This is a genomic window from Streptomyces sp. NPDC042002 (assembly GCF_055588305.1).
The window spans coordinates 462,972-513,789 of record NZ_JBVJCT010000004.1 but is presented as its reverse complement, the minus strand read 5'-3'; the positions used below and the strand labels follow the sequence as shown (position 1 = coordinate 513,789).

The window sequence follows — 50,818 nt, the reverse complement described above, 5'->3', positions numbered from 1 at the left end:
CTCGTGCACCATCACTCACGCCAGCCTCAGCACTCCCAGACAAGCCGAGATCCAAACCGCCGTATAACAACCTAAATAGGCGCTAAACACCCTCTCAACACCCCAGCCCCGTCAGGAGATCCGAGAAACAGCGCCTAGTGCTCTCCGCGCCACCTCAGTCCATTTCGTGGTGCTCTCCTCGCCGTCTCAGTCCAGTTCGTGGACGGCCGTGAGGACGATCGCGTCCCGGATCTCGCCGGGAGCGACCGGTACACCTGATCCGCCCTGGCCGAAGGCCGCCGCGGCGACCGGTACCGGGCGGGACGCGCCGCCGCCCTCCGTGAGGGAGACCAGCCCCGTACGCCGACTCGCGGGCCCGCGCGTACGGCGGGGCGCGGTCGGGCAGGGCGTCGGCCGCGGCGCGTTGCGCGGCGAGGGCCGGCTTCGAGGTCTTGTCGGTGGCCTCGGTCCCTACCCCGATGAGCGCGAGGTCCGGAGCGCCGGTGGCGCTGCCCTCGCCGGTGACGGTGACCGTCGAGGCCGACGGCCCGGCGCCTGATCCGGCGCGGGCCGGCACCTCACCGGTCGAGCCCGGCCCGCCCCGGACACCGGCGCGGGTCCCGGCCGCTCGACCCGGCCGGGACCCGCGCTGTCCGTGGTGCCATGACCGGGGCGGCCCTTTGGCCGTGCCGGCGAGCTGGTCCCGTAATGGAAGACGCGACCGGGTGGTCCCGTCTCAGGCCACCGACTCGATGCGCATCTTGATGTCGTCCGGTGACAGGGTCCCCTTGGCCGCGACGTGATCGCCCGAGGACTCCCCGCGCAACCGCCGGCCGATCCACGGGACCAGATACTCGCGGGCCCACTGGATGTTGTCGCGGCGCACCTCCAGGGTGCCCCGCGGTGGGAGGGGCGGCCAGGGCTGGTCCGGGTCGGCGGGCACATCGAGGCCGAGTACCTGTCCGGCACGGAGCGCCACCCGTGTGTGCCCCTCGGGCGAGAGGTGCAGTCGGTCGCCGTCCCAGGCACGGCGGTCCTGGATCGTCTTCAGGGACCAGAGGTCGAGGACGGGACAGCCGTAGCGGTCCGCGATGGCCCGCACATGTCCGTTGTAGGTGGCGATCTTGCCGCGCAGATGCTTGAGCACGGGAACGCCACGGGTGTCGAAGCCGGTGGTCACCATGACGGCGCCGACGGCGGAGGTGAGGTCGGCTATCGCGCGCTCGAAGCGCTCCGCGACCTCGTCGGGGTCGGTGCCGGGGCGGATGATGTCGTTGCCGCCCGCGCTGAACGAGACCAGGTCCGGGCCGAGCTCCTTGGCCTTCAGGAGCTGGGTCTCGACGATCTGGTCGAGCAGTTTGCCGCGCACGGCGAGATTGGTGTAGTTGAAATCGCCTTCGGGTCGCCGGTCGGCGAGAAGTACCGCGAACCGGTCGGCCCAGCCGACGAACGCCCCGTCGGGCCCAGGGTCGCCGACGCCTTCGGTGAAGCTGTCCCCCACCGCCACGTACGACCCGATCACTGATCTGTCGTCACTCTTCGAATCGTCTGCCACATCGACCCATGATTCACCTTTCGATGTGAGCTACGCGACCGTAGGGAAGGGTTGACGGGCGGTGAGATAAGCCACTCGCCAAGCGTTGGTCAACTCTGGAATAAGGCTCATATCAGGGACGTTGAAGCATCGATCACTCAGCGGCCGGAACGTCACGGGGGAATCGCTCGGCGCGGTCGCGCGCATTGCTCGACGACGGATACTTTCCTGGTACACGCGCCCCGTGACGGAAAACACCGGAGGCCGGACCCCGAGGATCATGGGGTCCGGCCTTCGGCGGCGCTCCTGCCGTCAGGTCAGGAGCGGGGCAAGCGCCTGGAACTCAGGGCGACGGGTCAGCCGACGGCGACACCGTGCGAGCGCAGGTACGCGACCGGGTCGACGTCGGAGCCGTAGTCCGGCGTGGTGCGGATCTCGAAGTGCATGTGCGGTCCGGTGACGTTGCCGGTCGCGCCGGAGAGGCCGATCTGCTGGCCCTCGGTCACGGTCTGCCCCGCCGAGACGGACAGGGACGACATGTGGGCGTACTGGGAGTACTTGCCGTCGGCGTGCTGGATGACGACCTGGTTGCCGTAGGCGCCGCCCCAGCCGGCGGAGACGACGGTGCCCGCGGCGATGGACTTGATCGTGGTGCCGGTCGGGACCACGAAGTCCACGCCCGTGTGGTAGCCGCTGGACCACATGCTGCCCGCCACCTTGTAGCCGGTGCCTATGGTGCCGCCCTGGACCGGCAGGGTGTAGCCGGAACCGTTGTCGGCGGAAGCGGTGTCGGGGGCGGCCGACTCGGTGGCCGGGGTCGCCTGGTCGGTCTTCGGCGCCGAGGTCGTCGTGCGGGTGGCCGAGTGGGCGCCGCCGGCGAAGGCGGCCTTCTTGCCGAGCGACAGCTTCAGACCGGGGTGGATCAGCGACGGGTCGCCGCCGATGGCGGAGCGGTTGTCGGAGTAGATCTTCTTCCAGCCACCGCTGACGTTCTGCTCGTCGGCGATCTTCGAGAGGTAGTCGCCGGACCTCACCGCGTACGTCTTCGTCGTGGCGGTCTTCTCGGCGGCGGGAGCGGCGGTCGCGGCCTTCTCGACATGCTGCGCCACGGCGGTGGCCGGGGTCGCGGCGTGGGCGCCCGTGGCTCCCATCAGAGGCAGCGCGAGTGCGGCGCCACCGGTTCCGGCCACGGCGATCGAGCGGGTGAAACGGAGGGACTTGGGACGGCGGTGCTTACCCTTCGCGGGCATGACGATTTCCTCTCCGGCGCCTGCGGGGTGAGCTGTCGGGTGCGGGCTGGAGATGCCCGGCCACGCTGCTGCGCGGCTGTACCCCTAGCCTGTTCCGGAGACCGGACCAGGCACGGAACCTGTGGGTCCCCCGCTCCTGCCGTGTACGGGTGAGTGTGCGGATTCCGGGCGGCGGCAGGATTGGGCGTCCGTCCGGATTGAGGCAGAACGTAAGCGAGATGAGAGCGCGTCGACAACTACGTGCGCTTTCCGTGCGCTCATCTTTCTTGATCCATGCGGGAATTGCCGTCACCCTCTGTGGAATGACGATCTTTCGGGCCCCTCAACGCGCCAGGAAACGCGGGCCGGTTGGGAAGTGAGGACAGCAACGCATCGTCACGAATATGACGCTCCTCACGCGACTCGACTCAGGGTGCCTTATTCCAGGGCCAGTTATAACGAAGGCGCCAATCCGGACAGAACAGCCAGATATGACGCGAACGGATATCCGTCACATCCGGACCTCCGCGCATTCCGGCACACGAAACGGTATGCGGCAATGCCCCATCTCGTTCCGATTCATCCCGTCGAGTCCGCACAGCAGGAAGAGGTGACCGACCCTTCGATGCATTCGAACGGACGTACCCATGGAGCAACATCATCAAAGGGGTCCTGTCCGGAAGGCGACGCCTGTGGACAACTCATTGCCTGAGGAACCCATGTCGTATCGTCGAGAGCGCGAGCCGGAACAACTGCCGACGAGCGACGCCGAGTCCAGCCCGGCGACGCCGGCGGCCGAATGGGAGGAGCCCCCGTGACGCAGCAGGTCCCGTCGACCGAGCCCGAGCTCGGCGGAGTGCGCAACTTCCGCGACGTGGGCGGTCTGCCCGCCGCGGACGGCCGACGAGTGCGCTACGGGCACCTGTTCCGCAGCGGCCACCTCGCTCACGCCACGGAGGACGACGCCGCGTTCCTCTCCTCTCTGGGACTCCACACGATCTTCGACTTCCGCAATGCCGCGGACCAGAAGCTGGAGGGCCCGGACGTCGAACTGCCGGGCGTACGGAACGTGAACCTTCCGCTGACCGACCCGGCGGACGGCGGCGAGTTCTGGAAGATGGTCCGCGACGGCGATCTCGACCAGCTGCGCGCGATCCTCGGCGACGGCAAGGCCGCGAACCGGATGATCAACTCGTATCGCACGATCATCAAGGAGCGCACGGCCGAACACTCCCAGGTGCTGCACGCGCTGGCCGAGGACAGTGTGCCCGCGCTGATGCACTGCGCGGCCGGCAAGGACCGCGCCGGACTGTCCATCGCGATCACCCTGCTCGCCCTCGGCGTCGAGCGCGAGGCGATCGTGGCCGACTACCTGGAGTCGAACGCCGCGCACCGCCGCTACAAGGTGCGCCGCAACAACACCTCGGCCGCCGCGTACTCCCCCGAGGTCATGGAACTGCTCAGCCCCCTGTTCGACGCGCGCGCCGAGTACCTGACGGCCGCGTTCGAGACGATCGAGGAGACGTGGGGCAGCGTCGACGTCTACCTGGAGCGGGGACTGGGGATGACGCCTGAGCTGCGGGAGCGCCTGCGCGAGCGGCTGCTGGACTGAGCCGCTCGCCCGGGCCGCGGTTTCCCCTGGTTCGACTGGCTCCACTGGTGCTACGGGTGCTACTGGTTCTGCGCACCCAGCGTGAAGAGCAGGTAGACGAAGGCCGCGAAGAGGTGGCCGACGGCGACGTAGATGATCAGCCGCACCCACAGGGCACGCGGAAACTTGTCCTCCATGGACCGTGTGCGGGGTTCTGTGGGTTCGGTCATGATGTCTCTCCCGAGGTGGGGTGGCCCGTCGCCTGGCCGAGGCACAGTGCGGCGACGGGGCTCTGCAGCAGGGTGTGTACGAAGAGGAGCTCGGCTCCGGGACGCTCGGCGGCGGCGATGCGGTGCGGGGTCAGCGAGTCGAAGTGGGCGCTGTCCCCCGGCGCGAGGATGTGCGCGGTGTCCCCGAGGCGCAGCCTGAGCCGCCCCTGGAGGACGTACAACCACTCCTCACCCGGATGGACGCGCACGATGTCGCCCTGTGAGCCGTACGGGACGTGCACGCGCAGCGCCTGCATACCTCGGCCCGCGGCGCCGGCCTGCCAGTAGGTCCAGCCGCCCGCCGGAGCCGGCTCCATGTCGGCGGCCCGTACGATCGCGTCACGGTCGGCGACCGTCTCGCCGAGCAGTTCGGAGACCGTCGTACCGTAGACACGGGCCAGCGTGAGCAGCATCGGCAGCGAGGGCTGGCGCTGCCCGGTCTCCAGACGGGAGAGATGGGCGGGCGAGAGTCCGGCGGCGCGGGCGGCGGCCTCCAGCGTGAGGGTGGCACCGCGGCGCAGCGCGCGGAGCTGGGGCGCCACGGCGTGCAGTTCGGCGGACGGTTCTTCGACCGCCCCTGGATCGGCAGGGCTCATATGACCATTGAGCCCGACGGTTGCCTCTGGGGCAATTTTCTTGCCCCAGAGGCAAAGAGTCCCGCGGTGCCGAGGCCGGGCACTCGGCCGCGTCGACGCCGGGTGCCCGGCAGTGTCGACGCCGCTTCTGCACCCCGGTCGGCGTCGCGCCCGCGTCCACGTCCGCGCCCCGCGACGACGGCGACCCGCCGGAACGGCCGGGTCTCAGCGGTTCGCGACCGCCTGTTTCACCAGTGTCTTCCCGAAGTCCCACATCAGCCCGCCGCCACTGTGGGCGTCCTCCATCACCGCGGTGAAGGCCTCCACGAACCGGTCGACGTCCTGCTCGTCGATGACCAGCGGCGGGATCAGCTTGATCACCTCCAGGTGGTCGCCGGAGACCTGGGTGAGGATGCGGTGCCGCTGGAGCAGCGGGACGACGACCATCTGCGCGAACAGGCCCTTGCGCGCGGCCTGCAGCATGGTCCAGCGGCCGCGCAGCTTGAGCGACGTGGGGCGGCCGAACTCGATGCCGATCATCAGGCCCCGGCCGCGTACGTCGCTGAGCAGTTCGTAGCGGTCGACCAGGGCCGCCAGCCGGGACTTGAGCTGTTCTCCGGTGATCCGCGCATTGGCGACGATCTGCTCGTTCTCCATCACGGAGAGCACCGCGAGCCCCGCCGCCATGGCCTGCGCGTTGGAACCGAAGCTGGCCGAGTGCACGAGGACCCGGTCCATGGAGGAGTAGACCTTCTTGAAGATCCAGTCCTTGCCGAGGGTCGCGCCGACCGGCACATAGCCCCCGGAGAGCGCCTTGGCCACGCACACCAGGTCCGGTTCGACCCCCTCCTCGTGCTGGTAGGCGTAGAAGTCGCCGGTCCGGCCGAGGCCGGTCTGCACCTCGTCCGCGATGAGCAGTGCCTTGTGCCGGTGCAGCAACTCCTGGGCGGCGCGCAGATATCCGGGCGGTGACTCGTGGACGCCCTTGCCCTGGATCGGCTCCACGATCAGCGCGGCCACGTCACCCTTCTTCAACTCCCTTGCCAGGGCGTCGAGATCACCGAGGGGGATGGCCGTGTCGGGCAGCAGCGGTGCGAAGCCGTCGCGGAAGCCGTCCTCGCCGTTCACGGACAGGGAGCCGGTGGTCAGGCCGTGGAAGGCGTGCGAGCAGTAGAGGATCCGGGGTCTGCCGGTGGCGTACCGGGCGAATTTCAGCGCGGTCTCGACCGCTTCCGTACCGCTGTTGCCGAAGAACACCCGGTCCAGGTGCGGGGAGTGCGCGAGCAGTCGTTCCGCGAGCAGGCCCGGCAACGGCTGGCAGTCGAAGCGGGTGAGGTCGGCGAGCGAGGCGTCGAGGACGTCGTGCAGCGCGCGCCGGACGACGGGGTGATGGCGGCCGAGGCCCATCACCCCGAACCCGGCGAGCATGTCCAGGTAGTCGTTGCCGTCGGCGTCCCAGAAGTGCGCGCCCTCGGCCCGCTCGTACACCTTGTCGAAGCCGATGGTGCGCAGCATGCGCGGGAGTTGGTGGTTCAGGTATTTCGTGTGCAGCTCGTAGCGCTCGGCTCCGCGCTCGGCGAGGAGCGCGCCGAGGTCGAACTCCCCCTTCTGGGCAGGGTCGGTCATTCCTGTTTCTCCTTGGACGGCTCGTGCTCGGCCGACTGGTCGGCGGCCTTCGACAGCTCGTACGCGGTCTTGGCCCGCTCGTCCCTGATCGCCAGGCCGGCGCTGATCCGCCCGGCGATCTCGACGGGCGTGAGCCCGATGTCGGCCAGCACCTCGGCCCGCTTGGCGTGCGCGAGGAACTGCTCCGGGATGCCGAACCGCCGTACGGGCACGTCGACTTCGGCGTCCCCGAGGGCGAGCGCGACCGCCGCGCCGACGCCCGAGGCCCGGCTGTTGTCCTCGACCACGGCGACGAGCCGGTGCTCGGCGGCGAGGTGGGGCAGCGCCGGGTCGACGGGCTTGACCCAGCGCGGGTCGACGACCGTGCAGCCGATACCGCGCGACTCCAGCAGGTCGGCGGTCTGGAGGCAGACCGGCGCCATCACACCCACCGCGACGAGCAGCACCTCGGGGCGCTCGCCCCGGTGCAGGACGTCGAGGCCGCCCACATGGTCCACCGCGGGGATCGCCGGACCCACCGACTCCTTCGGGAAGCGGATCAGGGTCGGCGCGTCGTCGACGGCGACCGCCTCCCGCAGTTGGGCTCGCAGTTGGTCGGCGTCGCGCGGCGCGGCGATCCTGAGGCCGGGTACGACCTGGAGGATCGACATGTCCCACATGCCGTTGTGCGAGGCGCCGTCGACGCCGGTGACGCCGGCCCGGTCGAGGACGAAGGTCACCCCGCAGCGGTGCAGGGCGACGTCCATGAGGAGCTGGTCGAAGGCCCGGTTGAGGAAAGTGGCGTAGACGGCGACGACGGGATGCAGTCCGCCGGTCGCGAGTCCGGCCGCGGACACCGTGGCGTGCTGCTCGGCGATGCCGACGTCCCATACCCGGTCGGGGAACCGCTCGGCGAACTTCCCGAGCCCCACCGGATGCAGCATGGCCGCCGTGATGGCCACGACGTCCGCGCGCTCCTCGCCGATCCTGACGATCTCCTCACCGAACACGGAGGTCCAGGAGGGGCCGTTGGGCGGCGCGAGGGGCTCGCAGGTGAGCGGGTCCATCACCCCGACCGTGTGGAAGTGGTCCTCCTCGTGCGCGAGCGCGGGTTCGTAGCCGCGGCCCTTCTCCGTCAGGCAGTGGATGAGCACGGGCCCGTGGAAGCGTTTCGCCCGGCGCAGCGCGGACTCCACGGCTCCCACGTCGTGACCGTCGATCGGGCCGACGTACTTGAGCCCGAGGTCCTCGAACATGCCCTGCGGCGCGAACGCGTCCTTGAAGCCCTTCTTCGCGCCGTGCAGCGACTCGTAGATCGTGTTGCCGACGAGGGGGGTGCGCAGCAGGACGCTCTTGCCCCAGGCGAGGACCTGCTCGTAGCTGTCGGTCGTCCGCAGGGTCGCGAGATGGTTGGCGAGGCCGCCGATGGTCGGCGCGTACGAGCGTTCGTTGTCGTTGACGACGATGATCAGCGGCCGGTCCTTGGCGGCGGCGATGTTGTTCAGCGCCTCCCACGCCATGCCGCCGGTCAGCGCGCCGTCGCCGATGACCGCGACGACATGGCCCTTCTCACCCTGCACCTGGCGGGCCTTGGCGAGCCCGTCCGCCCAGCCGAGCGCCGTGGAGGCGTGGCTGTTCTCGATGACGTCGTGCTCGGACTCCTCGCGCGAGGGATAGCCGGACAGGCCGCCCTTGCCCCGCAGCTTGGAGAAGTCCTGACGCCCAGTCAACAACTTGTGTACGTAGCTCTGATGGCCGGTGTCCCACAGGATGCGGTCGACCGGCGACTCGAAGACCCGGTGGAGGCCGATGGACAGTTCCACCACTCCCAGGTTGGGTCCGAGGTGACCGCCGGTCCTGGCGACCGCGTGCACCAGGAACTCCCTCACCTCTTCGGCCAGTTCACCGATTTCCGCCTCGGACAGCGCCTTCAGGTCGCGTGGTCCCCGGATGTTCTCCAGAATCGTCACGTCGGGCCCCCTCTCGGTCCGTGCTGATCAGCTCACGGTGACGGCCGGTTCTCCGGACGCGACGCCGTCGTTCTCCATCTGCTCCGCGATCTTCATCGCCTCGTCGATGAGGGTCTCCACGATCTTCGACTCGGGCACGGTCTTGATGACCTCGCCCCTGACGAAGATCTGGCCCTTGCCGTTGCCGGAGGCGACCCCCAGGTCCGCCTCCCGCGCCTCGCCGGGACCGTTGACGACACAGCCCATGACCGCGACACGCAACGGGACCTCCATCCCCTCCAGACCGGCCGTGACCTCGTCGGCCAGCTTGTACACGTCGACCTGGGCGCGCCCGCAGGACGGGCACGAGACGATCTCCAGGCGCCGCTGCCGCAGCCCGAGCGACTCCAGGATCTGGATGCCGACCTTGCACTCCTCGGCGGGCGGCGCGCTCAGCGAGACCCTGATGGTGTCGCCGATGCCCTCACTGAGCAGCGCGCCGAACGCCACGGCCGACTTGATGGTCCCCTGGAACGCCGGACCGGCCTCGGTCACGCCGAGGTGGAGCGGGTAGTCGCACTGCTCGGCCAGCTGCCGGTAGGCGTTGACCATGACGACCGGGTCGTTGTGCTTCACCGAGATCTTGATGTCCCGGAACCCGTGCTCCTCGAAGAGCGACGCCTCCCACAGCGCCGACTCGACGAGCGCCTCGGGCGTCGCCTTCCCGTACTTCTCCAGCAGCCGCCGGTCGAGCGAGCCGGCGTTCACGCCGATCCGGATCGGGATTCCGGCGTCCCGCGCGGCCCGCGCGATCTCCTTCACCTTGTCGTCGAACTGCTTGATGTTGCCGGGGTTCACCCGCACCGCCGCGCAGCCCGCCTCGATCGCCGCGAACACGTACTTCGGCTGGAAGTGGATGTCCGCGATCACCGGGATCTGCGACTTGCGGGCGATGGTCGCGAGCGCGTCCGCGTCGTCCTGCGTGGGACAGGCGACACGGACGATCTGGCAGCCGGACGCGGTCAGTTCCGCGATCTGCTGAAGGGTGGCACCGATGTCCGACGTACGGGTCGTGGTCATCGACTGCACCGACACGGGCGCCCCGCCCCCGACCGCCACCGGTCCGACCTGGATGCGCCGCGAGACACGGCGCTCCGCGATCGGCCGGACCGGTACCTCGGGCAGGCCCAGGGAGACGGCGGTCACGGGGTCACCCGCGGCTTTCCGTGAAGGTCTCGCGGGCCGCCCGGATCGACTCCTTGAGGGAGCCCATGGTGGCGAGGACGGCCGTCGGCTCGTAGCCGCAGTGCGCCATGCAGTTCGCGCACCGGTCGTCCTTGCCGCGGCCGTAGGAGTCCCAGTCGGTCTCCTCCAGGAGCTGCTTGTACGTCTGCACGTACCCGTCGCTCATCAGATAGCAGGGCTTCTGCCAGCCGAAGAGCGAGTAGCTGGGGATCGCCCACGCGGTGCACGGGAAGTCGACCTTGCCCTCCAGGAAGTCCAGGAAGAGCGGGCTCTGGTTGAGCCGCCAGCGGCGCCGGTTGCCGCCCGCGAAGGCCTTCTTGAACAGTTCCCGGGTCTGCTGGACGCCGAGGAAGTGCTCCTGGTCGGGGGCCTTCTCGTAGGCGTAGGCGGGCGAGAGCATCATCTCGTCGACCTTCAGGTCGTCGTTGAGGAAGTTGAGGACCTCGATGATGGTCTGCGGGGTGTCGGTGTTGAAGAAGGTCGAGTTCGTGGTGACGCGGAAGCCGCGGCGTTTGGCCTCCTTGATGGCCTCGACCGCCTCGTCGAAGACGCCTTCCTTGGCGACGGACTCGTCGTGCCGCTCGCGCAGCCCGTCGATGTGCACGGCCCAGGCGAAGTACGGCGAGGGCTTGAACTTGTCCATCTTCTTGCGCAGCAGCATCGCGTTGGTGCAGAGGAAGACGAACTTCTTCTTGGCCACCAACTGCCGCACGATCTCGTCGATCTGAGGGTGCATCAGCGGTTCGCCGCCGGCGATGGACACCATCGGCGCACCGGATTCGAGGACCGCGCCGACGGCCTGGGCGACCGGCATGCGCTGCTTGAGCACACCGGCGGGGTGCTGGATCTTGCCGCAGCCCTCGCACGCGAGGTTGCAGGCGAAGAGCGGCTCCAACTCGACGAGCAGGGCAAACTTGTCCCGCTTCCTGAGCTTCTGTTCAAACAGGTACGCAGCGACCTTCATGGACTGCCGAAGCGGCATGGCCATACGGCTCACCTCCGAGGGAGCGACAAAGAACGGTGCCATTCGAAAAAAGCGGGAAGCACAGCACGAAGAACGCGGAAAGCCGATATTCCACCGCGGAACGTGCCGATTCGGACGAGTTCATGTTCTGGAGCATCCACGACCACCCGTACGGCCGCAACGGGACGGATGCCCGAGCGGACCGCGCCGAGCAGGGTGGCCGCGGACTCCATGTCGACGGCGATGGCGCCGGTCGCGAGCAGATCGGAGCGCTCGTGACCGCGGACGACGTGATCGGAGCCGGTGAGCGGCCCCGTGTGGACGGTGCGGCCGGGCACGGCGCGCACGAGTTCCTTGACCAGGAGATCGGTCCCCACGCACGGCGTGGTGCCGCCCGGGTCCCGGGTCTCCTCGGCGACGACCAGGTCACCGGGGTGCATGCCCGGGGCGAGCCCCGCGCAGAAGCCGGTGGCCAGTACGGCCGCCGCGGACAGCGCCGGGTCGGCGAGCACCCGGGTGACCGACCGGCCGGCGGCCTTGGGCCCCATGCCGGTGCGCAGCACGGTGACCGGCCCGCCGGCGCCGCTCCGGTCGCCGCTGCGCAGGGCGAGGTGCTCGATGCCGAGCGCGCAGGCGATCAGCAGCGGGTCCGGTGCGGGCCGCCCGTCCATCAGCCCCCCTTCGCCGCGGAGAAGGGCTCTCCGTGGACGTAGCGGCCGAGTGCGGTGAGCGGGAAGACCTGGCGGTAGAGGTGGTAGTTGATCGAGAAGTCCCACGGGAAGCCGGTCCCCGTGAAGTACGGCTCGTCCCAGGAGCCGTCGGGCAGCTGGGTCTCCGCGAGCCAGACCACCCCGCGCTCCACGGCCTTGGAGTCGCCCTCCCCCGCGGCCAGCAGGGCGAGCAGCGCCCAGCCGGTCTGGGAGGCGGTCGAGGCGCCGCGTCCGCTCCAGCCGACGGTGTCCTCGTAGGAGCGCATGTCCTCGCCCCAGCCGCCGTCGTCGTTCTGCACGGTCTCCAGCCAGGCCACGGCCCGGCGGATCGCGGGGTGCGAACCGGGCAGTCCCGCCGCGACGAGCGCCGGGACCACCGACCCTGTCCCGTAGACGTAGTTGACGCCCCAGCGTCCGAACCAGGAACCGTTCGGCTCCTGATGGGCGAGCAGCCACTGGATGCCCCGGCGGGTGCGCGGGTCGTGCGCGAGTCCCTCGACCGCCAGCATCTCCACCACGTGCGCGGTGACGTCGGCGGAGGGCGGGTCGATCACCTCCCCGAAGTCGCAGAACGGCAGCCGGTTGGGGAAGGCGCTGGTGTTGTCGACGTCGAACGCGCCCCAGCCGCCGTCCTTGGACTGCATGCCGAGATTCCAGCGGACCCCGCGTCCGATGGCGTTCTCGACGCGGTCCGGGTCGTGATGCCGGACGCGGCGCAGTGCGAGGACGACCTCCGCGGTGTCGTCGATGTCGGGGTAGTTGTCATTGTGGAACTCGAACGCCCAGCCGCCCGGCGGTAGTTGGGGCCGCTTGACGGACCAGTCGCCGGGCCGGACGATCTCCTCCCCGAGCATCCAGTCCACGGCCTTGACGAGCTGTGGGTGGTCGGCGGGCACTCCCGCGTCGGCCAGCGCGATGGCCGCCAGACAGGTGTCCCACACCGGTGACTGGCAGGCCTCGATCATCCGGGCACCGTCGTCGCGCCATACGGCGAAACGGTTTAGCGAGGCCAGCCCCTCGCGCATGACCGGGTGTTCGAGGTCGTAGCCGAGCAGGTGCAGGGCGATGACCGAGTAGACGGCGGGCGGCTGGATGCCTCCCCAGCAACCGTCGTTCTCCTGGCGCTCGATGATCCAGCGGCCCGCCGTGTTCATCGCCGCTCTGCGCAGGGCGCGCGGCGCGACCTTGCGGTACTGGTGCAGGGCTTTGTCCAGACGCTGGAAGGCACCGTCCCAACTGGCCACGCGGGCAAGGGGCTTGACCGGATTGGGGTGACGGGCGTCGGTGTGCAGTTCGTCCAGCGGGAACGGCGCCGGCCGCACCGGCCGCTTCGCCGAGACGATGGTGAGCGGCACGATCGTCTGCCGCGCCCAGCAGCCGAAGTCGTAGATGTTGAGCGGCATCCACTTCGGGAAGTAGATGAGTTCCGGAGGGAGTTCGGGCAGGTCGTCCCAGTTCCACCAGCCGAAGAGGGCGAGCCAGATCCGGGTGAAGACACGGGCCGCGGCGAGGCCGCCGCGCTCGCGGATCCACGCGGACGCCTTCGCCATGTGCGCCTCGTCCGGGGCGTCTCCGGCCAGCCGCAGGGCGACGTACGCCTCGATGGTGGTGGAGATCTCGCCCGGACCGCCGTAGAACGAGGCCCAGGTGCCGTCCTCGCGCTGCTCACCGCGGATGAACAGCGCGGCGCCGCGGGTGGTCGGCTCGTCACGGATTCCCAGGAACTGACGGAGAAGCAGGTCCTCGGCGTCCATGGTGACGTTCGTCTCGAGGTCGCCCTTCCACCAGCCCTGGGCGTCCTGCCGCGCCAGCAGGAAGTCCGTGGCGCGCTCCATGGCGCGCGTGGCGGCGTCTCGGGTCTCGACCGTCCCGGCCGCCTCGGGAGTGGTCTGATGCTGGGTTTCGCTGGCCGAGGCAGCGCGGGGCGGCAGGGCCCCGGTGCTTCCGTCGGTCGTCGCTGTCATGGCTTCCCCTTCGTGCAGTGGTACGTCTCTGCTGTGGGTCCGCCGTCGGCCGGTGCGTTCGTTCGGATGGATATCCCCCCGCTCGAACGAGGTTCGAAGCTTGGGAAAGGCACCGGCCGGCGACTACGCGAGGTTTATTCGACCGATAACGATCATCTCTTCCGTACGACTACGAAGTCGGCGAGCGCCACGAGCTGGGCGCGTACGTGCCCGGGCATCGGGACGACGTCCAGTGCCTCGATGGCGATCGCGTGCTGGCGGCGCGCCTCCTGGGCGGTCCACTCACGGCCGCCCGCCTCCTCGATGAGCGCGGCGCGCGCGGCGAACTCCTCCTCGGAGAAGTTCTCGAAGTCGCTGGCCTTGGCGTCCTCGGCGAGCAGGTCACCGAGCCGCTCGGAGGCGGGACCGCCCGCGGCGAGCGCGGCCACCACCGGCAGGGACTTCTTGCGCTGGCGCAGATCGCTCCAGGTCTGCTTCCCGGTGGCCTCGGGGTCGCCCCAGATGCCGAGCAGGTCGTCCACGGCCTGGAAGGCGAGGCCGAGGTGGTAGCCGTAGCGCTCCAGCGTGTCGGCGGTGAGGTCGTCGGCGCCGCCGAGGACGGCTCCGATGGAGCAGGCGCAGGCGAGCAGGGCGCCCGTCTTGTTGCCCTCCATCTCCAGGCACTCCTCGACGCTGACCCGGTCGCGGTGCTCGTAGGAGATGTCCTGGGCCTGGCCGTCGATGAGGGCCCGGGTGGCGGTGGTCAGGCGCCGGGTGGCGCGGCCGGCCTCGACGGTGCCGAGCTCCAGCAGGACCTCGTTGGCCAGCGCGAACAGGGCGTCGCCGACCAGGATGGCCTGGGCGGGGCCGTGCACCTTCCAGACGGTGTCACGGTGGCGGCGCTGCTCGTCGCCGTCCATCAGGTCGTCGTGCAGGAGCGAGAAGTTGTGCACCAGCTCGACCGCGACCGCGCCGGGGACACCCACCTCGGGGGCGGCGCCGGCGGCCTGCGCGGAGAGGACGGCGAGCGCGGGGCGCACCGCCTTGCCGCCGTCGCCGTCCGCGGGGTTGCCCTCGGCGTCGATCCAGCCGAAGTGATAGGCGGCGACGGTGTCCATGGGCGCCGCCAGACGGTCGACGGCTGCCTTGAGCACCGGTGTGGCCAGGGTCCGGCCGCGCTCCAGGAGCGCGGTCACGTCCACCGCGTCGGCAGCCGTCTCGGCCGGGGGCACAGTGGGCACAATCTCTCCTCTTGTTGCGGTACCGGGGGTGCGGGGGCCTGCCAGGCTCCGGTCGAGCGTCATGCCGCCTCCTCGAAGAGTCCGAGGAGGTGATCGCGGGGCCGGCCCAGGGCGTCCAGCGCGGCGCCCGCCGCACCGACTCCACTGCGAACCGCACTCTCCATGGTCGCGGGCCACCCTGTGGCGGTCCACGCTCCGGCCAGGTACAGGCCGGGGGCCTTGGTACGGGCACCGGGCCGCAGCCGCCCGACGCCCGGGGCGGGGGCGAACGTCGCGGTGCGCTCCCGGGTCACGAAGAAGTCCTTCACTACGGCGCCGCGCGCACCGGGCAGCAGCCGCTCCAGCTCCGGCAGATAGCGCTCCCGCAGCACGGCGACGGGCTCGTCGATCTCGTCCCGCGCCGCCGACTGCGACAGCGCCAGGTACTGCCCCTCCCGGAGCCCGGACGCCTCGGTGCGGTCGAAGACCCACTGCACCGGGGAGCCGAGCGCGGCGAAGAACGGCGCGGCGAGGACCTTGCGGTCGTAGACGACGTGGATGTTGAGGATCGGCGCGGTGCCGATCTCCAGGAGCCGCTCGGGGGCGTCGAGCGCCCCCTCCGGCAGAAGGCCGTGGGCCTCGCTCTGGGGCACGGCGAGCACGACCGTGTCGGCCTCGATGCGCTCACCGGGAACCTGAACGCTCCAACGTCCGTTTTCGTAGGAGGAGATGGAGGTGACTCGTGTACGGATCTCGGTACGCACGCCCGCGGAGTCGAGCGCCTTGCGGGCGAGGGTGTCGTGCAGTTCGCCCAGCGGGACGCGCGCCCAGCCGATGTCGGCCGCGCCCGGGTCGGACAGCAGACCCGTCTTGAACACCATCGCGGCGAGCCCGAGCGAGGAATCCCTGGCCACCGCGTTGAGGGTGGCGACCCCCACGAGGTCCCACAGTGCTTCGACGGCACGTTCCGACTGACCGTGCCCGGCGAGCCAGTCGCCGAAGTTCTGCGCGTCGAGTGCCGGATCGGTGAGATCCAGGCCCTTGAGCGCGAGCGCGGCACGGCCGACCCTGGCACGCTCGGCGAGCGACAGATGCTGATACGTCGCGAGGCTGCGCGCCAGATGCAGCGGCACGGGCAGCGCGCTGCGGCCGATCCTGCCGAGCCGTCGTCCGGGAGGTGCCTCCAGGTCGAGAACCGGCACGTCGAGACGATCCTGCAAGGGCGCGAGCGAGGTCGCGTCGACGCGGTCGAGGAACCAGCGGTACGCGGTGCAGCAGCGCAGGAAGACATGCTGTCCGTTGTCCACGGTCAGCTCGCCGCGCTGGAAGGAGAACGCGAGACCGCCGAGGCGCGGCCGGCCTTCGAGCAGCGTCACCCGCAGCCCGGCGTCGGCCAGCGCGAGCGCGGCGGTGATCCCGGCGAGCCCGCCGCCGATCACCACGGCAGCGGCCCGGCCGGAGTCGTCCGTGGACTCGGCCTCGCTCATCGCGCACCCTCCCCTGCGGCCGCGCCGTGATGGTTGAACGGTGCACGGCAGGCCGTCTCAGTCAGGGACGCCGCCCGGCCCCGGAGGGTTGCGTGCCGCTTTTCGCCGGAGGAATCACGTTGGCCCATTTTGTCCATCAGGCACGCCTCCGGACCGTACGGCGGGAGACGTGCCGGGCGTCGAGACCGGAGAGGCCGCGCACGGCGACGTACGCCTTCTCGCGCCCCGGCAGCGACACCCTGCCGCGCAGCACGGCCTCCGGCTCGCGCTCGATGCGGTCGAGCAGGCGCCGGTAGATGCCCGCCATGGCCGCGACACAGGCGCCGCTGCGCCGGTCCAGCATGGGCAGCAGCCGGTAGCCCTCGGCGAAGAGGGCACGCGCCCGCCGTACCTCGAAGTGCACGAGGCCCGCGAAGTCGGAGCCGGGCGGTGGAGTCGGCCCGTTGAACCCGGCCGAGCAGCCGAACTTGGCCAGGTCGTCGGCCGGCAGATAGGTGCGCCCGCCCTCGGCGTCCTCCCGGACGTCCCGCAGGATGTTGGTGAGCTGGAGCGCGAGCCCGAGCGTGTCCGCGTACTCCGGCGCGCGCTCGGCGCCACGCGCCCCCGGTTCGGTGCCGAAGACCCCGAGCGAGAGCCGCCCGATCGCCCCGGCCACGCACCGGCAGTAGACCTTCAGGTCGTCCCAGGTCTCGTACGTCTCGCCGCGTACGTCCATCAGCACACCGTCGATGAGTTCGTCCAGGCCCCCGAGGGGTACCGGGAAGTACTCGGCGGTGTGGCTGAGGGCGACCGCGACCGGGTCGGTGTCGTCCTCCGCGACGGCGCCCGCGCGGACGCGGGCGAGCAGCGCCCGGGTCTCCTCCAGGCGTACCGCCTTCACGTCCGGCGCCAACGTGCCGTCGCCGATGTCGTCGACGCGCCGCGAGAACGCGTAGAGCGCCGACATGGCACGCCGCTTGGGCGTCGGCAGAAGCCTGATGCCGTACGCGAAATTGCGGGCCTGCTGGCCGGTCACCGCCTCGCAATAGCTGTACGCGGCGAGAACCGGTGCGGACACGTGCTGTTCCGACTCCACGGTCCGGATCACCCCTTTCCTCGCAGAGTCACTCCCACCTCGCGCAGCAACTGGAGCTTGCCGGGCTTGGGCGGGCCGGGAAGTACGTCGTATTCGGCGGCGGCAATCGCACGGATCGCCGCCCTTCCCCCCGCAACGAACCCCGCGAGCAGCAGCTTCAGCCTGCCGTGGACGCTACCCACGAGGGGGGTGCCTTCATTCAGGAGGTTCATGGCGCGTTCTGCTTCGTATGCAACCAGTGCTCGCACCGATGCGCCTGCTGTGGGGACGGCAAGATCCGCTTCGACGACATGAAAGCGCTTCATGTCCTCGGCGGGCAGGTAGACGCGGTCGCGGCCGAGGTCCTCGGCGACGTCCTGGAGGTGTTCGGCGATCTGCAGCGCCGTGCACACCGCGTCGGAGTGGCGGACCCGCTCGGGCGTGGACGTTCCGGTGACGGAGAGGACCAGGCGGCCGACGGGGTTCGCGGACAGTTCGCAGTAGGCGAGCAGGTCGTCGTAGGTCTCGTACCGCTTGACGAGCTGGTCCTGGCGGTTGGCCGCGATCAGGCCGAGGAAGGGTTCGGGGGCCAGGCGCGCGCGGCGCACCGTGGGCTGGAGCCGGCGCAGCAGGGGGTGGCGCGGGGTCGAGTCGAACACCCGGTGAAGATCGGCTTCGAAGGCGTCGAGGAGGACCATGCGGTCGTCGGCGTCCGCGGCCGACACGCCGAGGAGACGGGCGTCGGCGCCACCGGGGGCGAGATCGCCGTCACCGATGTCGTCGACCAGGCGGGCGAAGCCGTACACGGCCATCAGGTCGTCGCGCCAGGCCCTGGGCAGGAAGAACGGGGCCACGGGAAAGTTCTCGTCCGCGGCCTTGTCGAGGGTGCCGCGCTCCGGATCGCCGGTGCGGGCCGTCCCGGCTTCGGTCACCGCTCGCCGCCCGGCGCGAGGACGGCACACGCATCGCGGAGCTGGAGGGTCACCGTAGCCATTGCCGTCACATCTCCCGTTCTACACTGCCGACCCAACACTGCCCATTTCGGACACGCCGCCCGGGGATCCGCTCAGCGTGACGGTGCCGGGTGTCGCGTATTATCGCCCTACTTGGCGCGATTCAGCACCGGTACAGCTTACGTTGTACAACGCGGCACACTCCGCCGGGGTGTCCTGCACATCACAACAACACACCGATTGGCGTCAAGATTCCTCACGCCGACGGGAGTTGGCGTTTCCTTTGCAGACGCAGGGCCCCGCCGGAGAGTTCCAGCGGGGCCGTGGGTCCTGTGGTGGGCCGAACGGGCTATTTGCCCGTGAACTTCTCGTACTCCTTGAGAACGTCCTCGGTCGGGCCGTCCATGCGCAGCTCGCCGCGCTCCAGCCACAGCACGCGGTCGCAGGTGTCGCGGATCGACTTGTTGTTGTGACTGACCAGAAACACCGTGCCCGCGCTCTTGCGCAGCTCGCGGATCCGGGCCTCGGACCGCCGCTGGAAGGAGCGGTCACCGGTCGCGAGGGCCTCGTCGATCATCAGGACGTCGTGGTCCTTGGCCGCCGCGATGGAGAAGCGCAGCCGGGCCGCCATGCCGGACGAGTAGGTCCGCATCGGCAGGGTGATGAAGTCGCCCTTCTCGTTGATGCCCGAGAAGTCGACGATCTCCTGGTAGCGCTCCCTGACCTGCTCGCGGGACATGCCCATCGCCAGACCGCCCAGAATGACGTTCCGCTCGCCGGTCAGGTCGTTCATCAGGGCCGCGTTCACGCCGAGCAGCGAGGGCTGGCCGTCGGTGAAGACCTTGCCCTTCTCGGCGGGGAGCAGACCGGCGATGGCCCGCAGGAGCGTGGACTTGCCGGAGCCGTTCGAACCGATCAGGCCGATGGCCTCGCCCCGGTACGCCGTGAAGGAGACGCCCTTGACGGCGTGCACCTTGCGCACACCGCGCTCCTCGCCCCGCTTGAGGATGCGGCTGAGCGCGGCGGTGGCACTGCCCTTGCCGGTCCTGGCGCCGTTCACGCGGTAGACGATGTGCAGCTCGTCCGCGATGACGGTCGGGATGGGCGACCTCTTCTCTGGCTCAGCCACGGCCGTACCTCTCCTCGGCCTTCCAGAAGTACACAAAACCGCCGACGGCCGTGGTCACGGCCCAGAAGACGGCGAGGGCCCACACATGCTGGGGCAGGTGGGCGGGGCCGTAGCCGTCGATGAGCGCGTAACGCACCAGGTCCATGTAGACGGCGGCCGGGTTCGCCTGGAGCACGCGGACGATCCATGCGGGGCGGCCGACGAGCACGGCGCTGATGGAGAACATGACGCCGGAGGCGTACATCCAGGTGCGCAGGACGAACGGCATCAGCTGGGCGAGGTCGGGCGTCTTGCTGCCCATCCGCGCCACGATCAGCGCGAGGCCGGTGTTGAACATGAACTGGAGGAACAGCGCCGGGATGATCAGCAGCCAGGACAGGCCCGGGTAGCTGCCGAAGGCGATGACCACGACGAACAGCACGATCATCGAGAAGAGCAGCTGCTGGAGCTGCTGGAGGGCGAACGAGACGGGCAGCGAGGCGCGCGGGAAGTGCAGCGCGCGCACCAGCCCGAGGTTGCCCGAGATCGCCCGGACGCCCGCCATGACCGAGTTCTGCGTGAAGGTGAAGACGAACACGCCGGTCACCAGGAACGGGATGTACACGTCGTGGGGCATACCGCGGCCGACCTTCAGGATCAGGCCGAAGATCAGGTAGTAGACGAACGCGTTGAGCAGCGGCGTCGCCACCTGCCAGAGCTGGCCCAGGTTGGCCTGGCTGTACTGCGCGGTGAGCTTGGCCTGCGAGAAGGCGAGGATGAAATGCCGCCGTCCCCACAGCTGACGGACGTACTCGACCAGTCCGGGCCGGGCACCGCTGACCGCGAGCCCGTACTTCGCGGCCACTTCGGCCGCGGACAGCCCGTCGTCGGGTGACGGCAGGCCGCTCACCGTGATGCCGCCGTCTTGTGTGGTACTCACAAGGGCAAACTTTCGTCTTCAAGATGCGCACGGCCGGGTCGGGCACCGGCATGAACCGGCGACCGGGTCGGGCCCGGGTGCTCTCAAAGTCGAGCTTGTCAGATGACCGGGGGTCGGCCCAGTCGAGTCAGCCGCCACACCGTGCGCCACCGCATGGGACGGCGGGGTCCGCACGGACTCGTCCAGCCTTCCCGGAATCCGCCGAACCAGGCCCGCAGGGCGGCCCGCGAGGGGCGGCGCAGCAGCGTCAGGAGCATCCAGACGCCGAGGTAGACCGGGACGAGCGGAGCGGGCAGGTTGCGGCGCGCGAGCCAGACGCGGTTGCGGGCCACCATCCGGTGGTACACCGCGTGCCGCGAGGGGGCGGTCGTCGGGTGGTACAGGACCATGTCGGAGCGGTAGTCGATCATCCAGCCGGCGTCGAGGGCCCGCCAGGCCAGGTCGGTCTCCTCATGGGCGTAGAAGAAGGCGTCCGGGAGCCCGCCGACCTCGGCGAGGACCTTCGTACGGACCGCGTTGGCGCCGCCGAGGAACGTGGTGACGCGCGAGGAGCGCATCGGGTCGGCGGCCCGCAGCCTCGGGACGTGGCGGCGCTGGGTCTCACCGGTCTCGGGGTCGGCGATGCGGAAGCTGACGATGCCGAGTTCCGGGTCGTCCGTGAAGGCCCGGCGGCACAGCTCGGCCGTGTCGTGGCGGGCCAGCAGGCCGTCGTCGTCCAGGAAGAGGAGGACGTCGACGTCGGTGCCGCCGGGGCCGAAGGCCTCGATGCCGACGTTGCGGCCGCCGGGGATACCGAGATTCTCGGGCAGTTCGACCGTTCGGACGCCCGCGGGGACGTCCGGGACGGGTGAGCCGTTGCCGACCACGACCACCTCGACACGGTCGCCGTCCTGCTTGGCGACGGAGTCGAGGAGGGCTCGCAGTTCGTCGGGGCGGTTGCCCATGGTGATGATCACCGCGCCGACCTTCGTCGCCGCGCTCACTTGAGCCTGCTCGAAGCGAGGATGGACACCAGGTGCAGCACGGTCTGCAGGAGCGCGATGCCGGCGAGCACGGCGGTGCCGAGGCGGGTGAAGAACAGGTCGCCCCTGATCTGGTCCACGACCGCGAGGACCAGGATCAGCAGGGACGCCTCGATGCCGAGGATCAGCCGGTGGAACTTGAGTGCCGCGGCGGCCCTGCGGGCCAGCGCCACGCCCGAGGAACGGGGCTCGGACGCGGACTCCTTGACCGGCGCCAGCCCGCTCTGATGGCGGGCGACACCGACGAGATCGGTCTCGGCCTTGACCAGGATCGCGCCGAGGGCGGCCAGCGTGCCGAGGAAGGCCCACAGCCAGTCGACGCTTCCGGTGCCCCACGGGTCGGCGGCGCGCAGACCGAGGCCGACGAGGACGGCCGCGTCGGTCAGATAGGCGCCGACCCGGTCGAGATAGACCCCGCCGAGCGAGTACTGCTTCTTCCAGCGCGCGATCTCGCCGTCGACGCAGTCGAGCAGCAGATAGAGCTGGACCATCACCACGCCGAGCACGGCGCCCACGATCCCCGGCACCAGCAGTGCGGGGGCCGCGAGCACGCCGCAGAGGGTCATCAGGTACGTGAGCTGGTTGGGCGTGACCCTGGTGTTCACCAGGTAGCGGTCGCAGCGCAGCGAGATCTCTCGCATGTACAGGCGTCCCGCCCAGTGCTCACCGCTGCGCCGGTCCTTCACCCCTGGGGGGTGAACGACGGGGCGGAGTTCAGCTACCGATGGCCTTGGCATAGTCGGAGTAGATGTCCTTGATCTGGTGGGGTTTCAGGTCGAGATGTTCGAGGATCGTGTAACGGCCGGGCCGGGTCCGCGGAGCGAACTCCACGACCTGCACGAACTCGTCCACGGTGAAGCCGATCTCCTCGGGCAGTACCGGCAGTCCGTGCCGGTGCAGCACCTCGGCCATGTACGCCGCCTCCTCGTGGGCCCCGCGCAGATACATCGCGAAGGCCGCGCCCAGGCCGCACTGCTCGCCGTGGCTCGCCGCGCGCTGGGGGAAGAGAAGGTCGAAGGCGTGGTTGATCTCGTGGCAGGAGCCGGAGGCCGGGCGGGAGTCGCCCGAGATCGACATCGCGATGCCGGTGAGGACGAGTGCCTCCGAGAGGACCTGGAGGAAGTCGTTGTCGCCGATACCCCCGGGGTGCCGCAGGACGGCCTCGCCCGCCTGGCGCGCCATGGCGGCGGCCAGTCCGTCGATCTTCTCGCCGTTGACCCGGTTGGACAGCTCCCAGTCGGCGATCGCGTTGATGTTGGAGACCGCGTCCCCGATACCCGCCCGGACGAACCGGACCGGCGCCTCACGGATCACGTCGAGGTCGATCACCACGGCGATCGGGTTCGGCACGCCGTACGAGCCGCGGCCCGCGTCGTTGTCGAGGGTGGCGACCGGCGAGCACAGACCGTCGTGCGCGAGGTTCGTGGGCACCGCGACCAGCGGCAGCCCGACCCGCGCCGCGGCGAACTTCGCGCAGTCGATGATCTTGCCGCCGCCCAGGCCCACGACCGCGTCGTAGTGCCCGGACTTCATGGCGTCGGCCAGCCGGATCGCGTCGTCGAGCGTGCCGCCGCCGACCTCGTACCAGCTCGCTCCGGGCAGTGCCGGGGCGATCCGGTCGCGCAGCCGCGCGCCCGAGCCGTTGCTGACCGCGATGGCCAGCTTGCCCGAGTGGGAGATCCGCTGGTCCGAGAGCACGCTCGCCAGGTCGTCCAGGGCACCCGGACGGATGTCGACGACGACCGGCGAGGGGATGAGCCTCGTCAGTACTGGCACGCGATCTCACGTCCCTTGGCGAGGTCGTCGTGGTTGTCGATCTCGACCCACTTGACCTCGCCGATCGGCGCGACGTCGATCCGGAAGCCGCGGTTGACCAGCTCCTGGTAGCCGTGCTCGTAGAACTGCTGCGGGTCGGTCTCCCACACCGTCTTCAGGGCGTCGGCCAGCTCGGCGGCGGCGGCGCCCTCGATGAGGGTCACGCCGATGTACTCGCCGGTGGCCTCGGACGGCTCCATGAGCTTGGTGATCTTCTGGACGCCCTTGTCGGGGTCCACGACGACCTTCATCTCCTCGTCGGCGAGCTTCTTCACCGTGTCGAGGGCGAGGATGATCTTCTTGCCGTCACCGCGGGCGGCGAGCAGCGTCCGTTCGACGGAGACCGGGTGCACGGTGTCACCGTTGGCGAGGATCACGCCGTCCTTGAGGGCGTCACGTCCGCACCACAGGGAGTAGGCGTTGTTCCACTCCTCGGCCTTGTCGTTGTCGATGAGCGTGATCTTGAGGCCGTACTTCTCCTCAAGGGCCGCCTTGCGGTCGTAGACGGCTTCCTTGCGGTAGCCGACGATGATGCCGACCTCGGTCAGGCCGATCTCGGCGAAGTTGCCGAGGGTCAGGTCCAGGACCGTGATGGAATCCTCCATGCCCGCGGGGCCCACCGGCACAAGAGCCTTGGGGAGGCTGTCGGTGTAGGGACGCAGACGCCGTCCGGCGCCGGCCGCCAGCACAAGGCCGATCATGCGGGTTCTCCTTCATCGTGTACGGCGGGTGCCCCGGAGGACACCCAGAAGCGGATGCTCTCGACGAGCACCAGCAGCGCCACGGCCACGGCGAGCGCCGTGAGCGCGACCTTGAACTGTGCGGCGGTGAGCAGCGCGGCCAGGACGGTGACCAGCAGCGTCCTGCCTTCGTGCCCGCCGATCGCCCGCACCAGCCAGTGCGGGGGGGCTCCGGCGTTTCCGCGAATGCGGTACACCGTGTCGTAGTGATGGTAGGCGACCGCGGCCACCAGACCGAAAGCCGCCGGAAGTGCTCCGTTCACGTCGGCGTCGACCGCCAGTACGAGAACGGTGAGGTATTCGGCGGCGCGGAAGAGCGGGGGGACCAGCCAGTCGAGGGCGCCCTTGAGGGGCTGGGAGAGGGCCAGGCCCGAGGTGACGGCGTAGGCGACAGCACCGCCGACGATCAGCCAGGAGTCGCCCGAGGCGAGGGTGTTGCCGAGGACCAGGACACCGATCACCGCGTACAGCAGCGGCGAACCGGCGTAGAACCGCGTGTTGGGGCTGCGCCACCTGGCCGCGTATTCGGCGAGCGGACCGTTGTCCGCGAGGTCGGCCAGGGCCTGCGCCGCGCGGTCCGTGCGGCTCGCCTTGCGGGTGAGCGAGCGCAGCACCCGGCCCGCCGTGGTGTACGTGGCCGCGAAGGCGCAGCCGGCGAGCAGTGCGTAGAAGGTGATACGGGGAGTCGTCAGCGCTGTGAGAACGGCGATCATCGCCCATCGTTCGCCGATGGGCAGGACTATCATCCGGCGCACCCAGACCGTCCAGCCGACGCTGTCGAGCTTGTCCGACAGGGCCGCGGTGGGGCTGGTGTTGGCCGTGGCGTCGTGGTTCGCCTCGTTGAAGGAGAAGTCCACGACGTGCCGGCAGGTCTGCAGGATCATCGCGCCGAGCGCCAGCGCCCACACGTCGTCGCCGCCGCGGGCCGCGCCGAGCGCGAGGCCCGCGTAGTAGGCGTACTCCTTGGCGCGGTCGAAGGTCGCGTCCAGCCAGGCGCCGAGCGTCGAGTACTGGAGGGAGTAGCGGGCGAGCTGTCCGTCCGTGCAGTCCAGGACGAAGGAGAACATGAGCAGCAGACCGGCCGCGACGTAGCCGGCGCGGGTGCCGGTGGCGGCGCAGCCCGCGGCGATGAGCGCGGTGATCAGCGAGGCGGTGGTGACCTGGTTCGGGGTCAGACCGCGGCGGGCGCACCAGCGGGCGATGTAGCGCGAGTACGGGCTGATGCAGTACGTGGTGAAGAAGCCGTCGCGGGCCTTGACGGCGCTGCGCAGCCGTACGGCCTCGTCGTCGACGGCCAGGACGGCCTGCCGGACCTCGTTGCGCTCCTGCGGATCGGCGGGGACGGCGGCGACGAGGGTGCCGAGTTCCGGGCGGTACACGGCGAGGTCGTCGGCGTCGAGTGCCGCGCCGAGGCGATCGGCGAGGTCCTCGGTGGCGACGGCCGCGTTGCCCGCGGCCACGGTCTCCCGGGTCACGGCGCGGGTCAGCGCCCGCCGGGCCTCGGGCTGTACGGATACGGCGCCGGGAAGGGCGGAGGCCGCGAAGCGCGGGTCGGTGAGACCGAGGCGCAGGGCGTGTACATGCCCGACGAAGCGGGCGTCGACGACGGCGACCCGCTCGTTCGCCGGCACGGCGGCGAGCAGGGTCTCGGTCTCGCCCGCGTCGGAGGCGAGACCCACGTCGAAGCCGAGCGACCGCAGATCGCCTTCGAGCGACGATCCGGGGACCGGCTGGCCGGTGAGGATGGCGGTCGGCAGCGAACTCACTCCCTGAGTGCCGGCGCGGCCTGGCGCCCGGCGTGTGCGTGATGGGATGGCCCCCGGTCCACGGCGGCGGCCCCGGCGGCATGTCGGCAGAGGCTATCGGATGAATGGAAGCGGGCGTTCACCACCCGTTCACGGCCCGATCAGCCGATTTTGTCCAGCGGGCGCCGCGATCATCATCAGGGATTCCGGGCCCGGGTCACAAGCGCGGCTTCGCACACCGGCGCATTCCCGGCATCGCGCACGGCGCCCCGCGAGGCTCCCGCGAGCGGGACCCGGCGGACCCGGCGCCGGACCCGCATAGGGTGGTCGTCCATGACATGGCTGATCACAGGCGGAGCCGGATACATCGGGGCACACGTGGCGCGGGCGATGGCGGAGGCCGGGGAGCGCGTCGTCGCCCTCGACGACCTCTCGTCCGGCGTACAGAACCGGCTTCCGGAGAGCATTCCCCTCGTCCAGGGGTCGTCACTGGACGAGGATCTGCTCAAGCGGGTCCTGGCGGAGCACGCGGTGACGGGTGTGGTGCACCTCGCCGCGCGCAAGCAGGTCGGTGAGTCCGTGGCCGAGCCGACGCGCTACTACCAGGAGAACGTGGGCGGCCTCGCGACGCTCCTGGAGGCGGTCGCCGGGGCGGGCGTCAGGCGTTTCGTGTTCTCCTCGTCGGCGGCCGTCTACGGCAACCCCGATGTGGACCTCATCACGGAGGACACCCCCTGTGCCCCGATGAGCCCCTACGGCGAGACCAAGCTCGCCGGCGAGTGGCTGGTCCGGGCGACGGGCCGGGCGCACGGCATCGCCACCGTGTGCCTGCGCTACTTCAACGTGGCGGGCGCGGCCTCGCCGGAGCTCGCCGACACCGGAGTCTTCAACATCATCCCGATGGTGTTCGACCGTCTCACCCGCGGCGAGGCCCCCCGGATCTTCGGCGACGACTACCCGACGCCGGACGGCACCTGCGTACGCGACTACATCCATGTCGCCGACCTCGCCGAGGCGCATCTCGCGGCGGCCCGGCGGCTGGCCGGCGACGCGAGCGGCGATCTGACGGTGAACATCGGGCGCGGCGAGGGGGTCTCCGTGCGGGAGCTCCTGGCGCTCGTCTCCGAGGTCACCGGGAGCACCCTGGAGCCGGTCGTCGAGCCGCGCCGCCCCGGTGACGCCCCGCGCGCGGTCGCCTCGGCCGCCCTGGCCGCCGAGCGGCTGGACTGGAGCGCGCGGCGCGAGGTACGCGAGATGGTGGAGTCGGCGTGGCGGGGCTGGCTGCTGCACCACCCGGAGACCAGCGTCACATGATCTTACCGGCGCCACTCTCGGCGCCGCTCTGACCTGCGGATCGTTTCCGCAGGTCAGAGCATATGACAACGGTGTTCAGTGCCGCGTTGCCCGATACCCCCCGCCCGTAGTTGACTGGGGTGACCGAGCGGAAAACAGGAGGCGGGCTTTCATGGGGGCTGGGCACGACCACGGGCACGCGCACGGCGCTCCCCCGACCGGTACGGCGACAGCCGCGTACCGCGGGAGGCTGCGTGTCGCGCTGGCGATCACGCTCACCGTCATGGTCGTCGAGATCTTCGGCGGTGTGCTCGCCGACTCGCTCGCGCTCGTCGCGGACGCGGCGCACATGGCGACGGACGCGCTGGGTCTTGGCATGGCCCTGCTCGCGGTCCACTTCGCGGCGCGCCCGCCGAGCGAGAAGCGCACCTTCGGCCTGGCGCGGGCCGAGATCCTCGCCGCGCTCGCCAACTGTCTGCTGCTGCTCGTCGTCGGCGGCTATGTGCTCGTCGAGGCGATCCAGCGCTTCATCACGCCCGCGGACACCAACGGCGGACTGACCATCGTGTTCGGTGTGATCGGTCTGGTCGCCAACACGATCTCGCTGACGCTGCTGATGCGCGGGCAGAAGGACAGCCTGAACGTGCGCGGTGCCTTCCTGGAGGTGGCGGCGGACGCGCTGGGCTCGGCGGCGGTCATCGTCGCCGCGGTGGTGATCATGACCACCGGCTGGCAGACTGCGGACCCGATCGCCTCGATCGCCATCGCGCTGATGATCGTCCCGCGCACCTGGAAGCTGCTGCAGGAGACGCTCGACGTGCTCCTGGAGGCGGCGCCCAAGGGGGTCGACATGGCGGACGTACGCGCTCACATCCTGGCCCTCGACGGGGTCGAGGACATCCACGACCTGCACGCCTGGACCATCACGTCCGGCATGCCGGTCCTCTCCGCGCACGTGGTCGTCAGCTCGGACGTCCTGAACGCGATCGGCCACGAGAAGGTCCTGCACGAACTCCAGGGCTGCCTCGGCGTCCACTTCGACGTCGAGCACTGCACGTTCCAGCTGGAGCCGAGCGGACACGCGGAGCACGAGGCGAAACTCTGCCACTGACCGGCCGGTGACCGCGCGGGCGCCGGTGCCTGTTCCGGCACCCTCGACGGCATCGGCCGTTCCGGCGGCCACGCGAGTGCCGGTGGCCGTCCGGTGCCGTTTCGACCGGCTACCCGAACACTTGTCCGACCCCCCTCCCGGCGATTCCGTGCCGGTGACACCGGGCACGATCAGGTGTCCGGCCGCTTCCGGCGTCCGACACGGGTCGGCCGCACTTTCCGCTCGGGGCTCCCCGGGGCGGGACATGCGGAGCCGCGAAGTGCCGGGAGTGCCGGTTTCGTACGGCAGACTTGGGGCTTGAAGACCGATGCGAAGGATGGGTATGCCGATCACACCTGCCACCGCGACGCACAGTTCGTCGAACGGCACCGTTGAAGCGATCTTGCTGGAACTGGTCGACGAGGACGGCAACACGATCGGTACGGCGGAGAAGCTCGCGGCCCATCAGGCCCCGGGACAGCTCCACAGAGCGTTCTCGGTGTTCCTCTTCGACGAACAGGGCCGGCTGCTGTTGCAGCAGCGCGCCCTCGGCAAGTACCACTCCCCCGGTGTCTGGTCCAACACCTGCTGCGGCCACCCCTACCCGGGCGAGGGACCTTTCGCGGCGGCGGCCCGGCGGACGTACGAGGAGCTCGGGGTGTCGCCGACCCTGCTCGCCGAGGCGGGCACGGTCCGCTACAACCACCCGGACCCGGAGTCCGGCCTGGTGGAGCAGGAGTACAACCACCTCTTCGTCGGGATGGTGCAGTCGGTGCTGCGGCCCGACCCGGAGGAGGTCGGCTCGACGGCCTTCGTGACCGCCGCCGAGCTGGCGGAGCGGCACGCCGAGGACCCCTTCTCGGCGTGGTTCATGACCGTGCTGGACGCGGCCCGTCCGGCGATCCGGGAGCTGACGGGCCCGTCCGCGGGCTGGTAGCCGGTCCGCTACACGCTCGGAGCGAGCGGCAGGGCGGCCCAGATCACCTTGCCGCCGTCCGCGGTGTGCTCGACGTCGCACACTCCGCCGAACTCCCGGGTCACCTCACGCACCAGCAGCAGGCCCCGGCCCCCGGTCTGCCCGTGGTCGGCCTCCAGAGCGGTCGGGCGGTAGGGGTGGTTGTCCTCGACGGACACCCGGACCCACTCGGCGCCGACCGCGACCTCCACCGCGAGCATCGGCGACAGAAGTGCCGCGTGCTTGACGGCGTTCGTGACCAGTTCGGAGACGATCAACAGCAGTCCGTGAACGACATCGTCCGCGACCGGCACCCCCTGGCGGACCAGCAGATCACGGACGGCGTGCCGCGCCTGCGGCACCGAGGCGTCGACGGCGGCGGCGGTGAACCGCCACACCCCCTCGTACGGCAGCGGTCCCGGCAATCTGACGCCGGGAGTCGCGCCTCCGCCTTCGGGGCTCGGGTCGGACCCCCGCCCGAGGTTCTCCATCGTCCGGTCGCCACCCTTGCGCTCGATTGTCACCACACGTCGAGTGTTGGTAATGCACTGGTCCGTACCGGTTGACTGAACAGAAGTCAGCAATTATCGATGATTCCTGATCGCCGACGTACGACACCGCCGATTCTGCGACAACTCCTGGCCTTTTGGTGGCGACTTCCGAAACTATTCGGGTTGTACGGGTTTGCCCCTCGTCCGACCCGATTCGTTCCCCGCGGTTCCGTCGCCCGGGAAACGGCCCGAGACCATGATCGGAATCCGGCCGGCGGCTGCGGATAGCATCCGGTGCATGGAGCCGCAGCTGTTGCATCACGTCGACGACGGGGTCGCCACCGTCGTCATCCATCACCCCGCCAAGCGGAACGCCATGACGACGGGGATGTGGCGCGCTCTGCCGCCTCTGCTGGACGAGTTGAGCGCTCGCGCCGATGTGCACGCTCTCGTGCTCACCGGTGAGGGCGGCACGTTCTGCGCCGGGGCCGACATCTCGACGCTGCGGGATTCCCCGGACGAGGCTCAGGGTCTCGCCGTGCTCGCCGAGGAGGCCCTCGCCGCGTTCCCGAAGCCGACGCTGGCCGCGATTCGCGGCTACTGCGTGGGCGGCGGGTCCCAGCTCGCGGCCGCCTGCGATCTGCGGTTCGCGCAGGAGGGATCGCTGTTCGGGGTGACTCCGGCGAAGCTCGGCATCGTCTATCCGGCCTCCTCCACCCGGAGGCTGGCGGCACTGGTGGGTCCGTCCGCCGCCAAGTACCTGCTCTTCTCCGGCGAGTTGATCGACACCGAACGCGCGCTGCGCACCGGTCTGGTGGACGAGGTGCTGTCCGAGGGCGAACTCGACAAGCGGGTCGCGGAGTTCACCGGTGTCCTGGCAGCGCGCTCCCTGCTGACGCAGGCGGCGGCGAAGGAGTTCGCGAACGGGCGCACCGACCGTGACGCTCACTGGGCGGAACAGGCACGCGCCGGCGGCGACACCGCGGAGGGCGTCGCCGCCTTCCTGGACCGCCGGCAGCCGCACTTCACGTGGACCCCGTGAGGGCTCGCCGACCGCTCAACGGGTGTGAAACCGGCGGCATCGGCGGCCAGACGAGCAGGAAACGGCTCTTGCTCCGGAACTCCTCGACGAGGTGCGCGGGCGCCTTGTCCGGGGACCCGGCGCCGTAGGGCGGTTGTGGGTCGTACCCGGTCAACAGCTGGACGGCCTGGGCGTGTTCGTCTCCGGCGATCCGGCCGAGCAGGGCGAGTAGGCCCAGTGGGTCGTCGCGCGGCGGCCGGCGAGAAGGCCCGCCGCCGCGAGCAGTCCGGCGCCGGTGCACACCGAGACCAGGCGCTCGGCGCGCGGACCGTGGGCGCGCAGCCAGTGGATCAGGAGGGGATCCGGGCGCCGGGTGCCGCTGCCGCCGGGAACCAGCAGGGTGTGCGCGTCGGCGCGTCGGCGAGCGCCCGGTCCGGGACGAGGACGAGGCCGCTGAAGGAGCGCACCGGGGCGCCGTCCGGGGAGGCCGTGCCGATGCGGTACGAGCCGGCGCGGTAGGTGTCGGCGCCCGCGAACACCTTCAGGGGGCCGGTGACGTCGAGGCTCCGCGCGCCGTCGAAGAGGGCGATCAGGACGGTTCGCATGTCCCGATTCCCGACCGGCGCGCTTCTGGCCGCGATGACGAGAATCCCGCCTTTCCCGCCATCGCGGGTCTCGCTGTTCACGGCATACCAACCAGTCGGTAATGTGCGGGGTATGACTCCCTCACTGCCGGAGCGCGCCGGGCGGCGCTGCCACAACGTCCTCAATCCGCTCCACTCGACGCACTACTTCTCGCCCGATCTGGGACGTGAGCTGGCCGCGGTCGGCATCGAGAACGACCGGACCGCGTACTTCGCGGTGCGGGCCGCCGCGTTGGGCGCGGTCGGCGCGGGCACGGTGACGGCGACGTTCTTCAACTTCCGGCACGGACTCGTGGCCGAGCACGTGCCCGCGGTCTGGCGGACGGCCTCTCCGGAGACGGTGCTCGCGGCACGCCTGCGCGCCGTGGACGCGACACTCACACGGCTGCTCGGCGAGGACCTCATCGCCTCCAAGGAGGTGGCCGAGGCCGCCGAACTCGCCCTGCGGGCCGCCGAGGCCTGCGGCACGGCCGCCCGCCCGCTGTACGCCGCGCACGCGGACCTCCCCGTCCCCGAGGCACCGCACCTGGCGCTCTGGCACGCCGCCACCCTGCTGCGCGAGCACCGCGGCGACGGTCACCTCGCGGCGCTGCTCGACGCGGAGCTGGACCCGGTGGAGGCCCTGGTGAGCCACACCGCGACCGGCAAGGGCATGGCCCCCAGGTGGGTGCTGGGCACGCGCGGCTGGTCCCGGCAGGACTGGGATGCGGCGTCCGGGCGGCTGCGGGAGCGCGGGCTGCTCGACGCGGAGGGCGAGCTGACGCCGGCCGGTACGGCCCTGCGCCAGGACATCGAGGCCCGGACGGACCGCCTCGACCGCGCCCCCTACGAGCACCTGGGCGCCGCCGGGGTGGAGCGCCTCACCGAGATCGCCAAGGGCCTGCTGATGACCGCGTTCGCCGCCGGCGCGTTCCCCGACGGAATGATCGGCAAGGGCTGAGGAGGCCCAACCGCTCCCGGCTCCGCCCGCCGGGAGCGCGAAACGGTCCCGGCCCGCGGCACGCGACCCGGTCGAGTGCCGCCCTGAGCCCCCGTTGTCGGTGTCACCTGCCACAATTGCCGCGCAACCTCAGTGGAGAAGGCGGTACGGGATCGTGACGACACCCCTCGTAGGGTCCATCGAAGGCAGGATCGCCGAGGAACTCGGCGTACGGGAGCGGCAGGTCAAGGCCGCCGTCGACTTGCTCGACGGCGGTTCGACGGTGCCCTTCATCGCCCGCTACCGCAAGGAAGCGACCGAGATGCTCGACGATGCGCAGCTGCGCACCCTCGAGGAGCGGCTGCGCTATCTGCGGGAGCTGGAGGACCGGCGGGCCGCGATCCTCGACTCGGTGCGCGAGCAGGGCAAGCTCAGCGCGGAGCTCGAGGCGCAGATCAGGGCCGCCGAGACGAAGGCGCGCCTTGAGGACATCTATCTGCCGTTCAAGCCGAAGCGGCGCACGAAGGCGCAGATCGCGCGCGAGGCGGGTCTCGAGCCGCTGGCCGAGGGCCTGCTCGGCGACCCGTCGGTCGACCCGCTCGCCGCGGCGGCGGCCTTCGTCGACGCCGACAAGGGCGTCGCCGACCCGCAGGCCGCTCTGGACGGCGCCCGGTCGATCCTGACCGAGCGGTTCTCCGAGGACGCCGACCTGATCGGTGAGCTGCGCGAGCGCATGTGGGTGCGCGGGCGGCTCGCCGCGAAGGTGCGCGAGGGCAAGGAGGAGGCGGGCGCCAAGTTCGCCGACTACTTCGACTTCGCCGAGCCCTTCAAGCAGCTGCCCTCGCACCGGATCCTCGCCATGCTGCGCGGCGAGAAGGAGGACGTCCTCGATCTCGTCCTGGAGCCGGAGGAGGCCACCGAGGGGCCTTCGTCGTACGAGGGGATCGTCGCCCACCGGTTCGGGATCGCCGACCGCGGCCGGCCCGGCGACAAGTGGCTGACGGACACCGCCCGTTGGGCCTGGCGCACCCGCATTCTCGTGCACCTCGGCATCGACATGCGGCTGAGGCTGCGCACCGCCGCCGAGGACGAGGCGGTGAACGTCTTCGCGGCGAACCTGCGGGACCTGCTGCTCGCCGCTCCGGCGGGCACGCGCGCGACACTGGGCCTGGACCCCGGTTTCCGTACGGGCGTGAAGGTCGCCGTCGTCGACGCGACCGGCAAGGTCGTCGCCACGGACGTGATCTACCCGCACGTCCCGGCCAACAAGTGGGACGAGGCCGTCGCCAAGCTCGCCCGGCTCTCCAAGGAGCACGCGGTCGACCTGATCGCGATCGGCAACGGCACGGCCTCGCGGGAGACCGACAAGCTCGCCGGTGAGCTCATCGCCAAGCACCCGGAGCTGAACCTCACCAAGGTGATGGTGTCGGAGGCGGGGGCGTCGGTGTACTCGGCGTCCGCGTTCGCCTCCCAGGAGCTGCCCGACATGGACGTGTCGCTGCGCGGCGCCGTCTCCATCGCGCGCCGGCTCCAGGATCCGCTGGCCGAACTGGTGAAGATCGACCCGAAGTCGATCGGTGTCGGGCAGTACCAGCACGACCTGTCCGAGGTGAAGCTGTCCCGTTCGCTGGACGCGGTGGTCGAGGACTGTGTGAACGGCGTGGGCGTGGACGTGAACACCGCCTCCGCCCCGCTGCTGGCCCGGGTCTCCGGCATCACCTCCGGCCTCGCGGAGAACATCGTGGCGCACCGCGACGCCAACGGCCCCTTCATCTCCCGTACGGCGCTCAAGGGCGTGGCACGGCTGGGCCCCAAGGCGTACGAGCAGTGCGCGGGCTTCCTGCGGATCCGGGGCGGGAACGACCCGCTGGACGCGTCGAGCGTGCACCCCGAGGCGTACCCGGTGGTGCGGCGGATGGTGAAGACGGCCGGCAGCGAGGTCGCGTCGCTGATCGGCAACACGGGTGTGCTGCGCTCGCTGAAGCCGGCCGACTTCGTCGACGAGAGCTTCGGTCTGCCGACCGTCACGGACATCCTCCGGGAGCTGGAGAAGCCGGGGCGTGACCCGCGGCCCGCCTTCAAGACGGCCACCTTCAAGGACGGCGTGGAGAAGATCTCCGACGTGGTGTCCGGGATGGTCCTGGAGGGGGTCGTGACGAACGTGGCCGCGTTCGGCGCTTTTGTGGACATCGGCGTCCACCAGGACGGGCTCGTGCACGTCTCCGCGATGTCCAAGACGTTCGTCAAGGACCCGCGGGACGTCGTGAAGTCCGGCGACATCGTCAAGGTGAAGGTCCTGGAGATCGACATCCCGCGCAAGCGGATCTCGCTGACGCTGCGGCTGGACGACGAGGCGGCGGCCCCGGCGGCCGAGGACGGCGGCCGTCCCCAGCGGGGCGGGCGGCCGCCCCAGCAGCGTGGGCAGCAGCGGCAGGGCCGCGGCGGCGGTGCGGGGGGTGGCACCGGGGGCGGCTCCCGTCAGGCGCCGCCGCCGGCGAACAGCGCCATGGCGGACGCCCTGCGACGCGCGGGCCTGACCGACCCCAAGCGGGGCCGGGGCTGACACAGGAGGGGCTGGCGGCTCCCCTCGGCGAAAGCGGACGGGAGCGCTCTCCCTTGGCGAAAGCCTGCGGGCGACGGCTGCCCTCGGGGACGCCTGCGGAGGGGCGGCTGCCCTCGGTGACAGCCGATGGGCGGCGGCTCCCCGCGAAAGGCGACAGGGGCGGCTCTCCCTCGGCGAAAGCATGGGCTGCGGCTGCCCTCGGTGGCTGGTGCGGAGGGGCGGCTGCCTACAACGGCAGCTGCCCCTCCGTGACGGGTCTCAGTGCTCTGTGACCTTGCCGTCCGCCACTTCCAGGCGGCGGGTCGTGCGGACCGCGTCCAGCATGCGGCGGTCGTGGGTGACCAGCAGCAGCGTGCCCTCGTAGGACTCCAGGGCCGTTTCCAGCTGCTCGATGGCCTGGAGGTCGAGGTGGTTGGTCGGCTCGTCCAGGACCAGCAGGTTGACGCCACGGCCCTGGAGGAGGGCCAGCGCCGAGCGGGTGCGTTCTCCCGGGGAGAGGGTGGCCGCCGGACGCAGGACGTGGTCCGCCTTGAGGCCGAACTTGGCCAGCAGCGTGCGGACTTCGGCGGGTTCGGTGTCCGGGACGGCCGCGCCGAACGCGTCCAGCAGTGACTCGGAGCCGTGGAAGAGCTTGCGGGCCTGGTCGACCTCGCCGACGACCACACCGGAGCCGAGCGTGGCGTGACCGGCGGACAGCGGGACCCGGCCGAGCAGCGCGCCCAGCAGGGTCGACTTGCCGGCGCCGTTCGCGCCGGTGACGGCCACCCGGTCCGCCCAGTCGATCTGGAGGGTCGCCGGACCGAAGGCGAAGTCCCCGCGCCGTACCTCCGCGTCCCGCAGCGTGGCGACCACCGCGCCCGATCGCGGGGCCGCCGCGATCTCCATGCGCAGCTCCCACTCCTTGCGCGGCTCCTCGACGACATCGAGACGTTCGATCATCCGCTGCGTCTGCCGGGCCTTCGCGGCCTGCTTCTCGCTGGCCTCGCTGCGGAACTTGCGGCCGATCTTGTCGTTGTCGTTGTTCGCCTTGCGCCGCGCGTTCTTGACGCCCTTGTCCATCCAGCCCCGCTGCATCTGGGCCCGGCCTTCGAGGGCGGTGCGCTTGTCGGCGTACTCCTCGAAGTCGTCGCGGGCGTGCCGGCGGGCGGTGTCGCGCTCTTCGAGATACGCCTCGTAGCCGCCGCCGTACAGCGTGATCTGCTGCTGTACGAGGTCGAGTTCGAGGACCTTGGTGACCGTGCGGGTGAGGAACTCGCGGTCGTGGCTGACGACGACGGTCCCGGCGCGCAGTCCGGAGACGAAACGCTCAAGGCGCTCCAGACCGTCCAGGTCGAGGTCGTTGGTCGGCTCGTCGAGCAGGAAGACGTCGTAGCGGGAGAGGAGGAGGGAGGCGAGTCCGGCGCGGGCCGCCTGGCCTCCGGACAGGGACGTCATCAGCTGGTCGAGACCGACGCCGAGCCCCAGGGAGTCGGCGACCTCCTCGGCGCGTTCGTCGAGGTCGGCGCCGCCGAGGTCGAGCCAGCGCTCCAGGCTGGTCGCGTACGCGTCGTCCGCGCCCGGCGCCCCGTCGACGAGCGCCTGCGTCGCCTCGTCCATGATCCGCTGGGCCTCGTCGACGCCGGTGCGGCGCGCGAGGAAGTCCCGCACGGTCTCGCCCTCGCGGCGCTCCGGCTCCTGGGGCAGGTGCCCGACGGTCGCGGACGGCGGGGAGAGCCGCAGTTCGCCCTCCTCCGGGGTGAGGAGGCCGGCGAGCAGCCGCAGCAGCGTGGACTTGCCCGCGCCGTTGGCGCCGACGAGCCCGATCACGTCGCCGGGCGCGACGACGAGGTCGAGTCCGGCGAAGAGCGCGCGGTCGCCGTGTCCGGCGGTGAGGTTCTTGGCGACGAGAGTGGCAGTCATCAGGAAGCCGATTTTAACGGCCCCCGGGGTCCCCCCGCGCCGCCGATCTCCGGGGCCCGCCATCCAGGGTCACCGGGCCACCGGCACTCCGACGCACCAGGGCCGCCGCTCCACCTGGACCGCGGGGCCGTCGGTCAGTGCGGCATCGCGGCCACCAGTACGCTGCCGGACGTCCTGGCCACGATGAACGACTCCCCCTTCATCGCCCTGGCCTCCAGCGGGATCCGGTGGTGGCCGGGTTCCAGGATTCCGTCGAAGACGTCGTGCGCGCGGGTGCGCGAGAGGCGGTCCAGGCGGTACGCGGTCAGCCGGACCCGGCAGGTGGAGGTGACCTCGACTCCGGCCTCGTCGTGGGCGGCGACGAGGCGGGTGAGCCGGCGCAGCTCCCGGGGGCTGCGGTCCAGGGCGTGCTCGATCTGCGCGACCAGCAGCGGAACGATCGGGGCGAGGCCCTCGACGTGGGCGACATCGACGCCCGCGCCGCGGAAGGACTCGCGTACGGCGGCCCGTTCCGCCTCGGGGACGGCCCGGCCGAACACCACCGCGCCGTAGGTGCGCAGTTCGTCCGCCGCGACCCCTGCGACCCCCGTGGCGTCGCGGGCGATGTCGGCGCCGATGCCGACGGCGCGCAGGGCGGCGGCCGGCTTCGCGAAGACGGCGCCCCGCGCGCCGATCAGCAGGACGCGGCGGCGGGAACCCGCGTCACCGTCGAGCAGGGAGGTCAGCGCGCCGCGGTACTCGCGGCCGTGGAAGCGGAACGGCCCTATGCCGTGGTAGCCGTTGCGTTCCAGGTCGGCCCGTTCTCCGGTCTGCCAGGCGAAGTCCCGCCAGACGTAGTCGTCGCCGGCCCGCTCGATGAGTGCGGTGACGGCACCGCACTCGATGCTCTCGCACTCGGGACAGCCGTAGATGACGTACCTGCCCCCTTCGAGCGGGGCGTCGGCCTCCAGGAGCAGGCCGCGCACCTGCGCGGTGAAGATCGCGGGCGGTACGTCGGAGGCGAGCGGGGACACGGCGTCGAGATCGGAGAGCTGGAACAGCAGCGGGCGTCCGTCGACGATGAAGTCGACGAAGTCCCGGTGTACTTGGTAGTCACCGTTGGCGAGGACTCCACCGGCACGCATCGCCGGTGCCAGGCCGAACGTGGCGTACTCGGCAGACATGCTGTGAGTATCCCCAGACGGAGAGTGATACGACCACGGCAGGACGGATTCCGCTACCGTCCCGGCATGAACCAGCCCGGTAGCGGCGATGTGATCGTGGTCGGCAGCGGAGTCGTCGGCCTGACGACGGCCGTGGTCATCGCCGAGGCCGGCAGGCGGGTCCGGGTGTGGGCGCGGGAGCCCGCCGAGCGGACCACCTCGGCGGTTGCGGGGGCGCTGTGGTGGCCGTACCGCATCGAGCCGAAGACGCTGGCCCGCGCGTGGGCACTCGTATCCCTCTCCGTTTACGAGGAGTTGGCGGCGCGGCCCGAGGAGAGTGGCGTACGTCTGGTCGAGGGAGTCATGGGCGAGACGCGGCTGGACGAGCTGGGGTCCTGGGCGGACCGAGTACCCGGACTGCGCGCGGCGACGGCGAAGGAGTACCCGGGGACCGCGTTGCGGGCGCGGCTGCCGTTGATCGACATGCCCGCGCATCTGCGGTGGCTGCGTGAACGGCTGCTGCGGGCGGGCGGGACGGTCGAGGAGCGGACGGTGACGGACCTCACGGAGCCGAAGGCGGCGGTCGTCGTGAACTGCGCGGGCCTCGGGGCCCGCGATCTCGTCCCGGATCCGGCCGTACGGCCCGTACGCGGGCAGCTCGTGCTCGTCGAGAACCCCGGGATCCGTGAGTGGCTCGTCTCGACGGACCCGGCGGCCGGGACGACCACGTACGTCTTCCCGCAGCCGGACCGGCTGGTCCTCGGCGGCACCACGGACGACGACGACTGGTCGCGGGTCCCCGACCCGGAGGTGGCGGCGGAGATCGTCGAGCGGTGCGCGGCACTGCGCCCCGAGATCGCCGGGGCGCGCGTGCTCGGCCACCGGGTGGGGCTGCGGCCGGTGCGCGACGCGGTCCGGCTTGAGCGCGAAGTCCGGCCGGACGGGCGGGTGTTGGTGCACAACTACGGTCACGGAGGTGCCGGGGTCACCGTGGCGTGGGGGTGCGCGCGGGAGGCGGCCGAACTCGTCGGTCCGACCGCCTCCGTCTGAACTCCGTCCGCGGCGGGTCCGCCGCAGCAATCCCCGCGGCCCGGGTCCGTTCCCCTCACCGGGGAAGTGGAACAGCGGATCAGTTGGTCAGTGGTCCTCCCCCGGGACGCGGAGCGCGGTGCGGGGGTCGCGTACGCCGTCGAGGACGGATACGGCCGGGGCCGCCGTGGACCCGGCCGTCGCCCGCGAGAACGCGTCCGCGCCGCCCACCAGGGGGACGCGGGCCGAGGTGCGGGACAGGTCGAGGGCCAGGGCCGGGGTGCTGGAGGGCGGGTCGATCAGATCCTTGTCGGTGCCCGCGACGATCAGCGCGAGCCGGTGGCCCTTCGGGACGACGTGGTCGGTGGCCGCCAGGTCCAGCGTGATGGTGTACGCCGTACCCGGCGTGAGCGGGACGCCTTGGTCCGAGGCGTAGTTGCCGAGGTCGGCCCAGCCGCGGCTGATCACGGTGTAGTCGACGTCGGTCTTGGCGGCCTCGGTCACCTGGTAGCAGGAGCTGTCGCCGGCCGTGCTCGCGCCCCAGCAGGTGCGGTCGGTGACGGTGGCGATGCCCTCGCCTGAGCCCGCGTAGTCGCGGATGGTGTCCGGGCCGAGGTCGACAAGCACGGCCGAGAGATGGGCCGTCGAGGTGGTCGGCGTGGCGGTGACGGTCACCTTGGAGGAGCCGGATATCCGCAGGTCATGGGTGAGCGGCTTGGTCGTGAAGCCGGCCTTGTCCGGAGTCGGCCGGTCGATGTGCGCGGCCCAGTCGGTCTCGCTCAGCCGCGGGTCGTCGGTGAAGGTCTCCGTTCCGGACCCGCCACGCAGTCCGAGGGTGCCGACGCCCGGCTGCGCGCCCGTGCCCGGACGCAGGGTCGTGGCGCTGGTGGTGCGGGGCGGCCAGACGGTGGAGGTGGCCCACTGGTCGGGGTGGCGTTCGATGTCGGCCATGGGCTCGTGGTCGATGCCGTTGTCGTAGCCGAGGAGTTCGTGGTCGAACCAGCGGTGCAGGGTGTCGACCCAGGCGGCGCGGCGGAAGTCGAAGGGGTCGACGTGGCCGGTCTGGGAGAGCCAGATCTTGCGCTCGACACCGTTCCTGGCGAGGGCGTCCCACCACTGGCCGAAGTTCTTGGTGCGGACGTTGAGGTCCTGCATGCCGTGGACGAGGAAGACGCTGGCCTTCACCTTCGCGGCGTTCTTGACGTAGTCGCGCTCGGTCCACAGTGACGTCCAGTCGCCGGTGCGCGGCGCCCCGTCGACCAGTTTCCGCTGCACGGCCGCGCACTTGGCCTGGGCGTCGGGGCTGTCGACGTAGCCGGAGAGCCAGTCGGGGCCGGAGTCGTAGAGCGGGGCGCCCTTGGCGAAGTAGTAGTCGTACCAGGAGGAGATGGCGCTGATCGGCACGATGGTCTTCAGGCCCTTGACGCCGGTGGCGGCGACGCCGTTGGCGATGGTGCCGTCCCAGCTCTTGCCGATCATGCCGGTCCTGCCGTTGGTCCAGGTGGCCCTGGCCGTGGCGGCGCCGGTGCGGGTGGTGTAGCCCTTGGCGCGGCCGTTCAGCCAGTCGACGACCGCCTTGGCGGACTGGATGTCGGAGCGGCCGCCCACGTCGACGCAGCCGTCGGAGCGGTTGGTACCGGCGAGGTCGACGCCGACGAAGGCGTAACCGCGCGGCACGAAGTAGTTGTCGTAGAACAGCGGCATCTGGACGACGTGGCCGTTCGCGTCGTACGTCTTGACCTGGCTCTCGTTGCCGCGCCCGCAGCAGGAGTAGTACGGGCTGGCATCCATGATCACGGGTATCTTGCGGCCCTGCCCGGCGAGTTCGCGGGGGCGGACGATGTCGACGGCGACCCGGTCGCTCTTTCCGTCCCTGTCACCGTCGAGACCGGTGTCGACCCAGACGGACTCACGGATCGCGTTCTCGTACGAATAGACCGGGGCGCTCTCCCGCGGGGCGCCGTGTGCGGCGACCGGGACGAGGAAGGCGGCCATCAGGGCGGCAACGGCCGCCGTCGCGAGCGATCTCCAGGTCATGAAGCGCATGCGGCGCACTGGTATCGGCATGCGCGGAACGTACCCCGGTCAACTCCCGTGCGACAGAGGGCAGATGAAAGACCCATGGGGCTGGATGACTCATGTCGGCCGAATGGCGATCGTGTGACAGGGGTGGCCGTGGACATGACTGGGGCCACCGGGACTGAATAGGCTCCGGACCGACTTCACGCCCCGACGACTTGGAGCTTGACGTGCACCGCAGACTCATCGCCCCGGGCGCCCTCGCCGCCTCCCTGCTGCTGGCGATCCCGGCATCGGCGGCAAGTTACACACCGGGAGCACCGGGCATCGGCGACCCCTACTACCCGGCCTACGGCAACGGCGGATACGACGTCTCGCACTACGACCTGCGGCTCACGTACCAGCCGCGGACGGACGAACTGGAGGGCACGGCCACCCTCCTGGCGACCACCACGCAGGACCTGTCCCGGTTCGATCTGGACTTTCTGCTCGACGTGAGCGAGGTCCGGGTCAATGGCGCGAAGGCGTCGTTCGCCACCTCGGGTCAGCACGAGCTGGAGATCACGCCGGCCGCGCCACTGGCCAAGGACACGGCGATCACCGTCGTCGTCCGCTACAGCGGAGTGCCGTCCACGAAGAGCGCGTACGGCTTCTCGACCTGGCACCGCACCCCGGACGGGGCGGTCGCGGCGGACGAGCCCGAGTCGGCGTGGTGGTGGTACCCGAGCAACGACCACCCGCTCGACAAGGCGACGTACGACGTATCCGTGGCCGTCCCGGACGGCACGCAGGCGATCTCCAACGGCACGCTGCAGTCCACGAGTTCACGCCTCGGCTGGACCCGCTACAACTGGCGGTCCAACAAGCCGCAGGCCACCTATCTGACCACGTTCGCGGTCGGGAAGTTCGACATCACGACCAGCACGTCCGAGGGCGGCGTCCCGGTCGTCAACGCCTACAGCAAGGACCTCGGCGACAACGACGGGGCGGCGCGCGCCAGTGTCGAGCGCACGGGAGAGCTGGTCGACTGGCTGAGCGGCTACTTCGGGCCGTATCCCTTCAGCTCCGCCGGCGGATACGTCCCCAACACCACCACCGGGTACGCGCTGGAGACCCAGACCCGGGTGTACTACAGCCCTCGGCAGTTCGCGAACGGCTCCAACACCTCCGTGGTCGTCCACGAGTTGGCGCACCAGTGGTACGGCGACGACGTGTCGCTCAAGGGCTGGAAGGACATCTGGATCAACGAGGGCTTCGCGCGCTACGCGCAGTGGCTGTGGTCGGAGCACGAGGGCGAGGGCACGACGCAGGAGCTCGCGGACTACGTGTACGCCTCGCATCCGGCGGACGACGCCTTCTGGACCGTGGCGCCCGGGGACCCGGGTCCTGACAACCAGTTCGACCTCGCGGTCTACGACCGGGGCGCGCTGGCGGTGCAGGCGCTGCGCAACCAGGTCGGGGACGACGCCTTCTTCGCCATCCTGAAGGGGTGGCCGAAGGAGCACGCGTACGGGAACGCGTCGGTCGGCGACTTCCAGAAGTACGCCGAGCGGGTGTCCGGCACGTCGCTCGCGGCGCTCTTCGACACCTGGCTGTTCCAGCCTTCGAAGCCGGCGTCGCCCGCGGCGCGGAGCGTGGGAGTCGCCCCCGCCTCGGCGGCGAAGGGTGCCGTGGCCCGGCCGAAGTCCTGGAAGAAGATCGCCGCAACTGATGCGGTCCACTCCGGCTGAGGCGCCGGCCGACCGGCCGACGGGGTCTCCGTCGCTCACCCCCTGCCCGCCCTCCCCCGTCGGGGACGGGCGGGCGCCTCCGGTGGGGCGGGCGACGGCTCGGACTCCGGCCGCGCGCCGATGGCGGGTGGGCGTCAGCCGCGAGCAACCGGCGGGCGCGCGTCGGCGGGCGGCCGGTTCAGCGACGGGTGACGTTTTCCTCCAACTCGGCCACCTGGGACAGGAGTTCGTCGCGGCCGATGGCGTCTGCCCGGGTCGCGGGCACGGTGCAGGCGTAGGCGCCGGCCACCGCGCCGTACAGGGCGCAGATCCGGAGCGGTTCGCCGGTCAGGCGGCCGTAGAGGAAGCCCGCGGCGAAGGAGTCCCCGGCGCCGTTCGAGTCGACCACGGGCGTACGCGGCGGGACCGCCGGGACGTGGGTCAGCTCGTCACCGGCCAGCAGGTAGGCGCCCTCGGCGCCGGCTGTGGCGACGACCACCTCGGCCCGGCCCCGTTCCACGATCCGCCGCATGGTGCGTTCGGGGTCGGCGAGAGCGGTGGTGGAGACGAACACGACGTCGGCAGTGTACGCGAACGGCTCGTGGTACGGATTCTCGCCGTCCCAGTTGTGCAGGTCGGTCGAGAGGGTCACCCCGGCCTCCCTGAGGGCCGGCAGGGCGAAGGCGCACGGGTGGGTGATGGACACATGGGCGTGCCGGCTCGCCGCGGCCAGGTCCCGTACCGTCTTCTCGGGCAGCCGGTCCCCTTCGCGCGAGCGGCTGTCGTCGTACAGGGACAGCCTGCGCCCGTCGGGGCCGACGAGGTTGACCGCGCGCTTGGTTCCCTCGGGCTGGGGGACCTCGGTGAGCGCGATGCCCCGGTCGCGGTGCAGGGCTCGTACGAGGTCGCCCTCGGGGTCGTCGCCGAGCATGTCGAGGTGGTGCGTGCGCAGGCCGAGGGCGTGCAGGCCCAGCGCGACGAAGTCACCGGTCTGCCCGGCCCGGCTCTCGATGCCGGGACGGATCATGTAGCTGTCGGCGTAGGGAAGCGGCAGTTCGGGGACGTGGACGATGGTGTCCACACCCGCACCGCCCAGGACGAGGACGTCGATGTCGCGGCTCATGACTCTCCCTCTCGGACGCGAGCAGCGAGTCAAGCAGGCCCCGACGGACCACGGCAAGGAGTTGCAGAAACTTCCGCAACCCCGCCATCCGCACGCCACCCGAAACAGGCCGAGCCGAGACGCACAGGTCTCGTCGCGCTGTTCTCGTTGCCCCCGTCTCGTCACGCCGATCACACCGCGGTCGCACGCGCGCCTGACCGACACGACCCCGACCGGGCGCCACTGCGTGGTCGCCTCGGTCAGTCGTAGAGGCCACCACCGACAACGGACCCCGGACCGTTCCCCCGGAGTCCGAGCGGCGCGTTGGGCGCGCCGCTCGGCTCGGGGCTGCTACTTGAGGTAGACGAGTCCGTCGGTGGTGACGGTCGGGCGACCCGAGGTGCCCACGACGACGATCTTGACCGTGTGGGTGCCGCTCGTGGACCACGTCTTCGTCCACTGCGCCTGGCGGAACGAGGTGGTGGCCGACTTCATGTCCACGGTGGTGGCCTTGACGCCGTCGACGTAGATGACAGCCTGGCCGGAGCCGGTGGCGCGGGAGACCACCCAGGCCGCCGAGCGGCCGGTGAACTTCCAGGTGAGGGAGGCGTTCTTCGCTGTGCTGCTGTAGGACTTGCCGCCCAGGTAGCTGCTGGAGGACTTGGTCGTCCAGGTGCCGGTGCGGGTGGCGGACGTCTCCTGGAGGATCGTCGGGGTGGCGGTGAGGGAGGCGGCGGCGGTGTTGCCTGCGTAGTCGTAGGCGGTCATCGACCAGGTGCCGGCCGTACCGGAGTTCGCCGTCAGCGCGGCGCTGATGACGGTGGGTCCGTAGGTGTGCGCGGCCGGCTTGGTGAGGCGGACCTCCTTCAGCGCGCTGTTGTCGGCGGCCTTCCAGCTCAACGTCACGGGGACGGCGGTGGTGTCGACGGTCCCGGTACGCAGCGAGAGGGACGGCTTGGTGGTGAAGGAGGGCGCGGTGGTCTCGGCGACGACGGTGGAGTTGGGCGTCACGGTGGTCTTCCCCGAGATGTGTGTGGCGCGCACCGCGAGGGTGTGGCTGCCCGGGGTGAGGGTCAGCGGGGCCGAGGTGGCAGTCGGCCCGCCGGTCGCGGCGGCCTTCCCGTCCACGAGCACATCGAAGCGCCGGATGAAGGCCGACGGCGTCGTCGCCGTCCAGTTCACCGTGAGGGAGGTCTTGGTGTAGGCGGTGGTGCCGGACACACCTGCGCCGGTGAAGGGCTTGAGGGCGAGCCCGGTGACGGGGCCGCCGGCCAGGGCGCGGATCTCGGGGAGGGAGGCGTACAGCTTGTCGCCGGGGCACTCGGTGGAGTAGCCGTCGCGGTGGCCCGAGACGCGGTAGAACGACGCGGTCTGGCCGAGCGCGAACTTGCCGTTGGCTATACCGGCCGTCAGGTCGACCTTGCCGGTCGGGTCGTAGCCGTACTGGCCGAGTTTCCATGCGGCGATCTGCGCGACCGAGGCCTTGGCGGCGGCGGAAGCGTCGATCGAGGTGTACTCACCGAGGACGGCGATGCCGGTGGTGTTGGTGTTGAAGCCCGGATTGTGGGCCCCGACCACCGGCAGGTCCACACCGCCCTTGCGGCCCTCGAAGATGGTGCCGCACTTGTCCACCAGGAAGTTGTAGCCGATGTCCTTCCACCCGTTGCTCACAACGTGATAGGCGCGGATGGCGCGGACCATGGCGGCGGAGTCGGCGCAGTTGTAGTCGTTGGCGTCCACGGTGTGGTGGACGAAGACGGCCTTGATCTCCGTGCCGTAGCCGGGCGCTTCGTCGTTCATCGATTCGTCGGCGCCCCACTGGGCCCGGGTCACGATGACGGGCTTCGGGGCCGTCGACGCCGGTGCCGGCGGCACCGTCTCGGTGGGTGAGGCGCTGACGGAGGCGCTGGGGGTGTCCGTCGCCGTCGGGGCGCCGCTCGATGCGCTGTCCGAGGGCGAAGGCGACGGGGAGTCCTCCACCGGCGGGGCGGAGGTGGTCTGACCCTCCTCCGGCGCGGTGGTCGTCGCGTCGGGCGCGGGCGTGGTCACCTCGGCGCTGGGATCGTCAGTGGCGTACGCGACGGGGGCCGGGCCCCTGGCCGCGGTGCCTTCACCCGGATCGACCATCTCCAGTCGCAGCCCGGCCGGAAGCGCGGAACCCTTGCCGTCGACACGCACCTGCACGCCGTCCGACGGGCCCACCCAGGCCGGTTCGGTGGCGCCGCGCCGGCTCTCCTCCGCCGCCGCGCCACGGCCTCCGACGTCCAGCGACGTCCAGGATCCCCATGTGCCGCCACTGGTGCTGCGGGCACGTACTTCGATCCTGCCGGGCAGATCGGCGGTCGGCTTCGTCCAGGACAGGCCCACCAGACTGAACGGGGCGGTGTCGCGCCGGGGAATCCCGGCGTGGTCGCCGTCGACCCGCAGGGCGGCGGAGCGCACGTGCGCCCGCACCGGTCCGGTGACCGGCTTGTCCTGGCCGGCGTCGTTTCCCGCGGATCCCCCTGAGAAGCCCTGTAAGACGGCGACACCGGTCAGCCCCGCCGTCACGGCAGCGGCGGTGACCCACACTCTGCGCTTGTTCATATTCCTCGGACGCCCCTCCACGCCTGACCGGCATCGCACCCCGGGAGTTCTCCTCGACCGGCGTGTGCCGCGGTTATCGGCCGTCAGAATAACGGAAAATCGAGAGGATCATTACATGCCGAAATGGACACCGGACGTCACGGCGGAAGTGATCACGGTCACAGGGATTGCATTGCACCGACACGGGACCGGCGGGGACGCCGCCGCAGGCAATCCTTTCGCCTGTTCCCGCTTCCGTTCGGGTGACCCACCGATCGGGAAAGCATGGGGAGCGCGAAGCTCTCATCCCGCGCGTAACCTGTCGGCCCTGTCGGCCCGCACACGTGAAACCGGTCTCCGCAAGGAACCCGAACACACACTGCCCTAATGCGTCCCGGCTCGTCCGTGTCATCGTGTTCTGTCCGCGGCTACGGTGCACTGCCGAAAAGGACGCCTTGCACATGGAAGCTCGCCGAACATATGGTTCCAGCGTATCTTCTCAGCAACTTTTGACGCCTCGACACGAAGCGCATTATTGCATTAGTAAATTTCTTCGGGTGGCGCCCGCCGTAGCGGTTCCCGAATTTTCCCCAATTTTGTCCTGGAGTAAGAAAACACGTGAAGACGAAGAAGGCATCGGACACCGCTACCCAGAAGCGCGTGTCACGGTATCGGCTGATCGGTTTAACCGCCGCGGGCGCGCTGACCGCGGGAGCCTTGACCGCCCTGGTTCCGACGGCCGCACAGGCCGGGACCCCCGTACCGTCCGGACCGAACACACGGCAGCACGCCTTCGTGGCCGCCGCCGCCAAGTACCACGTCCCCGTCGAGGTGCTGCTCGCCGTGGCGTACCAGGAGTCGGCGTGGGACGCCCACTCCGGCCGGATGAGCACCAGCGGCGGCTACGGCCCGATGCACCTCACCGACGTCACTCCCGCGATGCTGGCCGCCGGTCCGGCCGGGGCGGTGGGGCGGGCGGATCTCGGCGAGATGGCGAAGGACCCCGCCCTGCACACGCTGAAGGCCGCGGCGAGGCTCACCGGCCTGACCCCTGCCGAACTGCGCGACGACCCCGCCGCCAACATCGCGGGCGGTGCCGCGCTTCTGGCCTCCTACCAGCAGGCCGTGTCCGGTGGCCGGCCCTCGGACGCCGGCCAGTGGTACGGCGCGGTGGCCCGCTACAGCGGATCGACGCAGAAGCGCGGCGCCACGGCGTTCGCCGGCCGCGTCTTCGCCACCATCAGGACCGGGGCCACGCGCACCACCCAGGACGGCCAGCGGGTGTCGATGGGCGCCGACAGCAAGGTCCGCGTCGCCACGGGGCAGTTGAGCAGGCTCTCCCTGACCGGCGCCGCCGCGTCCGCGGCGACCGAGTGCCCGCCCGAGGTCTCGTGCACGTTCGTGCCGGCGGCGGCGTCCAACGGCCAGGTCTCCAACCGGCCCGACAACGGCATCCGGATCGACACCATCGTCATCCATGACACCGAGTCGTCGTACCAGTCGGCCATCGACACGTTCCAGAGTGCGGGCGGCAGTGACGCGCACTACGTGATGCGGTCCTCGGACGGCGCGGTGACGCAGATGGTGCCGACCAAGGACATCGCCTTCCACGCCGGCAACTACTCGACGAACCTGCACTCCATCGGCATCGAGCACGAGGGATACGCCGCGCACGGAGGCACCTGGTACACCGAGGCGCAGTACGAGGCGACGGCGTCCCTGGTGCGGTACCTCTCGGACCGCTTCGGCATACCGCTGGACCGTGAGCACATCATCGGCCACGACAATGTCGCCGGCCCCAAGTCCAGCCTCGTCGCGGGCATGCACTGGGACCCGGGTACTTCCTGGGACTGGGAGCACCTGATGAGCCTGCTCGGCGCCCCGGTGACGGGAGAGCACGGCGTCGGGCCGGTCGGCTCGGCGGTGACGATCACCCCCGGCTTCACCGAGAACCAGCAGACCCTGCAGATCTGCCCCGGTGACGACCCCACCGGCGCCACTCCCGCCTGCACCAGTCAGCAGCAGTCCTCCAACTTCGTCTTCCTGCGCACCGCGCCCAGCGACACCGCCCCGCTCTTCGGCGATCAGGCCATTCACCAGGGCGGAGCGGGCACCGACCGGATCAGCGACTGGGGGTCCACCGCCCAGGCCGGACAGCAGTTCGTGGTGGCGGGCGTCGACGGAGACTGGACCGCCATCTGGTACAGCGGCACTGAGGTCTGGTTCTACAACCCGGACGGCGTCAACACCACGCCCGCGCACGACGTGACGCTGGTCTCCGCCGTGGGCACCACGCCGGTGGCGGTCTACGGCTCCAGTTACCCCGACCAGGCGGAATACCCCGCGGGGCTGTCTCCTTCCACGCAGGCACCGATCAGCTACTACACGGTTCCCGCTGGCCAGCTGTACGTCGCCACCCGGCCGCCGGCCAACACCGACGACTACTTCACGTCCGGGGCGGTCGTCATCGGCGCCAAGCAGATGTACACCATCCAGTACAACCATCGCGTCGCGCTGGTCTACTCGGCGGATGTGACAGCGACGGGCGTGTAAAGCCAACCCGACGCACCCGTGCCCGGCACATCTCCTGATGTGCCGGGCACGGCACTGTTCGCCAGCGGTCCGAGCCCGCGCCGCTCCTGGACGGAAGCTTTCACAACACTGGTGGGACAGCAATACTGTTGCACCGCGCCGTCACCGTGCACCATGGGCGCGCCGCACGACGCGAGAGGCGAGGACCTGCCATGACGACGGACACCGAGGAGCCGACGCTCACGGTCGACGAGCTGGCCGCGCGGGCGGGCGTCACGGTCCGTACGGTCCGTTTCTACAGCGCCAGGGGCCTGCTGCCGCCACCCGTGATCGGCCCCCGGCGCGTGGGCCACTACAGCCAGGAGCATCTGGCCCGGCTCGCGCTCATCGAGGAGTTGCGGCACCAGGGCATGACGCTGGCCGCGATCGAGCGCCATCTGACACGCCTGCCGCCCGGTCTGAGCGCGCGCGACCTCGCCATCCACCGTGCCGTGGTGGCCTCCTGGGCACCCGACGCGATGGAGGACATGACCCGCGAGGAGCTGGAGCGGCGGGCCGGCCGGCCGCTCGGCGACGCGGACCTGGAGCGGCTCGCCGCGATGAGCGTCATCGAGCGGACAGGGGACTCGGTCCGGCTGGACCCCGGGCTGCTGAAGCTCGGCGTGGAGCTCCTGGACGTACCGATCGCGGACGAGACGATCCTCGCAGCGCGGACCGTCCTGCTGGAGCACTCGCGCGCGGCGGCCCACGAACTGTCCGTCCTGCTGCGCGACGCCGTGGGCGAACGGGAGTCCGTGGCCGCGGTGAAGTCGCTGTCGGCGCACATGCAGCCGCTGGTCGTACAGGCGCTGCTGACCTCGTTCCAGCGCTCGTTGAAGGACGAGCTGCGGGAGTGGCTCAAGGAATCCGGGTCCTGATCCCGCCCCGCCCCGGTGGCGTCGGTGCTCACAAGCAGGCCGATGCGCCTGCCACGTTGAGGGTCTGGCCGGTCAGGAACCCGCTGCCCTCGTCGACCACGTGCAGGAGGGTGGAGACGAGGTCGCACGGCCGCTGGTGGCACGGCGCCGGTGATCTTCTCCAGGAAGAGGGTGTCGGGCCCGTCGGGAACGGCGAGGTGGACGTTTTCGTGGGTCTCCTCGCGCAGATCGCCGAGGTAGGGCAGGGCGACGTCCCGCAACTCCCGGGCGGACGGCGCCGATCGGCCGAGGACGAAGAGGGCGAGCCCGATGCGGTAGCGGCCCTCGGAGGCGCGCTCGAGGAGTCCCAGCCGGACCGGTTCGCCGATCAGCCGGTGTGCGCTCGGCTTGGGCAGCCCGGTGCGCAGGCCAGTTCGGCGAGGCTCAGCGCGTCCTCCGACTCCCCGCGGGCACCCGGTCGCGCAGGAGGTCCGCCAGCCGGTCGAGGGAGGGAGCGAGGGCGCCGACGAGGCCGAGGTCGGCGGCGAAGTTGCGGCCCGTCTCGTCCGGGTCGGAGTCGAGCTGGACGACGGTGACGCCCGGCGGCAGCGCGGGGCCGGCGCTGTAGTGGTGCGGGGTGAACGCGTGCGCCCCGGCGATCAGGACGGTGTCGTACGGCGCGAGCGCCTCGCGGACGGCTTCGTGGCGCGGGGACAGCATGCCCGCGTACAACGGGTGCGTGGTCGGGAAGCCGGGGCTGGACGTCGACGGCCGCTTTGACGGCGGGGCGGGCCAGCCCGACGAGGTCGCCCGACAGCATCGGGTCCTGCTGGAGGTGGCGGCGGTCCTGCCGGCCCGCCATCACCACCAACGGGGTGCGGGAGCGCCGGGCGTTGAGCGGACCGAGGAGTCCGTTGGCGAGCCCGGCGGCGAGGTGCAGGCTGACGAAGGCGGGCCGCCGGGTCACGCGGGCGTAGCCGTCGGCCATGGAGACGACGGCGCCCTCGTGGATGCCGAGGACGTACTCCGGCGCGTCCTCCGCCTCCGCGAGGGCGGCCAGGAAGGGCAGTTCGGTGGTGCCGGGGTTGCCGAAGACGCGGTCCACGCCCTCGCCGCGCAGGATGTCCGGCAGAGCGAGGGCGGGACGGCGACCCATGGGGGCTCCTCGGCGTGGGCGGGTACCGGTTCGCCGGTCAGCGTCCGGTGCCCGCCCCCGTGGAGCAAGTCCCTCATACCGCTCAGCGGCACGTCACCCCGGTGCTGCCGTTCGGA

At 70.7% G+C, this 50,818-nt stretch carries 40 protein-coding genes, 2 pseudogenes and 1 riboswitch; of the genes and pseudogenes, 11 read left to right on the top strand and 31 right to left on the bottom strand.

Going from position 1 to position 50,818, the window contains the following annotated elements; translation table 11 throughout:
• Positions 1 to 715: 715 nt before the first annotated feature.
• Together ACZ6KY_RS09930 and ACZ6KY_RS09925 are read right to left on the bottom strand one after the other, a co-directional pair.
• On the bottom strand, positions 716 to 1,501 hold the full coding sequence (locus ACZ6KY_RS09930) for an SGNH/GDSL hydrolase family protein (protein ID WP_469309831.1): 786 nt from the start codon (positions 1,499 to 1,501) through the stop codon (positions 716 to 718).
• Between the two features lie 368 nt (positions 1,502 to 1,869).
• Positions 1,870 to 2,763, bottom strand: coding sequence for a M23 family metallopeptidase (locus ACZ6KY_RS09925; protein ID WP_469309794.1), 894 nt, complete (start codon positions 2,761 to 2,763; stop codon positions 1,870 to 1,872).
• Between the two features lie 2 nt (positions 2,764 to 2,765).
• Positions 2,766 to 2,925: riboswitch (cyclic di-AMP (ydaO/yuaA leader) on the bottom strand.
• 631 nt (positions 2,926 to 3,556) lie between these two features.
• Between ACZ6KY_RS09925 and ACZ6KY_RS09920 the strand changes: the two genes are divergently transcribed.
• Positions 3,557 to 4,354, top strand: a complete 798-nt coding sequence (locus ACZ6KY_RS09920; protein WP_469309793.1) for a tyrosine-protein phosphatase — start codon at positions 3,557 to 3,559, stop codon at positions 4,352 to 4,354.
• A gap of 59 nt (positions 4,355 to 4,413) precedes the next feature.
• Here ACZ6KY_RS09920 and ACZ6KY_RS09915 read toward each other — a convergent pair whose 3' ends face one another.
• The 20 genes from ACZ6KY_RS09915 to ACZ6KY_RS09820 form a co-directional block, all read right to left on the bottom strand.
• Entirely contained in the window at positions 4,414 to 4,530 is a 117-nt protein-coding gene (locus ACZ6KY_RS09915) for a DUF6126 family protein (protein ID WP_469309830.1), read from the bottom strand.
• A gap of 29 nt (positions 4,531 to 4,559) precedes the next feature.
• The gene (locus ACZ6KY_RS09910; protein WP_469309792.1) at positions 4,560 to 5,198 is read right to left on the bottom strand and encodes a helix-turn-helix domain-containing protein; all 639 of its coding nucleotides are present in this window, start codon (positions 5,196 to 5,198) and stop codon (positions 4,560 to 4,562) included.
• Positions 5,199 to 5,402: 204 nt separating this feature from the next.
• The gene (locus ACZ6KY_RS09905) at positions 5,403 to 6,803 is read right to left on the bottom strand and encodes an aspartate aminotransferase family protein (RefSeq protein WP_469309791.1); all 1,401 of its coding nucleotides are present in this window, start codon (positions 6,801 to 6,803) and stop codon (positions 5,403 to 5,405) included.
• A complete protein-coding gene (gene dxs, locus ACZ6KY_RS09900; RefSeq protein WP_469309790.1) occupies positions 6,800 to 8,752 on the bottom strand; it encodes a 1-deoxy-D-xylulose-5-phosphate synthase in 1,953 nt (650 codons plus the stop codon). The genes ACZ6KY_RS09905 and dxs overlap by 4 nt, the downstream gene beginning before the upstream one ends.
• A gap of 27 nt (positions 8,753 to 8,779) precedes the next feature.
• Entirely contained in the window at positions 8,780 to 9,937 is a 1,158-nt protein-coding gene (gene ispG / locus ACZ6KY_RS09895) for a flavodoxin-dependent (E)-4-hydroxy-3-methylbut-2-enyl-diphosphate synthase (RefSeq protein WP_469309789.1), read from the bottom strand.
• A gap of 4 nt (positions 9,938 to 9,941) precedes the next feature.
• Positions 9,942 to 10,964 carry an adenosyl-hopene transferase HpnH gene (gene hpnH / locus ACZ6KY_RS09890; protein WP_469309788.1) on the bottom strand — a complete coding sequence of 341 codons (1,023 nt, stop codon included), beginning with the start codon at positions 10,962 to 10,964 and terminating at the stop codon, positions 9,942 to 9,944.
• Positions 10,965 to 10,969: 5 nt separating this feature from the next.
• The gene (locus ACZ6KY_RS09885) at positions 10,970 to 11,611 is read right to left on the bottom strand and encodes a phosphorylase family protein (protein ID WP_469309787.1); all 642 of its coding nucleotides are present in this window, start codon (positions 11,609 to 11,611) and stop codon (positions 10,970 to 10,972) included.
• Positions 11,611 to 13,614, bottom strand: coding sequence for a squalene--hopene cyclase (gene shc / locus ACZ6KY_RS09880; RefSeq protein WP_469309786.1), 2,004 nt, complete (start codon positions 13,612 to 13,614; stop codon positions 11,611 to 11,613). Before shc ends, ACZ6KY_RS09885 begins: the two co-directional genes overlap by 1 nt.
• Positions 13,615 to 13,766: 152 nt before the next feature.
• Complete coding sequence (locus ACZ6KY_RS09875; RefSeq protein ID WP_469309785.1) at positions 13,767 to 14,897, bottom strand: polyprenyl synthetase family protein; 1,131 nt, start codon at positions 14,895 to 14,897, stop codon at positions 13,767 to 13,769.
• Positions 14,894 to 16,300, bottom strand: a complete 1,407-nt coding sequence (gene hpnE, locus ACZ6KY_RS09870; RefSeq protein ID WP_469309784.1) for a hydroxysqualene dehydroxylase HpnE — start codon at positions 16,298 to 16,300, stop codon at positions 14,894 to 14,896. The genes ACZ6KY_RS09875 and hpnE overlap by 4 nt, the downstream gene beginning before the upstream one ends.
• The gene (locus ACZ6KY_RS09865) at positions 16,297 to 16,428 is read right to left on the bottom strand and encodes a DUF6380 family protein (RefSeq protein ID WP_469309829.1); all 132 of its coding nucleotides are present in this window, start codon (positions 16,426 to 16,428) and stop codon (positions 16,297 to 16,299) included. Before ACZ6KY_RS09865 ends, hpnE begins: the two co-directional genes overlap by 4 nt.
• Positions 16,429 to 16,436: 8 nt before the next feature.
• Entirely contained in the window at positions 16,437 to 17,387 is a 951-nt protein-coding gene (hpnD, locus tag ACZ6KY_RS09860; protein WP_401336754.1) for a presqualene diphosphate synthase HpnD, read from the bottom strand.
• A complete protein-coding gene (hpnC, locus tag ACZ6KY_RS09855; RefSeq protein ID WP_469309783.1) occupies positions 17,384 to 18,286 on the bottom strand; it encodes a squalene synthase HpnC in 903 nt (300 codons plus the stop codon). Before hpnC ends, hpnD begins: the two co-directional genes overlap by 4 nt.
• A 370-nt stretch (positions 18,287 to 18,656) precedes the next feature.
• On the bottom strand, positions 18,657 to 19,436 hold the full coding sequence (locus ACZ6KY_RS09850) for an ABC transporter ATP-binding protein (RefSeq protein ID WP_469309782.1): 780 nt from the start codon (positions 19,434 to 19,436) through the stop codon (positions 18,657 to 18,659).
• Entirely contained in the window at positions 19,429 to 20,355 is a 927-nt protein-coding gene (locus tag ACZ6KY_RS09845; protein ID WP_469309781.1) for an ABC transporter permease, read from the bottom strand. The genes ACZ6KY_RS09850 and ACZ6KY_RS09845 overlap by 8 nt, the downstream gene beginning before the upstream one ends.
• A 98-nt stretch (positions 20,356 to 20,453) precedes the next feature.
• Complete coding sequence (locus ACZ6KY_RS09840) at positions 20,454 to 21,338, bottom strand: glycosyltransferase family 2 protein (RefSeq protein ID WP_469309780.1); 885 nt, start codon at positions 21,336 to 21,338, stop codon at positions 20,454 to 20,456.
• Positions 21,335 to 22,114, bottom strand: a complete 780-nt coding sequence (locus tag ACZ6KY_RS09835) for a CDP-alcohol phosphatidyltransferase family protein (protein ID WP_469309779.1) — start codon at positions 22,112 to 22,114, stop codon at positions 21,335 to 21,337. Before ACZ6KY_RS09835 ends, ACZ6KY_RS09840 begins: the two co-directional genes overlap by 4 nt.
• Entirely contained in the window at positions 22,092 to 23,153 is a 1,062-nt protein-coding gene (locus tag ACZ6KY_RS09830; RefSeq protein WP_469309778.1) for an iron-containing alcohol dehydrogenase family protein, read from the bottom strand. The genes ACZ6KY_RS09835 and ACZ6KY_RS09830 overlap by 23 nt, the downstream gene beginning before the upstream one ends.
• A complete protein-coding gene (locus ACZ6KY_RS09825) occupies positions 23,141 to 23,893 on the bottom strand; it encodes a phosphocholine cytidylyltransferase family protein (protein WP_469309777.1) in 753 nt (250 codons plus the stop codon). Before ACZ6KY_RS09825 ends, ACZ6KY_RS09830 begins: the two co-directional genes overlap by 13 nt.
• A complete protein-coding gene (locus tag ACZ6KY_RS09820; protein ID WP_469309828.1) occupies positions 23,890 to 25,689 on the bottom strand; it encodes a DUF5941 domain-containing protein in 1,800 nt (599 codons plus the stop codon). Before ACZ6KY_RS09820 ends, ACZ6KY_RS09825 begins: the two co-directional genes overlap by 4 nt.
• Positions 25,690 to 26,010: 321 nt before the next feature.
• On the opposite strand from ACZ6KY_RS09820, the gene galE reads away from it, so the two are divergent.
• From galE to idi, 3 genes are all read left to right on the top strand, one after another.
• Positions 26,011 to 26,991, top strand: coding sequence for a UDP-glucose 4-epimerase GalE (galE, locus tag ACZ6KY_RS09815; protein WP_469309776.1), 981 nt, complete (start codon positions 26,011 to 26,013; stop codon positions 26,989 to 26,991).
• A gap of 151 nt (positions 26,992 to 27,142) precedes the next feature.
• On the top strand, positions 27,143 to 28,081 hold the full coding sequence (locus ACZ6KY_RS09810) for a cation diffusion facilitator family transporter (protein WP_469309775.1): 939 nt from the start codon (positions 27,143 to 27,145) through the stop codon (positions 28,079 to 28,081).
• Between the two features lie 322 nt (positions 28,082 to 28,403).
• Positions 28,404 to 28,997: an isopentenyl-diphosphate Delta-isomerase gene (gene idi, locus ACZ6KY_RS09805; protein WP_469309774.1), complete on the top strand. Its 594-nt coding sequence runs from the start codon at positions 28,404 to 28,406 to the stop codon at positions 28,995 to 28,997.
• A gap of 8 nt (positions 28,998 to 29,005) precedes the next feature.
• On the opposite strand, the gene ACZ6KY_RS09800 is transcribed toward idi, so the two are convergent.
• On the bottom strand, positions 29,006 to 29,506 hold the full coding sequence (locus tag ACZ6KY_RS09800) for an ATP-binding protein (RefSeq protein ID WP_469309827.1): 501 nt from the start codon (positions 29,504 to 29,506) through the stop codon (positions 29,006 to 29,008).
• A gap of 298 nt (positions 29,507 to 29,804) precedes the next feature.
• Here ACZ6KY_RS09800 and ACZ6KY_RS09795 point away from each other — a divergent pair, with 298 nt between their 5' ends.
• Complete coding sequence (locus ACZ6KY_RS09795; protein WP_469309773.1) at positions 29,805 to 30,548, top strand: enoyl-CoA hydratase/isomerase family protein; 744 nt, start codon at positions 29,805 to 29,807, stop codon at positions 30,546 to 30,548.
• Between the two features lie 207 nt (positions 30,549 to 30,755).
• Here the strand turns inward: ACZ6KY_RS09795 and ACZ6KY_RS09790 are convergent.
• Positions 30,756 to 31,132, bottom strand: a pseudogene (locus tag ACZ6KY_RS09790) (DJ-1/PfpI family protein); the annotation flags it as partial.
• A 112-nt stretch (positions 31,133 to 31,244) separates the two neighbouring features.
• Here ACZ6KY_RS09790 and ACZ6KY_RS09785 point away from each other — a divergent pair.
• Together ACZ6KY_RS09785 and ACZ6KY_RS09780 are read left to right on the top strand one after the other, a co-directional pair.
• The gene (locus ACZ6KY_RS09785; RefSeq protein ID WP_469309772.1) at positions 31,245 to 32,111 is read left to right on the top strand and encodes an SCO6745 family protein; all 867 of its coding nucleotides are present in this window, start codon (positions 31,245 to 31,247) and stop codon (positions 32,109 to 32,111) included.
• Between the two features lie 154 nt (positions 32,112 to 32,265).
• Entirely contained in the window at positions 32,266 to 34,653 is a 2,388-nt protein-coding gene (locus ACZ6KY_RS09780) for a Tex family protein (RefSeq protein WP_469309771.1), read from the top strand.
• Between the two features lie 258 nt (positions 34,654 to 34,911).
• On the opposite strand, the gene ACZ6KY_RS09775 is transcribed toward ACZ6KY_RS09780, so the two are convergent.
• Positions 34,912 to 36,552, bottom strand: coding sequence for an ABC-F family ATP-binding cassette domain-containing protein (locus ACZ6KY_RS09775; RefSeq protein WP_469309770.1), 1,641 nt, complete (start codon positions 36,550 to 36,552; stop codon positions 34,912 to 34,914).
• 134 nt (positions 36,553 to 36,686) lie between these two features.
• Positions 36,687 to 37,715, bottom strand: a complete 1,029-nt coding sequence (locus tag ACZ6KY_RS09770; protein ID WP_469309769.1) for an oxidoreductase — start codon at positions 37,713 to 37,715, stop codon at positions 36,687 to 36,689.
• 66 nt (positions 37,716 to 37,781) lie between these two features.
• Here ACZ6KY_RS09770 and ACZ6KY_RS09765 point away from each other — a divergent pair, with 66 nt between their 5' ends.
• Positions 37,782 to 38,744 carry an FAD-dependent oxidoreductase gene (locus tag ACZ6KY_RS09765; protein WP_469309768.1) on the top strand — a complete coding sequence of 321 codons (963 nt, stop codon included), beginning with the start codon at positions 37,782 to 37,784 and terminating at the stop codon, positions 38,742 to 38,744.
• 87 nt (positions 38,745 to 38,831) lie between these two features.
• On the opposite strand, the gene ACZ6KY_RS09760 is transcribed toward ACZ6KY_RS09765, so the two are convergent.
• On the bottom strand, positions 38,832 to 40,790 hold the full coding sequence (locus tag ACZ6KY_RS09760) for a Xaa-Pro dipeptidyl-peptidase (protein ID WP_469309767.1): 1,959 nt from the start codon (positions 40,788 to 40,790) through the stop codon (positions 38,832 to 38,834).
• A gap of 182 nt (positions 40,791 to 40,972) precedes the next feature.
• Here ACZ6KY_RS09760 and ACZ6KY_RS09755 point away from each other — a divergent pair, with 182 nt between their 5' ends.
• Positions 40,973 to 42,472 (top strand): M1 family metallopeptidase, encoded by a 1,500-nt coding sequence (locus ACZ6KY_RS09755; RefSeq protein ID WP_469309766.1) that lies wholly within the window; start codon positions 40,973 to 40,975, stop codon positions 42,470 to 42,472.
• A 178-nt stretch (positions 42,473 to 42,650) separates the two neighbouring features.
• On the opposite strand, the gene ACZ6KY_RS09750 is transcribed toward ACZ6KY_RS09755, so the two are convergent.
• Positions 42,651 to 43,574 (bottom strand): adenosine kinase, encoded by a 924-nt coding sequence (locus ACZ6KY_RS09750; RefSeq protein ID WP_469309765.1) that lies wholly within the window; start codon positions 43,572 to 43,574, stop codon positions 42,651 to 42,653.
• Positions 43,575 to 43,904: 330 nt separating this feature from the next.
• Positions 43,905 to 46,139 (bottom strand): peptidoglycan recognition protein family protein, encoded by a 2,235-nt coding sequence (locus ACZ6KY_RS09745; RefSeq protein ID WP_469309764.1) that lies wholly within the window; start codon positions 46,137 to 46,139, stop codon positions 43,905 to 43,907.
• 639 nt (positions 46,140 to 46,778) lie between these two features.
• Between ACZ6KY_RS09745 and ACZ6KY_RS09740 the strand changes: the two genes are divergently transcribed.
• A complete protein-coding gene (locus tag ACZ6KY_RS09740; RefSeq protein ID WP_469309763.1) occupies positions 46,779 to 48,671 on the top strand; it encodes an N-acetylmuramoyl-L-alanine amidase in 1,893 nt (630 codons plus the stop codon).
• A 191-nt stretch (positions 48,672 to 48,862) separates the two neighbouring features.
• Positions 48,863 to 49,567 carry a MerR family transcriptional regulator gene (locus tag ACZ6KY_RS09735; RefSeq protein ID WP_469309762.1) on the top strand — a complete coding sequence of 235 codons (705 nt, stop codon included), beginning with the start codon at positions 48,863 to 48,865 and terminating at the stop codon, positions 49,565 to 49,567.
• Between the two features lie 423 nt (positions 49,568 to 49,990).
• Here the strand turns inward: ACZ6KY_RS09735 and ACZ6KY_RS09730 are convergent, their stop codons facing one another.
• A complete protein-coding gene (locus ACZ6KY_RS09730) occupies positions 49,991 to 50,266 on the bottom strand; it encodes a hypothetical protein (RefSeq protein ID WP_469309761.1) in 276 nt (91 codons plus the stop codon).
• A 163-nt stretch (positions 50,267 to 50,429) separates the two neighbouring features.
• Positions 50,430 to 50,702, bottom strand: a pseudogene (locus ACZ6KY_RS09725) (thiamine pyrophosphate-binding protein); the annotation flags it as partial.
• Positions 50,703 to 50,818 lie beyond the last annotated feature (116 nt).

Bases quoted from the DNA above. Each gene is read 5' to 3' on its own strand.
- ACZ6KY_RS09925 (WP_469309794.1), bottom strand. From the start codon at position 2,763: ATGCCCGCGAAGGGTAAGCACCGCCGTCCCAAGTCCCTCCGTTTCACC.
- ACZ6KY_RS09915 (WP_469309830.1), bottom strand. From the start codon at position 4,530: ATGGAGGACAAGTTTCCGCGTGCCCTGTGGGTGCGGCTGATCATCTAC.
- ACZ6KY_RS09910 (WP_469309792.1), bottom strand. From the start codon at position 5,198: ATGAGCCCTGCCGATCCAGGGGCGGTCGAAGAACCGTCCGCCGAACTG.
- ACZ6KY_RS09905 (WP_469309791.1), bottom strand. From the start codon at position 6,803: ATGACCGACCCTGCCCAGAAGGGGGAGTTCGACCTCGGCGCGCTCCTC.
- hpnH (WP_469309788.1), bottom strand. From the start codon at position 10,964: ATGGCCATGCCGCTTCGGCAGTCCATGAAGGTCGCTGCGTACCTGTTT.
- ACZ6KY_RS09885 (WP_469309787.1), bottom strand. From the start codon at position 11,611: ATGGACGGGCGGCCCGCACCGGACCCGCTGCTGATCGCCTGCGCGCTC.
- shc (WP_469309786.1), bottom strand. From the start codon at position 13,614: ATGACAGCGACGACCGACGGAAGCACCGGGGCCCTGCCGCCCCGCGCT.
- ACZ6KY_RS09875 (WP_469309785.1), bottom strand. From the start codon at position 14,897: ATGACGCTCGACCGGAGCCTGGCAGGCCCCCGCACCCCCGGTACCGCA.
- hpnE (WP_469309784.1), bottom strand. From the start codon at position 16,300: ATGAGCGAGGCCGAGTCCACGGACGACTCCGGCCGGGCCGCTGCCGTG.
- ACZ6KY_RS09865 (WP_469309829.1), bottom strand. From the start codon at position 16,428: ATGGGCCAACGTGATTCCTCCGGCGAAAAGCGGCACGCAACCCTCCGG.
- ACZ6KY_RS09835 (WP_469309779.1), bottom strand. From the start codon at position 22,114: ATGCCAAGGCCATCGGTAGCTGAACTCCGCCCCGTCGTTCACCCCCCA.
- ACZ6KY_RS09825 (WP_469309777.1), bottom strand. From the start codon at position 23,893: ATGATCGGCCTTGTGCTGGCGGCCGGCGCCGGACGGCGTCTGCGTCCC.
- galE (WP_469309776.1), top strand. From the start codon at position 26,011: ATGACATGGCTGATCACAGGCGGAGCCGGATACATCGGGGCACACGTG.
- ACZ6KY_RS09810 (WP_469309775.1), top strand. From the start codon at position 27,143: ATGGGGGCTGGGCACGACCACGGGCACGCGCACGGCGCTCCCCCGACC.
- idi (WP_469309774.1), top strand. From the start codon at position 28,404: ATGCCGATCACACCTGCCACCGCGACGCACAGTTCGTCGAACGGCACC.
- ACZ6KY_RS09800 (WP_469309827.1), bottom strand. From the start codon at position 29,506: ATGGAGAACCTCGGGCGGGGGTCCGACCCGAGCCCCGAAGGCGGAGGC.
- ACZ6KY_RS09795 (WP_469309773.1), top strand. From the start codon at position 29,805: ATGGAGCCGCAGCTGTTGCATCACGTCGACGACGGGGTCGCCACCGTC.
- ACZ6KY_RS09785 (WP_469309772.1), top strand. From the start codon at position 31,245: ATGACTCCCTCACTGCCGGAGCGCGCCGGGCGGCGCTGCCACAACGTC.
- ACZ6KY_RS09775 (WP_469309770.1), bottom strand. From the start codon at position 36,552: ATGACTGCCACTCTCGTCGCCAAGAACCTCACCGCCGGACACGGCGAC.
- ACZ6KY_RS09770 (WP_469309769.1), bottom strand. From the start codon at position 37,715: ATGTCTGCCGAGTACGCCACGTTCGGCCTGGCACCGGCGATGCGTGCC.
- ACZ6KY_RS09765 (WP_469309768.1), top strand. From the start codon at position 37,782: ATGAACCAGCCCGGTAGCGGCGATGTGATCGTGGTCGGCAGCGGAGTC.
- ACZ6KY_RS09760 (WP_469309767.1), bottom strand. From the start codon at position 40,790: ATGCCGATACCAGTGCGCCGCATGCGCTTCATGACCTGGAGATCGCTC.
- ACZ6KY_RS09750 (WP_469309765.1), bottom strand. From the start codon at position 43,574: ATGAGCCGCGACATCGACGTCCTCGTCCTGGGCGGTGCGGGTGTGGAC.
- ACZ6KY_RS09745 (WP_469309764.1), bottom strand. From the start codon at position 46,139: ATGAACAAGCGCAGAGTGTGGGTCACCGCCGCTGCCGTGACGGCGGGG.
- ACZ6KY_RS09735 (WP_469309762.1), top strand. From the start codon at position 48,863: ATGACGACGGACACCGAGGAGCCGACGCTCACGGTCGACGAGCTGGCC.
- ACZ6KY_RS09730 (WP_469309761.1), bottom strand. From the start codon at position 50,266: ATGCTGTCCCCGCGCCACGAAGCCGTCCGCGAGGCGCTCGCGCCGTAC.